The sequence below is a fragment of the Frankia sp. ACN1ag genome (assembly GCF_001414035.1).
In the GTDB taxonomy this organism is placed as follows: Bacteria; Actinomycetota; Actinomycetes; order Frankiales; family Frankiaceae; genus Frankia; species Frankia torreyi.
Genome location: NZ_LJPA01000013.1, coordinates 1 through 57,671, shown reverse-complemented (window position 1 = coordinate 57,671; position 57,671 = coordinate 1). Strand labels below are relative to the sequence as shown.

Below are 57,671 nucleotides of genomic sequence, written 5' to 3'. Positions count from 1 at the left end.
GCGCGCCCGCGGACGTGTTCGCCGCGGCGAGCCCGGCCACGATGAAGACCGTCACCGACGCCGGGGAGAACTCCTCGGCGCCGAAGGTCTTCGTCCGCAACCAGCTCGTCATCGCCGTGCCGAAGGCCAACCCGAAGGGCATCAAGGACCTGCCCGACCTGGTGAAGCCGGGCGTGAAGGTCGCGCTGTGCGCCGAGCAGGTGCCCTGCGGCGCGGCGGCGAAGAAGGCGCTGGCCGCGGCCGGGACGCAGTTGACCCCCGTCACCCTCGAGCAGGACGTCAAGTCCGCCCTGTCGAAGGTCACCCTCGGTGAGGTCGACGCGGCGCTGGTCTACCGCACGGACGCGAAGGCCGCGGGCGACAAGGTGACGGGTATCGAGTTCCCCGAGTCGGCGAAGGCCATCAACGACTACCCGATCGCCACCCTCAAGGCCGGCAAGAACGCCGCCGGCGGCAAGGCGTGGGAGGACTACGTCACCTCCGACAAGGGCGAGGCAGTCCTGATCGCGGCCGGTTTCCAGGCCCCCTGATCCGCGGCTCGGCCCACGCCGGCCGCCGGTAGCGGGCGGCATCTCGGCCATGGTTCCCCGGGAGAGTCATCCCGGGGAACCATGGCCGTCGTCTTGTCCGGGCCCTGGCCCCGGCCGGCGCGGGCCGGCGGCGGGTGACGGTCAGCGGCCGATGGCGGATGGCGGTCAGCGGCGGATGGCGACGAGGAAGCCGTCGACGAGCGGGCCGGGCGCGAGGCGGCCGGACTCGGTGGCGAGCTCGGCGCGCAGCCGGGCGCGCAGCACCTGCCAGCCGTGGCGGGGCAGCCAGGTGAGGGCGGGCTCGTCGAGGCCGCCCTTGAGCAGGGTCGCGAACTCGGCCAGCTCCGGGGTGGCGCGCAGCTCGTCGAGCAGCCGCGTGTCGGCGGACTGGTACTCGAATCCCAGCAGGCTGCCCGGGGCGGACAGCTCCCCGACGGTGGTGAGCAGACGGCCGGCCTGGTCGGCGTCGAGGTAGGGCAGCAGGCCCTCGACGAGCCAGGTGGTGCGTTCCCGCGGCCGCAGGCCCGCGCGGGTCAGCGCGGTCGCCCAGTCGCCGGCGAGGTCGGCGGGGACGGTGACCCGCTCGGCGCGCGCGGTCGCGTGCCGGGTGTCGAGGACCGCCTGCTTGAACGTCAGCATCTCCGGCAGGTCGACCTCGAACAGCCGGGTACCGGCGGGCCAGGACAGCCGGTAGGCACGGGTGTCCAGGCCCGCGGCGAGCAGGACGAGCTGGCGTTGGCCGTCGTCGGCGGCGCGGGTCAGGTAGTCGTCGAAGAAGCGGGTGCGTTGCACGCCGTGGGAGTCCACCACGTCGATGAAGCGGGCGAAGGCGCCGGCGGGGCCGGCCGCGGCGGGGCCCCCGGCCGCCTCGACGAACGCCTCCGCGTAGGGGTCGTCGAAGAGCCGGTCGCGGCGCGCGCTCTCCCGGGCGCGGACCCACGCCATGCCGACAGCGGTCAGACCCACCCCGGCGGGAACCTCGATCTGATCGGACGCAGCCCTGAAGGTCATAACCGACCGTAACCCTGCCGCCGCAACCCGGCCGCACCTATGGTTACCGAGCGTCACCAGATTGACGGCGGACGTGGAGGCCGGTGGTCAGAACGACACGTCGCCCGTCTGGGACTTGCCGATCGTGTGGCAGGTGGAGCTGTCGCGCAGGTAGCCGAAGGCGAACGCCTGGGCGCGCTGGCGGGGGGAGCCGTGGGCGTCGGGGGCGCTGGCGGGCTCCTGGGCGAACCAGCCGCCGCGGGTGTCGCCGAGGCTGTAGAACAGCAGGGCGCCCTGCAGGGCGTCGCTGACGGCGATGCGCCCGGCGTCGTGCGCGGCGGAGGCCTGCCGCCCGGCGAAGCAGTCGGCCTGGTTCTCCTCGGCGCGGGTGACGACCCCCAGGTTCCCGCCGATGCGGTCGCCGCGGTGGGACAGCTCGTGCATGAGGACGAACAGCGGGTAGGTGGGGCCGCCGACCTGCGCCAGCTCGTCGAGAAAGTCGACGCTGTAGGCGACCGTGTCGTCGAGCGTGCAGTACAGCGCGTTGTCGGCGAACTGGCGGGGGTCGTTGACCTCGCGGCCGCAGGCGTCGTCGGGCACCTCGCCGTCGCGGTAGGCGACGAAGCGCGGCGCCGTCCAGGCGTCGCCGAGCTCGCCGTGCCAGAACGTGTTCAGCGCGCCGGGGCAGCCGACCGGCTCGTTGATGAGCCGTTGGACATCCTGCACATTGGTGACCTTGCCGCCGCAGGATGCGGGCGACGCCGTCGCGGCGACGGGCAGCGCCCCGCCGGTGACGGCCGACGAGTCGCCGGCGGCGCCCACGGACGAACCGCCGAGGGCGGCGCTCGTATCGATGCCACTGGCAGCGTTGAGGGGTACACCGGTCGCGGAGGCGTTGCAGCCGGCCAGGAGGCCGACAGACATGACGATCGCGGCCAAGGCCGCCCAGATGACCCGCACGACGCTCAACCGTAGAGGCGATCTTCCCTGCCGGTGATCCGCCGTCGTCACCGCGATGGCAATCGAGGGAGCGGCGTCATTGCCCCCGCGGCGCGCGGCGGGTCTGGGACTCTCGGGCCGCCCGCCGCCCGTACCCGCGCCGGCGTGGTGGCCGCTCTGCCTGGGCGACTCGGATAACCGCAGGTAGAGCAACTGCGAACGGGCTCATGACCGCCGGTGGGAGCCCGGCGACGACGGCGGCGGCGACGGGTTCGCCGGAGCCCAGGGTGATGACGGTGACCGCAGCAAGTGTCGCCAGGCCGAGCAGAGTGGTCGCCGCGGTGACCACTATCACCAGGCGATGGGCCGGTAAGGGGGGTGGTGACACCGGCCCGATCGGGGGACGTTCGGCCATGGTCGACCTCCATCGAATGCACGAGCATCATCAAACGCATATGCACGTGCATTATGCCGCGTCGGAGGCACGCACATCCGGCAGACGCGCCAGCCGCGGGGTGGTGTCACCCGCGGGCGGGGTCCTGTTCACCGCTACGGGGCGCGTCAGCGGCCTGGACCGGCAGCCGTCCGGGTCAGCGGCCGCGGAGAAGACCCCGAGGGCCGTGCACCGCCACGGACCGTCCTCCTCGGTCGGGTGCACCCTGCGCACTCCTCCTGCTCGCGCAGATTGCGTAAGAACTTAGAGTCCTCCCCTCCGATCCGCCTCCGGCGCCTTTATCAGCCGACTCCGGACAGGACCTCGTGTCCGCCGACGGCGGGTTCTGCGGCCTCGATATGACACCCGGTGTGCCGCAGCCGCCAGGGGACCACGGCCGCGTATCGTCACGCCCGGAATCCTCGGTTGTGCAGGACCGCCACGTTGCCCGATCCCGGGAGAAGAGAATGAACCCGACAACGTCCCCGACCTGCGCCGACCCGATAGCCGATCTCAAGGCGATGTTCGTGGACACCGTGNTGCGGCAGCGCATCGATTCGGGCCAGGATCCGGTGCGCCGTCCGGTCTTCAGTAAGGCCCACGGAGTGGCCCAGGGCCTCCTCTCGGTACGCCCGGATCTGCCGGAGGAGTTGCGGATCGGCCTGCTCCGGCAGGATGCGTTGCCGGCCTGGGTCCGTTTCTCCAGCGACACGCTGCCGTCCCGGACCGACCTGAAAAGCACCCTGGGAATCGGGATCAAGCTGTTTGGGGTACCCGGAAGAAAACTACTGGCGACCGAGGTGGACGCAACCACCCACGATCTCGTTCTCCAGAATCACGACGTGTTCTTTGTCGACACCGCCACGGACATGTGCGAGTTCACCAGGGCTGGGGTGGTAGACCATGACTATGCCGGGTACCTGGCGGAACATCCCACGACACGGCAGATCCTCGCCGATATGGCGAAATCGGAGGCCAGTGTACTGACCGCCACGTACTGGAGCGGTCTGCCGTACGCCTTCGGCCCCGACCGGCAGGTCAAGTACAAGCTGCTGCCCGTGTCGGCCGCCCCGGCCGACGACCGTGCCGGCCCGCCGGGCCAGGATCCCAGCTATCTGCGTTCCGACCTGCGGTTTCGGCTGCTGGCGGGGCAGGCCGTGTTTCACCTGATGGTCCAGTTCCGTACCGAGCCGGACGCCATGCCGCTCGATCGGGCCACGGTGCGCTGGGAGGAGGGCCAGAGTGCGCCGGTGCACGTGGCCACCCTCACCCTGCACGGCCAGGACGTTGCCGCGCGGGGGCAGGATGCCTACGGCGAGAGCCTGGCCTTCCAGCCGTGGCACGCGTTGCCCGACCATGCCCCGCTCGGCTCCATATCCGACGCCCGCCGGGTCGTTTACCAGGCTTCCGCCGAACTGCGCNGAAACGTCAACGGTGTCCCCGTCGGTGAGCCCGACGCGCCCCGTCCCACGATGACCGTCCATCCGGCGAGAGACACCCGGATCGTGCGAGCCGCGATTCATCCGGCGATCGGGGTAGCCAGAGTCGGAAACAGCGAAGAATATCACCTGGCGCCGGAGGTCGATGATCCGGTGCCGCTGCCATTCGACTCCTACAAGGATGCCACCGGTGCGCTACGGCGCCAGGCGGTACGGTTCCGGGTGTACGGGTACAACGCGGCCGGTGAGGCGGTGGCCGAACTGACGGCGGACAACGCGGATCTATGCTGGACCGTGCACGTGGCGAACAAGAAGGCCGCCTGGTACGAGTTCCAGATCGCGCTGGACATTCCCGAGGCCACCAGTGCGCCGGATTCCCGGCGCCGAAACGCCCAGGTGCCGGTTGAGGACCGGGGCGACCTGACCATCGACCCCGGGAAACGGACAATCCGGGGCCGTAACCAGTCCGGTCTGGACCACCGGTTCGACACCGGGCAGTTCTGCGGCAAGAAGGTCTACCTGGGCGAGCTCGCCACCGACGAGGACGGCCGTCTGATCTTCCTCGGTGGCCGTGGCGTGTCCGCCTCCCGCGACGGTTCTCCCGCGACCACCTTCGCCAACAACGACGGCTGGCACGACGACACCAGCGACGGACCGGTCACCGCCGAGGTGCGCATCGATGGCGAACTGGTGCCGACGGATCCCGCGTGGGTCGTGACCGCGCCGCCGAACTACGCCCCCCAGCTCAGGTCGGTTCGCACACTGCACGATCTGCTGTATGACGCCTACGTCTCCGCCGGGATCCTGCCGCGCCCCCGGAGCGTGTCCTTCCGACGCGACATCCTGCCGGTTCTCCACCGCATGTGCGCGTTGCAGTGGGTCAACCAGGGCTTCGCCGCTCGGTTCGGCTGGGGCGGCCGTGACTTCTTCCTTGCTCCGGGATACCTCGCGCGCCTGGCGAGCCCGGCGGCCGTCGACGACGACGTGCGGCGGACGGTGTTCGCCACCTTCCGGAACCTGGACCGTGACGGTGTCTCCCCGGTTCCCTGGCCTCCGGTGTACGGAGACGCGATGTCGTTGCCCCCGGTCTCCGCACACCAGCACATGACCGTCACGCCGACCCAGTACTGGCAACTGGAGCAGTGGGCCAAGGGGAACTTCGACGCCGACTACGGAACCGACGACGACCCCGGCAACGCGCCGGCACGGAACCTCGGCGATGTGGACATCGCCGAGCAGCCGTCGACACTGGACCGGGCTGCGCTGTCGTTCTGCCTGGCGGATGCGTTCCATCCGGGATGCGAGGTCACCTGGCCGGTCCGGCACACCACCATGTACAGCGCACCATTCCGGATACGCCACCGCGATCCGGACCAGCCGGAGACGGACTACGGCAACGTCCTCACACCGCTGGCCGCGCTGAGCCGGACCGGTCCGCTGTACGGGCAGGGCGCGGGCGATCTGACCCGCTGGATGGCCGTGCCGTGGCAGACCGACACCGCGAGCTGCCGGTCCGGGTACGATCTCGGTTTCGGGCGGCGTTACGACCCGTATCTACCGACCTTCTGGCCGGCCCGGGTACCCAACCAGGTACTCAGCGAAGAGGACTACCAGACGGTCGTGGACCCGTCCCAGGACATCTCCACCCGCCTGGCGGCGTTCGCGCGGCGCCGGGTGTGGGACCGCTTCTTTCCCGCCGATTACCTGCGGCGCATCAACTGTATGGTCGCCGAGTTCGGCAAGCTCGGCGTCATCGAGGTCCGCCCCGGTCCAACCGACACGGCGGAGTTTCCGCCGGTGATGATGGTCGAGTCCGAGACCGGCTTCGGACCGGACACCGGACCGGCGCTCCGCGGCCTGATCACGATCCATGTGCCCGAGTCCGCTGATCACGCGGTCGCGGCCAGGGCGGCCGCGGCCGCCGTCGCGGCCGACGACCGGCCCGACGACGAGGTCGCCGCCGGCTACATCGACAAGGTCGCCCGCTTCCCCCACGGCCTGCGTTGAGTCCAGTGCCTGAGGTCGGAAGGTACGACGTCGCGGTGGTCGGTGGCGGTCCCGCGGGGGCGGCGACCGCGCTCACCCTCGCCCGTGCCGGCCGACGGGTGCTCCTGCTCGCGGCTCCCGCCGGGCGGCACGGACCGCAGCCCGCCGGACGGCACGGGTCCGGGGAGACCCTGCCGCCCGTCGGTCGGACAATCCTGCGCGACCTCGGCCTGTGGACCACGTTCCAGGCCGAGGGCCACCTGCCCTGCCCTGGCACCAACGCCGCGTGGGGGTCAGCCGGTCTCCAGGGCGTGGACCACGTCTTCGATCCACACGGCCACGGCTGGCACCTTGACCGGGCCAGCTTTGACAGCATGATGCGCGATCACGCCGCGCGGGCGGGCGCCGACGTGCGCACCGCGGTCGTACGCCACCTCGCCCGTACCGCGGGAGGCTGGCGGATACGGCCAGATCGTCCGGCCGCCGACGACGACGGCGTCACCCAAGGCGCTGCCGCCCCAGAGCCTTCCGCCGAGGTCACGGCCAGCTGGCTGGTCGACGCCACCGGGCGCCGCGCGCTGCTCGCCCGCAGCCGCGCCGTTCGCCACCGGTACGACCGGCTGATCGCGACATCCATCCTCCTCGAGCCCGTTCCCGGTGACACCGACGCCAGAACCCTGGTGGAAGCCAGGCCCGGCGGCTGGTGGTACACCTCGTTGGTAACGACCGGCCAGCGGGCAGTCGCCTTCTTCACCGACGTGGACCTCGTCCCGCCCNCGCTACAGACCGCAGGCGGATTCCTGGCGGCGGCCCAGCACACCCACCACCTGCGGCACCGGGCGGACCCGGACCGGGCAGCCACGTCCCCACGCCTGTCACCCGCGGCCGGCCGGTACCTTGACCCACCGATCGGAGCCGCCTGGCTCGCGGTGGGCGACGCTGCGCTCGCCGTCGATCCGTTGTCCTCGCAGGGCATCCTCAACGCCCTGCACTCCGGGTTCCGCGCGGGCCTCACCATCGCCGAGGACCTGGCCGGAAACTCTCGCGCACTGCAGGCCTACCGGAGTTTCATCGATCGAGTGACTGCCACCTACCTGCGCAACTCGACCGAGGTCTACCGCCAGGAACGCCGGTGGACCGAAAGCACCTTCTGGCGGCGCCGCCACGACGTGGCCTGATTTCCGCTGTAGTCACCCTCCCGGTATCGCGTCAGGAGGGTTTCGTTACCCGCCCTGGGCCACGGATCGCTGACCGAGGAACCCGGCTCCGCGCCAGCATCGCGCCGGGCAGTGGAGTCGACTGTGGTGTCGGCCGCGGGCGGCGGGCGGCGGGCCGGATCAGTCGAGGCCGACGGCGACGGCCAGCGTGGGGCGGACCGGGGCGGGCAGCCATCCCGCCGCGGCGCGGCCGGGTACCTGGCGCCAGCCCAGTCCGGGGGTGAGCAGGGTCAGCGCACCCGTGGTAGGCCGGCGCGCCAGCGGGATGCGTTCCTCCCAGCGGGCGGGGCCCGCGGCGGTCGGCTGGACGAGTCCGACGACGAGTTCCTCCGGCAGCGTCGCCGCGCCGACGCCGATCTCCCCCGCGCCCGCCGGCTCCCCCGACGTGACCACCACCGTCGCGTCGATCACCGACGCGGCGGCCGGTGTCGCCGGGAAGATCCGGGTCTGGGCGCCCAGGCGCACGTAGGCGGCCGCGCCGGCGGCGGCCGCGCCGGCCGCGGCCGCGGGGCCGGCGGGCAGGCGAGCGACCAGGTGAACCCGGATCCGCTCGCCGCCGACCTGACGCAGCGCGGTGAACGAGCCGTAGAAGCTGGCGGGCGCCGCCGGGTCGGCGATCTCATCCGGGCGCAGCCGGTACAGCGCCCGACCCGGCACGCGGTCGGGCAGGGTCGCCGTCGCGGGGCCGAGGTCGGCCGCGTACAGCACGCGACCGTGCAGGTCCGGCCGGTTGCGCAGCGTCTGGTACGGCACCTGGGTGTACCGGCTGGGCACCTGCGGCGTCACGACGACCACCGCCGGGGCGGGGTAGCGGTCCGGGAGCAGGGCGGCGAGGAAGGCGTTGTGGTCGTTGACCCAGCGCTGCCCGTCGACCTTGCCGGGCACCGCCGACGCGGTGAGCAGGACCATCGTCACCACGACCACGCCGGCCGCGGTGGGCCGCAGCACGGCGGCCCGCGGGAGGGCGGCGGCGGCCGACCACAGGCGGCGGGCGCCGTCCGCGGCGAGGATCAGGATCGGTGTCAGCGCGGCGAGGTGGTAGTGCGGGCCGAGCCCGTCGCGCAGCCCCGGCATCGCGAACGCCGAGCCCCACCAGAACAGATATCCGCCGACGACCGCGGCCACCGTCGCCACGAGCAGCAGCCGCTGCGCCCGCCGCCGCGCGGCCACCGCGCCGACGGCGGCGAGCGCGACCACCACCACGCCGCCGAACAGCCAGCCCGGCGCGGCGGTGCAGGTCTGCTGCAGGGCCCGCAGCGCGAGGTGGCGGGTGAAGGCGAACGTCGGCTCGGACGGCAGGATCCGCCGGGGACCGAAGCCGAAGCGGTCCAGCGGATCGGAGGCGGACAGCGGCATCCGCAGGGCGGAGCCCGTGACCAGCCGGCAGAACACCAGCAGCACGGCGACGAACGGCGCCGCGCCGAGGACCGCCCAGCCGACCCGCGCAGGGATCGCCCGCGGCTGGCGGCGTAACCGCGCGAGCGCGAACACGACCACCCCGGTCAGCACCAGCACCGCGTCGAAGGGGCGCAGCAGCAGCGCGAAGCCCGCGCCGGCCCCGCCGCCGAGCAGCGAGCGCCGGGCGCCCGTGCGGGCCCCCCGTAGCAGCGCCGCGCTGGCCAGGGTGAGCGTGGCCGCGCCGCAGGCGTAGGCCAGCGGCAGCGCCGTGTGCACGACGACGAGCGGCGACCCGGCCAGCAGGGCCGCGGCCAGCACGGCACTCGCCGCGTCGTCGAGCAGCTCGCGGGCCAGCCGGTAGGTCCCGGCGACCCAGCCGGCGGCGACGAGGGCCGGGGCGACCGCCATGGTGCCGAACACCGCCTGCGAGGCGGCGAGCAGCGCCGGCCAGCCGGGCAGGTACTTGGTGAACAGCCGGCCGTCGTGCTCGCCCGTCAGCCAGGGCCGGAAGAACGGCTCCATCGTCGCGGCGTCCAGGGTGAGGTGCCCGTCGAGCAGCATCCGGGCCTGCAGGACGTAGGCGGCCTCGTCGGCGTCGCCGGAGCCGTCCCGGTACAGCGTCGCCTGCAGGACGAGACTCACCGTGAACGAACAGGCGCAGATCACGGCGACGGTGACCGCCGGGCGCGACCAGGCCGCCCGGCCCGGCCCGCGGCCCCACCCGCCGACCCGCCCGCCCGGGCCCGACCGCCGCCGCAGCCGCACCCGCCGGTCCGCCGCGGGCCGCGCCGCCGGGCTGGTGGGCTGTCTCGGCACGGGGAGCGTCGCCGGACCGGGATTCGGCGTCGGCGTCGGCGTCGGCGTTGACGGGGACGGGGCATCCGCCGACGACCCGACCGCCGCCCTGCGCGCCCGCGCCCACGGTGGTGAGCCCGCGCCCATCTCCCCCGCCCATCCCGTTCCGGATCACATCGCTGCGGCCGCCGCGTGCCGCCGAGTTCGGCGGATCCTTCCCGCCGCGGTCGCCTTCCGTGGTGTGGACCGTCCCGTGCCGCCCGCGCGGAATCGCGCCATCAGAGTAGAGCGCACCTTTTCTGGGTCTTCGCGTGGGGTGTCCACGGCACCACGCCATGTTTGTCGGCGGCGTCCCGACCTGCGGCGACGGGTCCGCGGGGTAGCACAGACGGCTCACCCACCGGACGAGACGAAGGCGGCCGTGACTGTGGGTGATCGAGATCTGCCGCCGGCCGGGGTGAGGTCGACGACGATCAGGCAGCCGCTGGGTGACCCGGCCGGGGTGCCACGCGGACCGCGCAGGTCCGGCTCCTGTCGGTCCTGCGGTGCCGAGGGTGCGACGGCGGCGGTGGGCGCCGAGGCCAGGGCGCAGGCCGCCACCACGGGTGGCGCAGTCGACGGCTTATTGCTGTGTCCGTCATGTGGCGGATCAGCAGACCGGATGTTCCTGTTCCCCACGGATACGGCCNATACAGCAGCAAGGTCGACGCGACCTTTGTCGCCCGCCCCGGCTGAATGGAGGTTCCTGCGCCGTCCTGATCGGCCCGAGGCACTATGACCTGTGCGGCTGGGGGAACGGATGTCCACCGGGCTTTCCTGGCCAAGCCTCTGCTCGCCCCGGACATCACGCACTTGACATCAACACGGTGATAAGGTCCGCACTCGATGCAGGAGGTGGTCCCCATCAGCGCGACGCGCAGGACCGCACCGGACAGCCGCCTACTCGACGCGTTGAGCGCCGCAGACTCGTCGACGCGGCTCCAGGCGACCCTGGCGGTTGACACGAACCCCGACCCCGATCTCCTCGAGGCGCTCATGGAACGGTGCGCGGTGGAGCCGGACTTCTTCGTGCGCGACATGCTCACCTGGGCGTTGACCCGTCTCCCAACGGAGATCACGGTGCCCAGACTCCGCACGGAGCTGCATTCCAAGCGCGCTGCGGCCCGAAGCCAGGCGTTGCACACGCTGTCCAAAATCGGGGACGGGAGTGCGTGGCCCTCCATCACGCGATCGTTGCTGCACGACGCCAACGACGAGGTCGCGCGAAGCGCATGGCGTGCCGCCGTCATCCTCGTGCCCGCCGGGGAAAAGAAAGGGCTGGCCGCGGACCTGGCCGCGCAACTCGGTCGCGGCGACCGGAATATGCACCTGAGTCTCAGCCGGGCCCTCGTCGCACTCGGAGACGTGATCGAGCCGGCCCTGCAGACGGCAAGGGCAAGTGCCGACCCGACGGTCTGTGCGCATGCTCGCGCCACGGAGCTGCTCCGCCACGACCCGGGGGCCGATTTCGACTCCGCCCTCGACGAGGCGAACCGGATCATCGCGCTCGGCTCGATGGGCTGCTGACGACACCGATAGATGGAATGCGTACGTGGTCACCTTCCTGCGGTCCCGCGACGGGCGGCGGGCAGGAGCGGGGCGGCGTCGCCCCAGCGGGCCCGGCGGGCCCACCGGTAGTCCGCGCCGGCGCTGCGGGCGACCACGACGTCCCGCCGGCCGTCCGGGGCGCAGACCAGGAGCCGGACGTGGCCGGAGCGGGCCGCCGGGGCACGCAGCACCCGCCCGCCGGCGTGCGCGGGGTCCTGCCGGGAGGCCACCAGGTAGGTGTACTTCTCGTCCTCGTGGCCGAGGGCGGCGTCCTTCGTCGTCCGGTGCAGCGCGCTGCGCTCGACGCGGCGGGCGAAGTGGCACCAGTCGCCGCGCGGCAGCGGGCAGGCGCCGTCGGCGGGGCACGGGGCGGTGATCGTCGCGCCGGCGGCGAGCAGCGCCGTTCGGGCGGCGAGGATCCGGGCGAAGCCGGCCGGGGTGCCGGTGTCGATGAGGACGAGCTCCCCCGCGGTGGCCCGCCACCACGCCGCCACCGCCGCGGAGCGCCTCGCGGCGGGCAGCTCGCCAAGCAGGTAGGCGGCGACGGTCAGGTCCGCGGTCACCGGCGGCGGGATCTGCACGTCGCCGCGGTGCCAGCGGGCCGCGCGCAGCGCCGGCGGGCCGTCGGCGCGGGCCAGTCGGCGCCCGGCGTCGATCATCAGCGCGGACCGTTCGACCAGGTCGACGCGGGCCAGCCCGGGGTACCGCTCCGCCGCGGCGTGGGCCGCCGTGCCGGGCCCGGCGCCCAGGTCGAGCAGGCTGGCCGGCTGCCAGTCCGGCCGGCGGGCCGCGACCTCGGCCAGCACCGCGCGGCTGACCGCGAGGGTGGCCGGCAACCGGGCGGCAACGTAGGCCCGCACGTGGTCGGCGGTCAGCGTCCCGTCGGGCGGGGTGTCCGCGCCGGACCGGTAACGGGCGGACAGTTCGCGATAGGCGTGCGACAGGTGCCGCACGGAGGAACGGCCCTCGCCCATCTGTCCGGTCCCGGTGCCGCCGCCCTTTGCGGGGTCGGCGTCGTACCCGCGGCTCATATCCCGATCGGCCACGCCCGCAGCGTAGCCACCGCCCCGGCAGCGCTGTTCACCATCCCGCCGCACCGCTACCGCGACGGTGGCCGCCGCGGCGCTATTCGGGCGGGCCGGCCGGTTCGATCGGCTCGACGGTGGCCGAGCGGCGGTGGTCGAACACCAGGCTTGTTTGCACGTCGAAGACCTCGGGCCGGGCGGTGAGCCGGTCGATGACGAGGCGGTAGAGCCCGTCGACGTCCGGCACCGCGACGTGCAGGAGGAAATCGAAGGTTCCGGTCGTGGAGAACAGGCTCACCGTTTCGGTGAGGTCGGCCGCCCAGGCACGGAAAGCCTCGATCACCGGCCGGGAGGGCGGCCTGACCCGCACGGATATCAGGGCCTGCACCGGCCGGCCGATCGCGGCGAGATCGACCTCGGCGCGAAACCCGCTGATGATGCCCCGTTCCACCAGCGCGCGCACCCGCTGCAGGGAGGTCGAGGGCACCACATGGGTGGCCAGGGCGAGATCCCGGTTGGTCCGCCGGCCATTCTGCTGCAACAGGCGCAACAAGGCCCGGTCGAGCTCGTCCAAGCCGATTCCCCTCGCCGTCAGGGCATTGATGACCCGCCCTCGGAGTATTTATTGCGGTCGCGACATAGTAGCAACATGTCCCGGTATCGGGCGGGTTGTGCCGAGTGGGTCTCGTCCAGGGAACCCCCGACCAGGGAAAACGCAGACGGAGGGATTGCGTGATGTGCGCGTCCGGCACTTTCGGGCCGGACACGGTGCCGCCGCACGGCGCTGCGAACGGCTGAGCCGGGCCCGGGCGAGCGGTGGAGCACCGTCAGACGGCCGGGTCTGGTGCGCGAGCGCGCCGCGGAGCGGTCGCGCCCCCAGGGCCGCCGACCGGTTGCCGCTGCCTGGACCGGGTGGTAAGCCCACAAGGGGTGGAGGGTGATCGGTGGGCCGCGCCCCCGGGGCCGCGGCCGGGGTGGGATCCGCCACCGCCACCACCACGGCCCGTCCCGCGGCGGACCACCCACGCGTCCGCCGGTCGGCCGGCCGGGGACGGAATCCGACCCGTGAGGAGCACCCCCCGTGCCGCAGACCGTCCCGTTCGTCGACTATCTGGTCCTGGGTGAACGACCGCACCTGGTCGCCCGCGAATGCACCGCGTGCGGCGCGCGTTTCTTCGACCGGCGCAACGCGTGCGCGAGCTGTTTCGGTACCTCCTTCACGCAGGTGGACGTCTCCACCGAGGGCGAGGTGCGCGCGTTCACGATCGTCGCCCACGCCGCCCCCGGGGTACCCGTGCCGTTCGTGTCGGCGACGGTGGACTGCGCCGGCACGAGCGTGCGCGCCAACCTCATCAACGTCGCGCCCACGCCCGAGGCGGTGCGCCTGGGGATGAAGGTGCGCCTCGCGCTCACCCCGGTCGGCGTCGACCAGGCCGGCACCGAGGCGATCAGCTTCGGGTTCGAGCCCCGTCCCTGAGGCCCTCGGCGTCCCGGAACCCGCCCCACACCTTCGGCAGGAGAGACGACATGGCAAGCGACGACGTGTGGATCCTCGGCATCAGCATGACGCGGTTCGGCAAGCACCCCGACGCAGACCTGATCGACCTGGCCGCCGAGGCGACCATGAACGCGATCGCGGACGCCGGGATCACCATGCGGGAGATCGGCGTCCTCGCCGCCGGCAACCTGCGCGGCGGCGGCGGGATCGGCCAGGCGTTACAGAAGCAGGTGGGCCAGACCGGCATCCCCGTCTACAACGTGGCCAACGCCTGTGCGACGGGGGCGACCGCGATCCGCGTCGTCCACATGGCGCTGCGCGCCGGGGAGGCGGACTTCGGGCTCGCCGTCGGCGTGGAGAAGCTCGCCGGCGCCGGGCTGCTCGCCGGCGGCGAGCGGGCGGGCGACTCCGCCGCCTGGGCGCCGCAGGGCCGCTTCGGCGCGGTCGGCCCGCTCGACGGGCGCATCGGCACCGAGACGATGCCCGGGGTCTTCGCCCAGATCGGCATGGAGTACGGCCACCGCTACGGCGGCACGAGCTTCGAGCTGTTCGCCCGGATCTCCGAGAAGAACCACGCCCACTCGACGCTGAATCCGCTGGCCTCCTACCAACGCCGGTTCACCCTGGATGAGATCATGAACGACGTCATGATCTCCTACCCGAACACCCGGCCGATGTGCTCGGCGAACTGCGACGGGGCGGCCGCGGCGGTGCTCGTCACCGGCGCCGCGCTGAAGACCCTGGCGCCCGAGCAGCGCCGTCGGGCGGTGAAGATCTCCGCCTCGGTGCTGACCACCGACCCGTGGGAGGAGGCCTGCCAGGTGCTGCCGAACGTCAACACGCTGACCCGCAACGCCGCGCGACGCGCCTACGACACCGCCGGCGTCGACCCGGAGGACCTCGACCTCGTCGAGCTGCACGACTGCTTCGCCACCGCCGAGCTGGTCCACTACGACAACCTGATGCTGTGCCCGGAGGGCGGCGCGGTGGACTTCTTCAACTCGGGTGCGACCTGGCGGGACGGGTCGACGCCGGTGAACGTCTCCGGCGGGCTGGAGTCCAAGGGGCATCCGATCTCGGCGACCGGCATCGCGAACATCTGGGAGGTGGCGACCCACCTGCGCGGCGAGGCCGGCGACCGGCAGATCCCCGGGGCCCGCGTCGGCCTGGCCCACGTGATCGGGCTGGGTTCGGCCTGCGGGGTGCACATCCTCGAACGCGCCGCCTGAGCCGCCGCGTCCGGGCCGCCCCGCCTACCGCGCCGCGGCGGGCGGCGGGGCGGTCCGGGGGCGCAGGCCGTCCATGAACAGGTCGAGCAGGCGCCCCGCCTGCGCGCGCTGGGCGGGTTCGCCGGCGGCGAGGGTGACGCCGGCGAGCCCGGTGAGCACGTCGACCGGGTCGACGTCGGCGCGGACGGTCCCGGCGGCGGCCCCGGCGGCGAGCAGGGAGGTGACGGCGGCGACCATCCGCTCGCGGGTGTGGGCGAACGGATCGCTGCCGGAGGCGATGACGGCCCGCAGCGCGTCGGCCATCCCCCGCTTGGCGGTGGTGTAGTCGAGGAAGGCGTCCATCCAGGCGCGGACGGCCGCGGCCGGCGGCAGGCGGCCCAGCAGCGCCGGCGCCGCGTCGCACAGCCGGCCGAGCTCGGCGCGGTAGACCGCCTCGACGAGCGCCTCGCGGGTCGGGAAGTGCCGGTAGAGGGTGGCGATGCCGACCCCGGCGTCCCGCGCGACGGCCTCCAGCGGCACGCCCGGACCGCCCGCGGAGAAGGCCCGCAGGGCCGCGTCGAGGACCTGGTCGCGGTTGCGGCGGGCGTCGGCCCGCAACGGCCTGGTCCTGCCGTGCGCCGGCATCGCTCTCCTCCCCGCGGCCAGGTGGGGCGGACCGTTGCGCGGCCAGCGAACGCTCGGTGACCACGTTGCTAAGTGGAGGCGGCTCCACTTAGGCTGGGCTTCGCGGCCGGGAGCTTCGCCCCCACCGGAACCGACCGAGTGTTCCGCAGGCCCGCGCGCCCCGGCCCGGACGGGCCGCCGCCGCGGCCGTCCCGCCGCCGCCATCATATCGGCCGGGCTTCCGCCCGGATCCGCCGAGCACACAGGAAGATCATTACTGTGAGCACTCTAATCACCACACCGTTCTCCGCGACCTCGACCGCGGCCGAGGTGCTGGCGGAGGTCGACCTGTCCGGCCGGCACGCCGTCGTGACCGGCGCGTCCTCGGGCATCGGCGTCGAGACGGCACGGGCACTCGCCGACGCGGGCGCCCAGGTGACGATCACGGTCCGTGACCTTGACGCCGGTGCCCGCGTGGCCGCCGACATCACCGCGTCGACCGGGAACGACCACGTCACCGTCGCCCCGCTGGACCTCGCGCAGCCCGCCTCCGTCGCCGCGTTCGTCAACGGCTGGCAGGGCCCGCTGCACATCCTGGTCAACAACGCCGGGGTGATGGCCGCGCCGGAGACCCGCACGTCGCAGGGCTGGGAGCTGCAGTTCGCCACCAACCACCTCGGGCACTTCGCGCTGACGACGGGCCTGCGCCCGGCGCTGGCCGCAGCCGGCGGCGCCCGGGTGGTGTCGGTGAGCTCGAGTGCGCACCTGCGCTCCGACGTCGTCTTCGACGACATCCACTTCCTCGCGCGGCCGTACGAGCCGTGGTCGGCCTACGGGCAGTCGAAGACGGCCAACGTGCTGTTCGCCGTCGAGGCGACCCGGCGGTGGGCGGACGACGGCATCGCCGTCAACGCGCTCATGCCCGGCGGCATCCGCACGAAGCTGCAGCGCCACGTCACCGACGCCGAGCTCGACCGGCTGCGGGCCCAGAGCGCCGCCGGCGCCGGTGGCGGGGGCATCTCCTGGAAGACGCCCGAGCAGGGGGCGTCGACCTCGGTGCTGCTCGCCGCGTCGCCGCTGGTCGACGGGGTCAGCGGCCGGTACTTCGAGGACTGCAACGAGGCCGGCCCGAACCAGCCGGGCACCCGCACCGGGGTGGCGGACTACGCCCTCGACCCGCGTTCGGCCGCGCGGCTGTGGGACGTCAGCCTCGCCACCCTGGCCGGCTGACCGCGCCGCCGCGCCGCCGCGCCACCGGCCGACCGCCAGGGGTCAGCCTGGCCGGCGGCCGACCGCCAGCGGTCAGCGGCCGGCGGCCGGCGGTCAGGGCGCGAGCGGCGGGGCCGGCCGGGACGGCGGCGGGGAGGTGGTCGACGGGCCCGGTCCCCCGGTCGCGGCGGGGGGGCTCGGCGAGCCGGTCGCGGTGGGGCGGGCGACGTCGAGGGTGACGGTCGACCCCCGCGGCACGCCACCCGACGCCGGGGTCTGCCCGATGACCGTGCCGGGCGGATCGTCCTCGGGCCGGGGGTGCTGGACGACGGTGAGACCGAGGTCGGTCAGGGTGCGCTGCGCCTCTCCCGCCGGACGGCCGTGCAGATCGGGCACCGTCACCGTGTCGCTGGCCACGGTGATGGTGACGGTGCTGCGGGCCGCCACCCGGGTGCCCGCGCTCGGCGTGACGGCGTCCACCTGCCCGGCGTCGGCGGTGGACGGGCCGGAGTTGAGCCGCTGCACGACGGTGAGGCCGGCGGCGCGCAACGCTGCGCGGGCGTCCGCGGCGTCCTGCCCGACGACCTCGGGCACCGTGACGGTGCTTGGCCCCGTCGACACGGTCAGGGTGACGGTGGCGTCGCGGGTGGGCGTCGTCCCGGCCGACGGGTCGGTCGCGACGACGGTGCCGCGGGCGCCGCTGCCGGCCCGGTAGGCGCGCTCGACCGTGTCGAAGCCGGCCGCACGCAGGGCGGTCTCGGCCGCGGCGGCGTCCTGGCCGACCACGTCCGGGATGGTGACCCCGTCCGTGCCCGGCGAGGCGTCGGCGGGATCGGTGTGGGCGGCGGGATCGGCCGCGCTCGTCGGCGCGCCGGTGCCGGCGTCGCCGTGGCCGCCGGCCGGTCGGGTGGCCGGTCGGGTGGCGGGGGCGGTGTTGCCGCCCGCGGCCGATGCGACGGTCACGCCGCCATGCCCGCCGGGCACGGCGACCTGCCCGGCCGCCGTCGCGGTGGCACGGGCGGATCCGCCGTGGGCGTGCACGAGCAGTCCGATGACCATCAGCGCGGCCGCGATCACGGCACCGGCCGCGGCGGTCATCAGCCGCACCCGCCGCCGGCCGGCCGACCCCGGATCGCCGGCGGGACCGGCCGCGCCCACCAGCACCAGGTCCAGCGGACCGGTCGCCGGGCCGGGCACGGCGACCGGCGTCAGATCCGGCGCCGTCGCACCGATTCCGGACCTGGGTCCGCCCGCGAGCATCGGTCTGCCCGAGGGCACAGATCCATCCGAGGACACGGCTCCGCCCGGAGGCACGGATCCGCCCGGGGTGGCCGGTGCTCGATCGGACGCGACACGGACTCCCCCGTCGGGCCCTGGCTCGGACCGTGCCAACGCCAGTCCCGTCGCAAAGCCCGGCCTTCTTCCCGCCCCCACCCCCGCCACCGCGGAGCCGGGACCCGACCTCACCGCCGACTCGGACTTCGAACCCGCCGGCACCGACCCGGACCCCACCCCCGCCGGCGCGGACCCGGACCCCACCCCCGCCGGCGCGGAGCCAGGCCCCGCCACCGCCGGGGCAAGGCCGGGCCCCGCCACCGCGGGTCCGCGGGCCGATCCCGTCCCCGCCGGGCCGGAGCCGGATCCCGACTCCGGCCTGGGCGACGTTCGCGAGGCGGCGGGCGAGGTGGGCGGTGCGGTGCTCGGGCCCAGCCGGGGCGGCAGGATGTCCAGCGGGCTGGTGACGATGGTCTCCGCGGCGTCGCCGGGGCGCACGAGGCGGCGCAGCAGCTCCTCGGCGGTGGGCCGGCGGCCCGGCTCCCGGCGCATCGCCGCGCGCACCACGGCGGCCAGCGCCGGATCGAGGTCGCCGAGCGTGGGATCGGCGTGCTGGACCCGGCGTAGCTGGGCCGACGTCGGGCCGTCACCGAACGGCTTGCGCCCGCTGCCCGCGAAGATCACCAGGCCGCCCCACGAGAAGATGTCGGCGGCGCTCGTCACGGTCTCGCCGCGGGCCTGCTCGGGCGACATGAACGCCGGCGTTCCCGCGACCCGGCCCGACGGCCCGCTGGGCGCCTCGTCGGTGACCCGGGCCAGCCCGAAGTCGATCACCCGCGCGCCCAGCGGGGACAGCAGCACGTTCGTCGGGGTGAGGTCGCGGTGCACCAGGNCCGCGCCGTGGATGGCGGTCAGCGCCGCGGCGACGCTGACCGCGACACGTTCCAGGTCGGCCGAGCCCAGCGGGCCGTGGGTGGCGATGGCGCGGGCCAGGGTCGGGCCGTCGACGAACTCCGTGACGAGGTAGGGCTGCCCGTCCGGAGGGTCGACGACGTCGAGGACCTCCGCGGTGCAGAAGCGGGCGACGCGGCGGGCCACCGCGGCCTCCCGCCGGAACCGGTCACGGTAGCGGGGGATGCGGGCGACGTCCGCGCGGATGACCTTCACCGCGACCAGGCCGGTGTCGCGGCCCCGGCCGAGAAAGACGGTGCCCATGCCACCCTCGCCGAGCCGGCCGAGAATCCGGTAATCGCCGAGTTCGCGCGGATCGCCGGGGCGCAGCGGGTCCGGGCGGGTGGAGAGCCCGTTCGTCTTTTCCCGCGGCTCGGTCACCTCGTCGACGTTCTCGCGCGTATCCACCATTTCTCCCTACGGCCGAGCGAAAATCGGGCACAGGGCGCCTGCTGAATTGTCGGTGACCGCGCGTCCTCCCGGCCGTACCTATCGCCTACTCGACACCGCCGGCGGCGCGGTCCCCCCGCTTCGGCAGGCCGCCGAGGCGGGGCCGATGTCACCGACGCAACTCCCCCGCAGGGGCCCCGGCCTGGCCCGAAACGGCCAGCCGAGCTGTCGGTGCGGCGCGCCCACGGAGGCTGGCGCGGCGGTCATGGTGACGCCTGCGGCACCGGGGGTGGCGCAACGGGCCACCGGCCGCGGCGCCGGGCGCTCTCCTCCCGCCGATGGCACACCGGTTGTCATTGCCCGAGCCCATACCGACGCCGACACGGCGCATTACCGGCCTGATACCTCAGGACTCGGTCAATCGGCGGACATTTTGATGGGAATCACGGGGAGACCGTCCGCCGTCACCGAACCGGCGAGCCCGGACCGGCAATGGCCCGCACGTCCCCCGAAGGGGTGGCCGGGCAACCCGCCCTCGGGTACCCCCGCCGCCCGGTCAGCCGCGTTCAGCGGCGTTCAGCGGCGCTCGGCGGCGTGGCCGGCGACCAGCATCCGGGTCGTGGCGACGGACGCGGCGGCGGCCTGGTCGACGCTGCGGCGGTGCTGGGCGAAGACTCCGTCGAGGTGGAACACGGCGTGCCCGTGGGCCTGGGCGAGGTGCTGCTCGACGAGGATGAGCGCGTCGCGGTAGCTCGGCACCCCGGGCAGGGCCAGCACCAGCGGGAGCAGCGTGTCGAGCAGGGCACGGGTCTGCGCGCCGAGCTGCGGGTGGCGGCTGCCCGCCAGCCCCGGGGCGAACAGGACGTCCATCCCGGCGCGGCGCTCGACGACGAACCTGGTGTAAGCGCCGGCGGTGGCGGCCAGGCGTTCCACCGGATCGGCGCCGGCGGAGTCCGCGGCCGCGCGCACCTGGCCGGTGAGCTGGCGTGCCGCCGCCGCGGCGGCGGCCGCGAGCAGGCTGTCGCGGTCGGGGAAGTGCCGGTACGGCGCCGCCGAGCTCACCCCGACGCGGCGGGCGACCGCGGCGACCGAGAACGCCACCAGGCCGCCTTCGGCGATCAGGTCGAGGGCGGCGTCCACCAGCGCGGCCGCCAGATCACCGTGGTGGTACGAGGTCCGGCCCGGCTCCATCATTGCCGCCTCCGGTCCCGACGCCTGGACGTCTGTGCACCATACAATCGAAGTGAGTGCGCTCTTACATTGTGGGACCGGGGTGCCGGTCCCGGGGGCGTTCGCACGCTTTCGTCCGCGTCACACCATGATCACTACGGCCCTCGCCGCGTTCCCGCGGCGCACCCGCCCGGGGGCGGCGAGGGCGCGAGGGAGTTCCATGGCCACCACCGCAGCGCTGGTCGTCCCCGCCGCGGGCGCCAAGTTCGAGCGCTCGACGGTCGAGCGCCGCGAGCTGCGCGAGCGTGATGTCCTCATCGACATCAAGTACGCCGGCATCTGTCACAGCGACATCCACCAGGCCAAGGAGGAGTGGGGCCGGGGCACCTACCCGCTCGTCCCCGGCCACGAGATCGCCGGTGTGGTCGCCGCGGTCGGCCCGGCGGTGACGAAGTACGCCGTCGGCGACCGGGTCGGCGTGGGCTGCTTCGTCGACTCGTGCGGTGAGTGCGAGGCCTGCGAGGCCGACGAGGAGCAGTACTGCCTCAAGGGCGCGGTGCCGACGTACAACGGCAAGGGCTACGACGGCGAGACCACCTACGGCGGCTACAGCCAGAGCGTCGTCGTCACCGAGCACTTCGTCGTGCGCATCCCCGAGTCGCTGCCCTTCGACGCGGCGGCCCCGCTGCTGTGCGCCGGGATCACCGTCTACTCGCCGCTGCGGCACTGGAACGCCGGTCCTGGCACGAAGGTCGCCGTCGTCGGCCTGGGCGGGCTCGGCCACATGGCCGTCAAGATCGCCCATGCGCTCGGCGCCGAGGTGACCGTGCTCAGCCAGACGCTGAGCAAGGAGTCCGACGGCCTGCGCCTCGGCGCCGACCACTACTACGCCACCGGCGACAAGGCGACGTTCAAGACGCTGCGCCGCTCGTTCGACCTGATCATCAACACCGTGTCGGCGAACCTGCCGCTGGACGCCTACCTCGGCCTGCTGCGCCTCAACGGCACGATGGTCAACCTGGGGGCGCCGCCCCAGGCGAGCTCCTTCAGCGTGTTCTCGCTGCTGGGCGGGCGGCGCAGTCTCGCCGGTTCCAGCGTCGGAGGCATCCGCGAGACCCAGGAGATGCTCGACTTCTGCGCCGAGCACGGGATCGCCTCGGAGATCGAGCTCATCGGCGCCGACGAGGTCGACGAGGCCTACGAGCGGGTGCTGCGCAGCGACGTGCGCTACCGGTTCGTCATCGACATCGCCACCCTGGCCCAGGAGTAGCACCGACCCTAGGAGTAGCACCGACCCTAGGAGTAGCACCGACCCTAGGAACAGTTCCGGGGCGCTCGGGCCCGGGCCGAGGCTCATCGGAGACGGCCGCCCGGGCCCAGGCCCGCAACGTAGCCGCACGAGCCGCATCCTCACCGGCCGGCCGCGCCGGCGCCGGACACCGTTCCGGACCGGCCCGGCCGGCCGCGCCCCACTGCGCTCACCTGCGCTCATCCGTGCCCACCTGCGCCCCGGCTGGCCGGCGCCGGGAAAAGAGCCAGGATAAATCCAACGAAAACATTATCCTTGGCGTCATTGTTTTTCTGGCCCCGAGGAATATCGACGTCATCTTTCCCGCGCGCTATTTGTTTACATGAGATTCACAGCGCGCGCAGTTTCGACCTCGCCCTGGCCGCTACGATTCCTTTCGGGTTCGCCGCACGGCACCCGCCCCGGCTTACCAGTCGGAACGAAAGTCGTAGGCCAGCCACGCGATTGCCGACCGCCCAGCAGNGGCCCGCAACGTCGATCCGGAAATGAGGGCTCCCATGCCATACGTCATCACCGCGGCGTGCATTGATGTCAAGGACGGCTCCTGCCTGGAGGGCTGCCCGGCCGACTGCATCTACGAGGGCGACCGCAAGATGTACATCAACCCCGACGAGTGCACCGAGTGCGGCGCCTGCGCGGTCTCGTGCCCCGTCGGCGCGGCCCTCAGCGACGACCGGGTGAAGGCGAAGGACAAGGAGTTCATCGACAGCGAGGCGGCGTTCTTCACCGACATCCTCCCGGGCCGCGACGAGCCGCTCGGCGAGCCCGGCGGCGCCACCCGCCTCGGCAAGATCAAGGCCGACACCCCCTTCATCGCCGCGTACGTCAAGTAGCGCCGTGCGGGCGGCCCGGTCCTCCCCCCGGCCGGGCCGCCCGACTCACCGGCCTCACCGCCCGTCGCCACGGCCATCTGATCCGCTCGCTCGTCGTCAGCGCGCCCCCTGCTGGTCGCGCCGGCCGGCGGTGGCGATCCACTGGTAGCCGTCGCGCACGCCTCAGGTCGCGGCACACCTGTACGCCCCTACGCCTCTACGCCACCTCGGGTGAGTGCCGTTTGGATTGCTCAGCCTGCCACCGCGGCGGCGATCCACGGGGATGCCGAGATGCTGGAAGCCGAGGGCCAACACCCGATCACCGACCTTGACATCCCGAATCGGCTTGCGGGTGCCGTCGGCCATCAGAACCGACTGAACTGCCGACTGAAGAGTCGGGCACGCTACTGAAGAGCTCGGTGTCGTTTCAGAGTACTGGGTGGCCTGGGTGACGACCTGGGCGATGTAGGCGTCGGAATGGTTGTAGTGCCATAGGGCGCCGGTCAGGTCGGTGGCGACGTGGTTGTCGCATAGGTAGGCCGCGGCTGCGTAGACGGCGTCGGACGGGTTGTAAAGCGATGGCGGGTTGGCGCCGCCTGCTGGTAGCTGGTGGTGGGCGACGACGTCGGCGAACGTCGGGGCGAGGAACTGCATGGGGGCGCCTGCTATCTCTAGCTCGAACGCGCAAGGTGCTGGCAGCGCGCTCTTCGCGAAGCGAGGGACGTTGGGCACGTGCCGATCGCCGCGGCGGCTGGAACATTCACGGATGGCGCCGCGGATCTCGATCCTGGGCTTCGCCCGGCGTTGCTCGCGCTGGTCGAGCCCGACGAACGGGGCGACCCGATGTCACCGCTGCGATGAGAACGCGGTGGGCAGCGAGAGCACGGTCAGGCCGAGCTCGGCGACGCAGGCCAGCAACCGGGCCGGGGAAGAGATCATGTCGTCGTCCCGGACTACGACCGTCGCCCCCGCCGCCAGCGTCGTGAAGATCTCTTCGAGGCTGACATCGGCGGTGGCCGGGGCGAACTGCAGCACCCGGTCGTCCGGGCGCAGCTCGTACACGTCGACGAGAGCCGTGATCACGTGGCAGAGCGCCGCGCTTGGGATCGCCACCGGCTTCGGTCGCCCTGTACTGCCCGACGTCATCAGGACGCAGGCGATGTCACGGAGCGCTTCGGGGCCCCCGGCCGGCGGGGGAAAGCTCCGGCCGGCCCACTCACGGTCCAGGTCAACCTCACGGTCCAGGTCGACGCAGCGCCAGGCGGTTTCGGTGAACCTGGGATGCCAGCGGCGGGGCGCCATGACGACCCCAACGCCAAGCTCGGCGGCCCGGGCCAGCGCCTGCGACGGCGGGGCCGGCACCTGGTGTGGGTCGGGCACCTCGTGTGGGTCGGGCACCTCGTGTGGGTCGGGCACCTCGTGTGGGTCGAGGGGAAGGAAGGCCGCTCCCACAACGAGCGCCGCGAGCATACCGACCACCGTCTCCCGGCCCCGCGGGGCGCACAGGCCGACGGCGTCGCCACGGCACACACCTGTGTCCAGTAACTGACCGGCCACGGTGTCGACCCGCTCCCGCAGTTGCCGGTAGTTCCACTCCCTGCCGCCGTCCACGACGGCAGGGGCGAGCGGGCGAGCGGCGACCTGCGCCCAGATCGCGTCTACAAGGGTGCCGTCGCCGGCCACCGCCGGCAGCTCGTGCGGGTAGGGCAGAGCGGACATTGCGGAACATCCCTTGGTCTCGGGCCACGGAGCGGCGCAGCGAGTGGGGAAGGGCTCAGCGCAGGTTCGGAGGGACCAGGAACCCAAGCGTCAGAGCGGTGGAGTCGCCGGTGGGATCGGGATCCTCGCGGGCGACGACCTCCGGCCCAACCCGGTCGAACCATTCCTCCGCGGCGACCCCGGTAACAGCCTCGGTCAGCCCGCTCGAATAGTGATGCAGTTCGCCGGCAGGTGCCCTGATTCGATTCACCGTGCCGGGAGCCGGCCCGATAGGGTTCTCGTTACGGCCGAGCCACAGCTCGGCCCTACGGTCGGTCCGGTCACCCATTCGGGTCAACCATTCCAGCAGCTCCGTCTCTCCCCGGCCATAGACGCTACCCAGGGCAGAATGACGGGAAGTAGCCTGAACATGAACGACGCACTACAACCACGCCGGCCGACCAATTCTGCGGCCACACGGACCGGCCAGACCGTTCGACCGACACAACCCCGATCCCGGCCGGCAGCCCCGGCAACCCGTCCAGCACTTGACCTCTGCCCCAAAACACACGCGCCCGCCCACTTTATGATCTCTCCAATGGCAAGAGAGATCATTTCAGCGGGCGGGTGTCTCTTTCTCCCCAGCCGGAAGCCCGATTTCACCCGTCACAGCCAGACGTCGGGATCGAAGACGCCAAACAACTCCTCGGCGCCAGCCAGGCCCGCAGCCGGCACAAACGTGCCGTCCCGTTCGCTCTGACCTGCCAGACCCTCACCGTCGCCGGGAACGCCACCGCCGGCTACCACCCCGCCGCCGCCGACCACCGCCAGCACGCACCCGGGTACACCACCAAGACCCATTCCCCCACCGCCGACATGTTCCACAAGATCCGCCGCGTCCTGATCACCGTCAAATATCAGGCCGTTCACCCCGGGCAGACGACGCCCGCAGAACTCCACACCCTCCGGCCGACTTGGGAGATCGCCGCCACCTAACCGCGAAGGTCGAGCTCGGTGTAGAGTTCAGTAATTCGGCGAAAGTCGAATATTCTTTCTATAAGTTTCGCCAGGATTCTATCCTCCGAGCGGAAGCCCCCGCTTTTACTGAAGCCGACTGCGGGTTCAGCCAAGCCCGTCACGCGGGCCGCAGCGACAGTCCTGTCGGGGGACAGACCCAGCTCTCCCGGTCAGGGGATGACGCGGCGGCGGCGGAGATCGTCGAAAAGGGCGTAGAACATCGTCTCGGTCTCGACGTACTCGTGGAAGCCGAAGCGGCGGGCCTTCGAGCCATCGGCGATCATGTCGTAGTCCCAGGAGAACACCGCGTCGCCGAACCGCCAGGACGAGACCTCCCGGTAGGAGTGACCGGCGAGGCCGTGGCGGGCGGTCATCGTCTTCCACAGCTCCTCCTTGTCCGCCATCACGGACTCGAGGCTCATCGGCAGCGTCGCGGCGACCTCCAGGCCGAAATAGCGGCCGACGGCCGGCCACATCTCGCTCCACCGGAACAGGTCACCGTTGTTGATGTTGAAGGCCTGATCGGCGCACGCGGCGGTGGTCGCCGCCCACACGGTCGCCTTCGCGAGCAGGCCGGCGTCGGTGACCTCCAGCAGCGCGTCATAGGCCCCCGGCGCGCCCGGGAAGCGCAGTGGCAGGCCGAGTTCCTTCGACATCGAGGCGTACACCGCGAGGACCATCGTGAGGTTCATCGGATTGCCCGTGGCGAACCCGCACACGACCGACGGGCGGATCGCCGACCAGCTCCAGCCCGCATTCCGACCGCGGGCGGTCAGATAGTCCTGCTGGTCGACGTTGAACTCCGGCGGCATGTGCCCGGCGTCGGACTCCCGCGCCGGGGTCTTGAACGGGCCGAGGTGCGCGCCGTACACCTTGTAACCCTGCATCAGGCTGACGTGGCGCAGCGCCGGGCTCGCCGCGTCGACGGTCTCGACGACGTTCGTCAGCATCGCCAGGTTCGGCGCGACGAGCTCGGCCCAGGTCGGTCGCTCCTGGTAGGCGGCGTAGAACACGTGGGTCACCGCGCGCAGGTTGCCGAGCGCGGCCCGGGTGGCGTCGAGGTCGAGCAGGTCGACGGCGACGTGGCGCACGCGCGGCGCCGGGCGGCCGCCGCGACGCGACACCCCGATGACCTCCCAGTCGCCGAGGCCGGCGAGATGCTCGACGAGGGTGCGGCCGATCACCCCCTGAGCGCCGACCACCAGCGCGACGTTGCCCGCGGTCTGGGCGCCCGCAGTCTGGGCGCCCTCCGGATCGGTGCCCGCGGCAGAGGTGCGCTCGAAATGGGTGCGTGCGGGGCGGTTGCCCTCAGGGCGGGGGGCCTCGGGGCGGGGGGCCTCGGGGCGGGGGGCGTGGTTGGGGGTCATCCGGTGCTCCTGACGTCGGCGGTGGCGGCTCCGGACCGGGCCGGGGAACGGCGATCTCTCCAGCCTGCGCACCGCGCGGCCATAAGTCGAAGACATAGTTCTTGTCGGACTCATAAAATCGGTCTATGGCAACGCTGCGTCAGCTTGAATACCTGGTGCGGGTCGTCGACGAGGGGTCGTTCACCCGGGCGGCCGAGCTGCTGCACGTCAGCCAGCCGGCGCTGTCGCACCAGGTACGGGCGCTGGAGCGGGCGGTCGGCGGCGCGCTGCTCGAACGGCTCCCGCGCGCGGTCCGGCCGACGCCGATGGGCCGGGCGCTGCTCCCCCACGCCCGCGCCGCGCTCGCCGAGGCCGAGCGCGCCCGGTGCGCCGCGCGTCGTGCCGCCGGCCTCGAACGCGGCGAGGTGCAGGTCGCCACCGTGTACTCGGTGACCCTGGGGATACTGCCGCCGGTGCTGCGTGCCTGGCACCGGGCGTACGAGGGGGTGCGGGTGCGCCTGTTCGAGCACCGGCACGCCGACGAGCTCGAACAGGCGATGCTCGCCGGGCAGGCCGACCTCGCGATCGGACCGCCGCCGCCGAGCTGGGACGGCCCGGTCCGGCCGCTCGGCGAGGAGGAGTTCGTCGTCGTGCTGCCGCCGGGCGACCCGGCCGTACCCGCCGCGACGACCCAGGTCGGGCTCGGCCGCCTCGCCACCCGGGACTGGGTGCACTACGCCCCCGGTCACGGCCTCGCCGAGGTGTTGGATCGAGCCGCCGCGGACGCCGGGTTCCGGCCCCGCGCCGCGGTCCGCACCGAGCAGACCGCGGCCGCCCCGGTCCTCGCCGCCGCCGGGCTCGGCCCGGCCCTCGTCCCGGCGAGCATCGTGCCCGATCCGTTCGCCGGGCGGGTCCTGCGGGTCGATCCACCGCTGCGCCGCCCGCTGGCCGCCTATGCGCGCGACGAACCCGACGTGCTCAGCGCGGCCTTCCTCGACCTGCTCACCCGGCACACCCGGCTGCTGCCCACCCACGTGCGCGCGCTGCTGCCCTGACGGCCGTACCGCCCGCCGCCCAGGTCAGCAGCCTGAGCGGGGTGACGGCCATCGCCGCCGTCAGTCCGGGCCCGGGTTGGCCGGACGGTGCGGCTCGAACCAGCTCCACGGTGCGGTAGCGGTGGGTCCGGTCGCCGGCCCCGCAACGCCCCGGCCGCCGGGCAGGCGCGCCGCCGCGTCGACCTCGCGACCGGCCACCGCGCCGACGGCGGCACGCGGCGCCCGCCCCCGGGTGCGTAGCCGGGTCGGCACCGTGTCCTCGGCGCGTGCGGACTCGGCCGGCGAGCCGGAGCCGCCGCCGGCGGCCACCCCCACCGGCACGCCCGGGCCAGGCGGCGCGTCGGTGCCGGTGCTGTCGGCAGAGGCGGTCCCGGGCCGGGCGGTCCGCGGCGCGGGCATCCCGTGTGTCCCGCTCGGCGCGGCCGCCCGGTCCGCCGGCTGCGGCGCTCCCTCACTGCCGGGCGCCGTCGACCGCCCCGCGGCGGGCCCGGCCACCGGCCGCCTGCCGGTGGTGTCCCGGGTGAGGTGCACCAGCGCCGGCAGCAGCAGGACACGTAGCACCAGCGCGTCGAGCGCGACGCCGACGGCCAGCCCGAGGCCGAGCAGCTTCATCGTGCGCACCTGCTGGCAGGCCAGCCCGGCGAAGACGGCGATCAGGATCAGGCTGGTCGCGACGACCACGTGGCCGACGTCCGCGTGGCCCGACCGGATCGCCGTCGCCGGGTCCCCGCCGTCCGGCGGCTGCTCCTGCGGGTCCCGCAGCCGGCGCAGCAGGGTCAGGTGCATGCCGATGGCCAGGCCGAAGGAGAGGATCAGGATGAGACCGAGGACGAACGGTTCGATCGGCCCACCGCGCACCCCGAGCAGTCCGGCGAGGCGGCCGTCGCAGAAGACGAAGGTGATGGCGCCGAGCGACGCCGCCGTGGTCAGCGCGCTGGCCCCGACGATCGCCGCGGTGGGGCCGACGCGGCGCACGCTCGCGAGCACGGTCACCCCGAGGACGACGAGTTCGAGGGCCGCGAAGGCCGGCAGCACCCGGGTGAAGCGGGTCGCCATGTCGTCGAACAGCGCGGTCTGGCCGCCGATGTGCACCCGCACGGTCGTGCCGGCGACGGCGGCGGGCACCGCCCGGGTGCGCAGCCGCCGCACGAGGTCGCTGGCCTGCGCCGAGCGGGGCTCCGCCTGGGGCAGGACCTCGATCAGCGCCGAGCGGGTGGCGGGATTCTGCAACACCTGGAAGGCCCTGACCACCCCCGGAGTGGTGCCGAGGCGGTCGAGCAGGGTCGCCAGGACGGCCGGGTCCGCGGCCGGCGGGTTCGCCGCGGGCGGGTTCGCCGCCGGCAGGCCCGACGCGGGCAGGTTCGACACAGGCAGGTTCGACACGGCAACGAGGACGGGACCGTTCAGGCCCGCGATGTAGTCGTCGCTGATGATGTCGTAGGCCCGCCGGGTGGTCACCGACGTCGGGTCGACGCCCCCGTCGCCGCCACCGAGACGCAGTCCGATGATCGGCAACGCCAGCGCGGCCAGCAGGAGGACCGCCGCGGCGGCGAGCATCCCCGGGAAGCGCCCGACGAGGCCCGCCCACGCCGAGCGCAGACCCGGCCGGACCGGCAGGCCGCGGCCGGTGGCGCGCAGCTGGGTGCGCTCGGTCCAGACCAGCAGGCCCCGGCCGGCGACGGCGAGCGTCGCGGGCAGCAGGGTGGCGATGGCGAGGCTGGCGACCGCGGCCGCGACGAACGCGGCGGGGGCGAGGCCGGCGAGGACACTCGCGTGCAGCGCGCTGGTGCCGAGCATGACGACGGCGAGGCCGAGGCCACCCCAGACGAGCGCGCGCCCGGGCTGGGCCATGCTTGCGGCGACCGCGTCGAGTGGCCGCCGTCCGGCGCGCATCCCGGCCTGGCAGCGGTGGACGACCACGACCGCCGCGCCGAGGCTCGTCCCCACGGCGATCATCACGGCGAGCAGCGGCGCCAGCGGGCTGACCTCGACCCGGTGGGAGAGCAGGGTCACGCCGGCCTGCACCCCCGCGGCGGTCGCGCCGGCGACCAGCGCGCAGACGGCGACCCCGCCCGGCGCGCGTACCACCAGGCACAGGATGATCGTGGCGGCCACGACGGCCAGGGCGATGGGGGTCGTGGAGATGTTCCCCTGGACGATGATCGTCGTGCCGGGGCCCGACATCTCCACCTGGAGGTCCGGCCCGTCGTAGGCGCGGGCGGTCGCGATCAGGCGTCGCACCGCGGCGAGGTCCGGGGTCGTCGCGGCGCCCTTCATCACGACACCCACGATCGCCGCGCGCCCGTCGCGCGCCACCGGCTCGACGCCGAGCAGCAGGCCGCCGGCCGGCCCGTACGGATCGATCGCGGTGGCCACCCCGGGCAGCCGGGCGACCCGCGCGGTCATCGCCGCGATCCGCTGGCGGACGGCCGGGGCGTTGATGTCGCCTTCGCGGGCCCGCACGACGATCATCTCGGCGTCGGGCAGGCCGCCGGGCACGACGTTCGCCAGGGCGTCGGTCGCGAGCTGGGAGTCGGTGCCGGCGACACCGAACGTCTGGTGGTAACGGGCGCCCTCGTGGCCCGCCAGCACGCCGCCGGCAACCAGAACGATCAGCCATGCGCCCACCACGATCCACCGGTACCGCAGGCACCACCCGGCGATCAGCCCCACAGCTCACTCCTCGACGCCCGGGCCGCCACCTCCGGCGCCTCGCCCTGTTTGTCCGTATTCCCGCTACCGCGGGGACAATCTGAGCGCACCAAGACGATCAGCGTCAATGCGTGTCCGGCGCTGTGCGGTCGAGATGGCACGGGGGTGCCGGCCGGTCGCCGTGACTTCGAGGGTCGGCGTTCCGCGTCCGCGAAACCGCGCCGGGACCGGCGGCACCACCATCCCGACCGCGGCGACGGCGGCCTTGCGGGCAATGGCCGGCACGGTCCGCGGCGACGGAAAAGGCCGGCGAGGAAATGCGGCGGACTTTTCCGGTCCCCGCGAGGGAGCGCGCCCTATCGATTCTTTAGGGGAATGCAAGACCGCTGGTCGACACTGACAGGAACACCGGGGGGCGGCCCGCCCGCCGGTGACCGACCGACCCGTGGCGCGGCGCGGGTGGCGCCCGAGGATCGCAGCTGCGACACCGGGGCGTCGCCACCGGCGTCGTGCGGGAGAGGAAGCCATGACCCAGCCGACCAGGATCGGCCAGACCGCGGTCGTCATCCCCGGCCAGGATGTGCGCGACCCCGGTCGCCGGCTGTCCCAGCTGTTCGACGCGGGCTCGTTCGTCGCCGACGCCGCGCCCGCCGGCGGCCGGGTGCTGGCCGGGCGGGGCCGCATCGACGGCGTGGCCGCGGTCGCCTTCTGCACCGACGGGACCCGGATGGGCGGAGCGCTCGGCGCCGTCGGCGCCCGGCAGATCGTGGCCGCCATCGAGGAGGCCGTCCGCGACGGCGTGCCGGTCGTCGGACTGTGGCACTCCGGCGGGGCGAGCCTGGCCGAGGGCGTCGAGGCGCTCGACGGCATCGGCCAGATCTTCGCCGCCATGATCCACGCCTCCGGGCGGGTGCCGCAGATCTCCGTGGTGCTGGGGCCCGCGGCCGGCGGCGCCGCGTACGGGCCGGCGCTGACCGACGTCGTCATCATGGCGCCCGACGGGCGGGTCTTCGTCACCGGCCCGGACGTCGTGCGCAGCGTCACCGGGGAGCAGATCGACATGGCGGGTCTGGGGGGTGCCGACGCGCACGGCCGGCGCTCCGGCGTCGTCCACGTCGTCGCCCGCTCCGAGAGCGACGCCTACGAGCGGGCCCGGCGGATCACCACGCTGCTCGCCGCGCCGGGGCACGTCGACCTCGACGCCATCACCGCCGAGGAGGCGGCCGCCGACGCCATCACCGCCGAGAAGACAGCCGCAGACGCCATCACCGCCGAGAAGACAGCCGCCGACGCCGGACAGGAGCGGGTCGCGCCCGACCCGCGCGACCCGCGGTCCCTGCTGCCGGCGCGGCCGCGGCGGGCCTACGACGTGCACCCGCTGGTGTACCGGCTGCTCGACGGCGACGACGGCCCGGGGGGCTTCGAGGAGCTCCAGCCGCGCTGGGCGCCCAACGTCGTCGTCGGCCTCGGCCGGCTCTACGGCCACAGCGTCGGCGTGATCGCGAACAACCCGCTGCGCAAGGGCGGCTGCCTGGACTCCCTGAGCGCCGAGAAGGCCGCCCGATTCGTCCGGATGTGCAACTCCTTCGGCGTCCCGCTCGTCGTCCTCGTCGACGTCCCCGGCTACCTGCCCGGCGTCGGCCAGGAATGGGACGGGGTGGTCCGCCGCGGCGCGAAGCTGCTCTACGCCTTCGCCGAGGCGACCGTCCCCCGGGTCACGCTCATCACCCGCAAGTCGTTCGGCGGCGCCTACATCGCGATGAACTCCCGCTCGCTCGGGGCCACAGCCGTGCTCGCCTGGCCCGAGGCCGAGGTCGCCGTGATGGGCGCCGAGGCCGCCGTCGGCATCCTGCACCGGCGCGCGCTGGCCGCCGCCTCCGACGACGCCCGGCCCGGCGTGCTCGCCCGCCTCGTCGAGGAGCACACCCGCACCGCCGGCGGCGTCGAGCGCGGAGTGGCGCTGGGCGTCATCGACGACGTCATCGACCCGGTCGACACCCGCCCCCGCATCGCCCGCGCGCTTGCCGCCGCGCCGGCGCGGCGCGGCCAGCACGGCAACATCCCGCTGTGAGGGTGGCGGCGCGGCAAAACGTTCCCCGTCGCCAGTCGTCCTGCGCGATGATCGGCCATGACGAGTCGCGAGCACGGTCTGGTCAGGCGTCCGGCACAGGGTGACCGGGCGCTGATCGCCGCCTACGCCGATCCCGCCGACGGAACGTTCACCCCGCTGGAACGGACCGTGATCACGGTGGCGCTGGACGCGCGGCGGCTCGGCCACGCCGGCCCGATCCCCGCCGGCCTGCTCGCCGACGCCACCGCCGGGATGCTGCCCGACCTGGCGCTCACGGAAGACCCACGGTGGATCGACGCCGTGCTGCACGCGTTGTGCCACAAGCCGCGCGCACAGGTCCCGGACGCGACGAGTGCGCTGGTGGCGCGACGTCGCCTGGGCGCGAGAACGGGCCGGCGACTCGGACGGTGCGGCGTGGGCCTACCGGCAGCTCGCGTCCACCGGCGACACCGAGCTGCTGCGCCGGCTCGGCCGTACGCGGGAGCAGGCCCGCGACCACGACCGGGCCGCGTGGGCCTACGAGCAGATCGCCGACGCGGGCGACCCCACCGCGCTGCATGGCCTGGCCCGCGTGCGCCGAGCGGCCGGCGACCGCCCCGGGATGCGGCGGGCCTACCTGCGGGCCGTCGACGCCGGGGACACCGACGCCCTGCGCCCCCTCACCGACGCGATGGGCGCCGACGCAGGCCCGCTGCTGCGCTACGGACTGGAGCCCGACGGCCGGGTGTCGCCTCCCTGGTGGTGAGGCCCGGGGCGGGCGGCTGCCCGGACTCCCTGAGCGCCGAGAAGGCCGCCCGATTCGTCCGGATGTGCAACTCCTTCGGCGTCCCGCTCGTCGTCCTCGTCGACGTCCCCGGCTACCTGCCCGGCGTCGGCCAGGAAGGGGACGGGGCGGTCCGCCGCGGCGCGCACGGCAACATCCCGCGGTGAGGGTGGCGGCAGGGCTAGGTAGCGACCTTCTCGCGGACCTCGCGACGGGCAAGCTCCTCGCGCACGAGTGGGATGATGTAGCGGCCCGTGTCGATGGCGTCGCCGATGTTGCCGAGGGTCGGCAGCGAGATCACCTCCGCACCGAGCTCGGCGTACCTGACGAGCGCCTCCGCGATGGTCTCGGGCGAGCCGACCAGGAACGACGAGGCACCGCCGGCCCCGGCGATCGATCGTGGCGTCCAGAGCACACCACCGTCATGTGTCTCGCCCTCCTGCGCGATGTCGCGCAGACGCTGCGAGCCCACGTTCGGCAGGTTGACCTTCAGCACCTCGCCGTAGTGCGCCTTGGACTGCTCGACGAGCCTGCGAGCCTTGCGCTGCGCCAGTTCGTCGGTCTCGGCGACTATCGGCCGGAAGGTGACCCAGAAGCGGATCTTGCCGGTCCGGCCGACCTTCCGCGCCTCCTCGTAGACCCGGTCGATCTGCTGCTTGGTCTGCTCCAGCGGCTCTCCCCACAGCGCGAAGATGTCCGCCTGAGCGCCACCCGCCGCATAGGCGTAATCCGACGATCCGCCGAGGGAGACCGGTATCGGCTCACCGGAATAGGTCTGGTAACCGGGCCCGAAGTCATCGAAGTCGTAGAATTCGCCGTGGTGCGAGAACGGCTCGGTCTTCGTCCACACATCCCGCAGGATCTGCACGAACTCGGCGGAGCGCCGGTAGCGAGCATCCTTCTCGAGATAGTCGCCCTGCCGCTGCTGCTCCTCGTTGCTCGAACCGGAGATGATGTGGACCGCCGTGCGCCCCTTGCCAAGCTGGTCGAGGGTGGACAGCGCCTGGGCGGCGACCGTCGGGAACGACGTGTTCGGCCGCACGGCGACCATCGGCTTCAGACGCTCGGTGTAGGTGAGGATTTCCGCCGAGCGAACGTACTGGTCAGGACCCGCCGAGTGGTAGGCCACCAACGTGTAGTCGAACCCGAAGTCCTCCAGCGTGCGTGTGTATCGACGGATGTACTCCGGGTCGAGCTTGCCACGCCAGAAGTCGGCCGCAAGGCCCGCGCCCGGCTCACGCCAGTGAGCGGCATTGACGAATTCGACCGCCATCATTGTCCTCCTGCTTCGTGGCCGGGTACGGCGGAGTCGAAGGAGCCGCGCCGCGGTGCGAACGGGGCTTGTCCTGCGGCGAGCCCGGCCGAGACCGCGGCCACCACGGCACCCTGCTGGTCGGACAGGTAGAAGTGGCCGCCGGGGAACACCTTCACCTCGAACGATCCGGTGGTGTGCCGGCGCCAGAGCTCGGCCTCGGCGAGCGTCACCCTGGGATCGGAATCTCCCACCATCGCGACGACCGCAGTACTGATCGTCGCGTCACTCGGCGCGGAATACGTTTCGATCGCCTGATAGTCGGCCCGGGTCGGCGGCAGCACCATCTCGACGAGTTCGGGGTCGGCGAGAACCCGCGGATCGGTCCCGCCGAGCTCGCGCATCTCCCGGAGAAAGCCCGCGTCGTCGCGGCGGTGGACGGTCTCGAACCGTTCGGCCGACGGCGCCCGCCGCCCCGACGCGAACAGCACGAACGGCGCCGGCGCCCCGGCCGCCGCGAGCCGGCGGATGACCTCGAAGCCGACGATCGCCCCCATGCTGTGCCCGAAGAAGGCCAGGGGCCGGTCGGTGAGCGGGGCGAGGACCTCGGCGATCCGGTCGGCGAGCGGCGCGATGGCCGTGTGCGCCGGCTCCGCCCGCCGGTCCTGCCGTCCCGGATACTGCACCGCCTGTACCTCGGCGACCGAGGACAACGCCTTCGAGATCAGCAGATAGGTGCTCGCGGCCCCGCCGGCGTGCGGAAAACAAACCAGCCGGGGGGCGTCGGGCGGGCCCGGATGAAACCGCCGCAGCCACCGGTCGACCTCAGCGGACACGGACATCTCCAAACCACCTTTTCCGGCCCGGGCCGGCACCCGGCCGTGGCGTCGGATTCGCCTTTTCCGGAGGAATTCCCATGCCTACACAATAGGCGGTGCGCCGACCATCGGCTCGCCTGGTGAAGGAGCGTCGGCCACATCACGGCCGATGTGTTTCCGCTCGGCGCCCGGGCCCGCGGCGAAAGGCGACAGGACCGAAGGCTGCAGAACGGCAGGCGACGCGGTAGGAGGCGACCCGGCGGCAGGCGACGCGGTGGGAGGCGACATGGCGGCAGGCGACGCGGTGGGAGGCGACATGGCGGCAGGCGACGCGGTGGGAGGCGACATGGCGGCAGGCGACGCGGTGGGCGCGGGGGCCCACCTGCGGTTCGCCGCCCAGGCGGCGACCGCGGCGGCGGCGGAGGCGAGGCCGCCGACGTAGAAGCCGGCGCGGGCGCTGTGGTGCTCGGCGAGCCAGCCGACTCCCAGGCTGCCCAGCGGCGTCGTCCCCTGCAGGATGAGGCTGTACAGAGCCATCACCCGGCCCCGGTAGCTCGGGTCGCTGCCGAGCTGGATGCGGTGGTTGGCCGCCTGGGCGAAGTAGAGGGTCGCGAAGCCGGTCAGCGCCAGCAGGCCGATCGCCGCCGGGAAGGTCGGCGCGACGCCCACCGCCGCCTCCAGCACGCCGAACGCGAACGCCGAGACGATCACCAGCCTGGCCGGCGGGCGGTTGCGGCGGCCGGTCGTGAGCAGCGCGGCGACCAGCGAACCGGCGGCGAGCCCGGTGGTGAGCAGCCCGAAGGAGGTCGCGTCGGCGTGGAAGACGGTGCGCGCCAGCAGCGGCACGGTGAGCTGGAAGTTCATCCCGAACAGGCCGACGGCGGCCACCAGGCCCAGCACGACGACCAGGTCGGCGCGGCCGAGCACGTAGCGCAGCCCGTCGACGATGCGGGGGGCGACCGCGGGGCGGGCGTGGCGGTGGATCTCCGCCGGGCGCATCAGGCGCAGGCCGGCGACGGTCGCCAGGTAGCTTCCGGCGTTGATCGCCATCGCCGGGCCGGTGCCGAAGGCGGCGATGAGCGGGCCGGCGGCGGCCGGGCCGACGACCCGGGCGATGTTGAAGTAGGCGGCGCTGAGCGCGGAGGCGTTGGGCAGCAGCGCGGGGCCGACCAGCTCGCTGACGAACGCCATCCGGGTCGGCGTCTCGATGGCGTTGACCAGGCCGATCGCCAGCGCGAACGCGCAGACCTGCCACAGCCGCACCCAGCCGGCGAACACGAGCAGCGCCAGCGTCAGGGCGAGCAGGCCGGCGACCAGGTTGGCGCCGGTGAGCAGCAGGCGCTTGTCGTGCCGGTCGGCGAGCCGGCCGCCGTAGAGGGTGAGCAGCAGCATCGGGGTGAACTGCAGCGCGGTGACGAGCCCGAGGGCCGTCCCGGAGTCGCCGCTGAGCGACAGGACGAGCCAGTCCTGGGCGGTGAACATCATCCACGTGCCCGTGACGGACAGCACCTGCCCGGCGGCGAAGAGCCGAAAGTTGTACACCCGCAGCGACCGCAAGACACCCTCGATGATCCGCTCCTCGCCCGTCGTGGTCATCGTCACCGGCGTCGATCGTCACCCGCGTCGATCGATACCGGCGTCGATCGATACCGGCGTCCATGGTCGCGGATGGCGGCGCGCGGCGGGCCCCCTGTCCGGTTCCGCCGCGCGGGGGGCGTTGCCAAGGGGCGTCAGAGGGCGCGGCCGGGATTGAGGATGCCGGTCGGGTCGAAGACCCGGCGCACCTGGCGTTGCAGGTCGTGGCTGCGGCTGCCGAGCTCGGTGGCCAGCCAGCGCCGTTTGAGCACCCCGACGCCGTGTTCGCCGGTGACCGTGCCGCCGAGCTCCAGCGCGAGCGCGAAGATCTGCTCGGCGGCCGCCCACGCCCGGCGCGGGATCTCCGGCTCGGCCGGGTCGACGACGATGATCGGGTGCAGGTTACCGTCGGCGGCGTGTGCCAGGGTGAAGATCTCCACCCCGGTGGCGGCGCCGATCTCGGCGACGCGGGCGGCGGCCTGCGCCAACCGCCCCCGCGGCACGGCGATGTCCTCGATGAGCACCCGCCCGAGGCGTTCCAGGGCGGGCAGCGCGGCGCGGCGGGCGGCGAGCAGCGTCTCGGCGGTCGCCGCGTCGGCGGAGCGCCGCACCAGCCGGGCCCGGGTGGCGAGGACCGCCTCGGCGGCGTCGGCCTCCTCGGCGGCGCCCGACCCGTCGGTCTGGACGAGCAGGAACACCTCCCCGTGGTCGGCCAGGTCGCTGCCGGTGGCGGCGTCGACGGCCCGCACGGTGCGGGCGTCGAGCAGTTCGGCGACGGCGGGGACGATCCCGGCGGCGCCCAGCGCGGTGACCGCGTCGACCGCGGCGGCGACGGTGTCGAAGAAGGCGGCGAGGGTGACGGTGGCCCGCGGCACCGGCCGCAGCCGCACGGTCGCGCCGACGACGACGCCGAGGGTGCCCTCGGAGCCGACGAACAGGCCGGTCAGGTCGTAGCCGGCGACGCCCTTGACGGTGCGCCGCCCGGTGCTGATCAGCTCGCCGTCGGCGAGGACGACGTCGAGGCCCAGCACCGACTCGCGGGTCACGCCGTACTTGGCGCAGCGCAGCCCGCCGGCGTTGGTGGCGATGTTCCCGCCGATCGTGGAGATCGCCGCGCTCGCCGGGTCCGGCGCGTAGCACAGGCCGGCCTCGCGGGCGGCGGCGTCGAGATCGGCGGTGATCACGCCCGGTTCGACGACGGCGACGGCGTCGTCGACGGACAGCTCGCGGATGCGGTTCATCCCCGCCAGGTCCAGCACGACACCGCCCGGCGCGGCCGCGGCACCGCCGGCGAGGCCCGTGCCGGCGCCGCGCACCGTCACCGGCACCCCGCGGGCGACGGCGACCCGCAGCACCGCCTGCACGTCGGCGACCTCGCGGGCGAACGCCACCCCGAGCGGGCGGCCGTCGGGGATCCAGCCCGAGCGGTCGAGGCGGTGCGCGTCGACGACCGCCGGGTCCGTACTCCACCGGCCGACGGGCAGCGCGACGGCGAAGGCGTCCGCGCGGATCACGTCCGCGTCCACCGGGCCGGCGGCGCGGGCCCGCGGCGCGATGCCGGCCGCCGACGGCCGGGGCGCCGACGGCCGGGGCGCCGACGGCCGGGGCGGGGTGGCGGTCACCGCGGGCCGGTGGCGACCGGCCGGGCGGGGTCGGACGACCACGCCGACCAGGAACCCGGGAACAGCGCCGCGTCGAACCCGGCGACGGCGAGGGCGGCGATCTCGTGTGAGGCCGTCACCCCCGACCCGCAGTACACCCCGATCGGGGCCTGCGTGGCGCCGCCGCCGGCCGAGGCGCCGAGGGCGAGGAAGCGGGCGCGCAGCTCCGCGGCGGGCAGGAACCGGCCGGCGNCGTCGAGGTTGTCCCCCGTCGACGCGCTGACCGCCCCCGGGATGTGGCCGGCGCGCGGGTCGACCGGCTCCACCTCGCCGCGGTACCGCTCGGGCGCGCGGGCGTCGAGCAGGATCCCCTCGCGGGCCACCGCGGCGGCGGTGTCGGCGTCGAGGACGGGCAGGTGCCCCGCCTCGAGCACGATGTCGCCGGGCAGTGGGATGATCTCTCCGGTCTCGATCGGCAGGCCGGCGTCACGCCAGGCGCCGAGCGCCCCGTCGAGGATGCGGACGTCGGCGATGCCGGCCCAGCGCAGCAGCCACCATGCCCGGGCGGCGGACAGCCCGCCGTTGTCGTCGTAGACGACGACCGGGCGCCCGGCGGTCAGCCCCCAGGAGCGGGCGGCCTGCTGAAGGTCGGCGAGCTCGGGCAGCGGGTGGCGCCCGGCGGTGCCGCCGGGGGCGGCGGCGAGCTCGGTGTCGAGGTCGACGTAGACGGCGCCCGGCAGGTGACCCTCGCGGTAGTGGTCGTGACCGTGCGGGTCGCCGAGCGCCCAGCGGACGTCGAGCAGCAGCGGCGCCTGCGCCGAGCCCAGCTCGTCGTGCAGCGCCTTGGCGTCGACGAGTACCTCGCCGCTGGGCTGGCGGCCCGCCCCGGACCCGCGCGCCACCCGGCCCGCGGCCAGCAGCTCGGCGAGGTCGGCGTCGCCGAGGCCGCCCGGCGGGGTGCCGAGGCGGGCGGCGACGGCGATGCGCCGCTGCACGCCCGCGTTCACCGGGGCGGTCAGGCCGTGCAGCCGGGCCAGCAGGACGATCTCCCCGTTGAGGAAGTCCGATTCGACCGAGCCGCCGCGGGCCAGGCTCTGCCAGGTGGAGCTGCCCTGGCGCGGGAAGCCGGGGATGTCGTGGATGACGAGCTGGGTGTGGTCGAACCCGCCGTCCTGGCGCAGGTCGGCGATGTCGATGCCGGCGGCGTCGAATGCCCGGCGCGCCTCGGCGACGAGTTCGGCGGAGGCGGCGTCGCGCCGGGGGCTCGGCGGGTAGAGGGCGTCGAGGTTGTAGGCGAGGTTGCCGAGCAGCTTGCCGGCCTTCCAGCGGCCGATGTCGTCGACGATCCGCACGGCGCTCGCCCCGCGGCGCAGGTCGGCGGCGATCTGTTCGACGGCCGGGTCGCCGACGCCGCCGCCGGGCGCGCGGCCCAGCAGGAAGCCGGCGACGAGCGGCGCCGCCGGGGAGATCACCTCGCCCGGCCGCAGGTGCGACGACGGGCTGAGCACCATCGCGTCGACGACGACGGCGAAGCGGCGCAGCGCGGTGCGGGCGTTCTCGATGCCGTTCTGCAGCAGCACGACGGGCAGCGCCTCGGCGGCCGTGGTGCGCCCGCCGTCGACCGGCTGCCAGGCCCAGGCGGCGAGCAGGGCCTCGGAGTCCTGGGACTTGGTGGCGAGCACGAGGACGTCGCCGGAGCGCAGCTCCACCTCGTCCGGCCCGCCGGCCACCGCCAGGTCCACGCGCCGTTCCTCGGCCGGGCCACCCTCGGTGGCCGGCGGGCGGAGGTAGCGCAGCCCGTGGGCGCGCAGCGCCTCCAGGTTGGCACCCCGGGCGACGACGACGACGTCGATGCCGGCGAGGTGCAGCTCCGCGGCGATGGTCGCGCCGACCGCGCCGGCTCCGATGACTATGTACCGGCGGCTCATCGCCCCGATCCCTTCTGTCGTGTCTGGTGGGACGCCGCGGCCGGGGCGGCGGCGAGCTCGGCGGCGAAACGCTGGCCGGGGACCGCGCCGAGCAGCTCGCGGGTGTGCTCCTCGGCCGGTGCGGTGAGGATGGTCTCGGCGGGTCCGCTCTCGACGATCCGCCCGCCCCGCAGCACCGCGACGTGGTGGGCGAGCTGGGCGACGACCGCGAGGTCGTGGGAGATGAACAGGTAGCCGACGCCGAGGTCGGCCTGCAGGCGCAGCAGCAGGGTGAGGATCTGCTCCTGCACGGACACGTCGAGCGCCGACACCGGCTCGTCGAGGAACACCAGTTCGGGTTCGAGGGCGAGCGCCCGGGCGATCGCGACCCGCTGGCGCTGGCCGCCGGAGAGCTCCGCCGGCTTGCGGTCGGCGAACGCGGCCGGCAGGGCCACCTGGTCGAGCAGTTCGCGGACCCGGGCGGCGCGGCTGGCCCGGTCGCCGACCCGGAACGACACCAGCGGCTCGGCGATGGTCTGCGCGACGGTGAACCGCGGGTCCAGCGAGGAGTAGGGGTTCTGGTGGACGAGCTGGAAGCGCCGCCGCAGCGGGCGCAGCTGCGACCAGCCGGCGTCGGTGATGTCGACGCCGTCGAGGTGGACGCGGCCCTGGGTCGGCTTCTCCAGGCCCATCGCGATGCGCAGCGCGGTCGTCTTGCCGGAGCCGGACTCGCCGACGAGGCCGAGGGTCTGCCCGGCGCGCACCGACAGGGTGACATCGTCGAGGGCGCGGAACGTCCGCTCGCCGCCGGCGGTGCGCGGCAGCCGGAAGTCCTTGCCGATCCCGTCCAGGCGCAGTACCTCGGGCGCCGGGGTGACGTCGGTGAAGTGGGGCACGACGCCGCCGGCGTGCGACAGCGCCGGGGCGGCGGCGATGAGGTGGCGGGTGTAGGGCTCGCGGGGCCGCAGCAGGATCGCCGCGGGCTCGCCCTGCTCGACGATCCGCCCGCGCTGCATGACCACGACCCGGTCGGCCCGGTCGGCGGCGACACCGAGATCATGCGTGATGATCAGCAGCGACGCGCCGGTCTCGGCGACGAGGCCGCCGAGGTGGTCGAGGATGCGCCGCTGCACGGTGACGTCGAGCGCGCTGGTCGGCTCGTCGGCGACGATGAGCCGGGGATGCCCGGCGATCGCGATGGCGATGAGCACCCGCTGGCGCAGTCCGCCGGACAGCGCATTGGGGTACTGCCGGGCGCGCACCGCCGGCTGGTCCACCCCGGCGCGCTCCAGCGCCTCGATCACCTCCGCGCCGACGAGGCGCTTGTCGACGCCGCGGCGGCGCACCACCTCGGCGATCTGCCCGCCGATGCGCATCGTCGGGTTGAGTCCGACCATCGGGTCCTGCGGGACGAGCCCGATGACGTTGCCCCGGAAGGTGCGCAGCACCCGGTCGGGCGCACCGGTGACGTCGGTGCCGGCGATCCGGATGCGCCCGGCGGTGATCACCCCGCTCGACGGCAGCAGCCCGAGGATCGCGTTCGCCGTCGTCGTCTTGCCGGAGCCGGACTCGCCGACGACGGCCACCGTCTCCCCGGGGGCGATCGCGAGGTCGACCTCCTCGACCGCCAGGGTGGTGCGGCCGCGCTGGTGGTAGCCGACGGACAGCCCGGCCAGCTCCACGATGGGGCTCGTGTCGGCGGGCGTGACGGGGCCGTCGAGCGGCGCTGCCTCGGTGCTCAACGCTGCATCTCCTCGAGGGTGCGGGCGATGTGGTTGAGGCTGAACACGACCAGGCCGACGAACAGGCCGGGCAGCAGCGACAGCCAGGGGCTGGTGATGAGGAAGTTGCGGCCGTTGGAGATCAGCGTGCCCCACTCGGCGGCGGGCGGCGGCGTGCCGAACCCGAGGAAGCTCAGGGAGGAGATGGTGAGCACGGCGGTGCCGAAGTCGAGCACGGCGAGCACGGACACCGGTCCCCACGAGTTCGGCAGGATGTGGCGCGCCAGCACCCGCCCCCAGGAGGCGCCGCCGGTGCGCGCCGCCTCCACGTAGGGCTGTTCCTTCACCCGTAGCACCTCGGCCCGGGTGGTGCGGGCGAAGGTGGGGGTGATGGTGACCCCCACGGCGATCGCGATCGGCAGCAGGCCGAACCCGAGCGCGGTGACGATCACCAGGGCCATCAGCAGCATCGGGATCGCCAGCAGGATATCGATGATCCGCATGAGCACGCTGTCGACCCAGCCGCCGAAGAAGCCGGCGACGACACCGATGGCCAGGCCCGCGACGATGGCGATGAGCACCGCACCGCCGGTCGCCTTGATGGTCAGGGTGGAGCCGTGCAGGACCCGGCTGAACAGGTCCCGGCCGAGTTCGTCGGTGCCGAACAGATGGTCCAGGCTCGGCCCCTTCAACTTGTCGGTCGGGGACGTCGCGGACGGCTTGTACGAGGTGAACAGGGAGGGCAGGAGGCCCGACACGATCACGAAGGCGACGAACAGCGCGGCGAGGACGAACCCCGGGCGGCGCAGCAGCGGTCCGGCCGCCGCGAACAGGTCGTCCCGGCGTCGCCGATTCTCCCCGTCCACACCGGCGTCGCCCACTGCCGGCGCAGGTGCCGGTTCCGGTGCTGGTGCCGCGGTGACGGTTGACGCCGCGGCACCGCCCGCCGCCGCGAGATCGGTCGCGACGGCAACCGGCGTTATCGGTGGGGCGCCTGCGGCCGGGGCGGCGGCGCGGGCTTCGGCCGCGCGCTGCTCCGGCGCCGCGACGAGGTCGGGCCCGCGGTCGGACTTCGGGGAGAGGATCTTGTCGGGCATCGGTGCGGTCCCCCTCAGGCTGCTCGACCCGCGCGTGCCACGCGCGGGTCGAGCAGCGAGTAGAGCAGGTCGACGAGCAGGTTGACCACGACGAACAGGGCCGCCGCGATCAGGACGATGGCCTGGACGACCGGCACGTCCTGGCCGAGCACCGCCTGCTGCGCGAGCTGGCCGATGCCGTTGCGGGAGAACACCGTCTCGACGACGACCGCGTTGACGACGGTGTACCCGACGAGCACGCCGAGCAGGGTCAGCGCCGGCAACGAGGCGTTGCGCAGCGCGTGCCGGACCTGGATCGTCCAGCGGGACAGGCCCTTGGCCCGGGCGGTGGTGATGTAAGGCTCACGCCAGGTGTCGTTGAGGCTGCGGGTGAGCAGTTGGGCGAGCATCGCGGAGGGCGGCAGGCCCAACGTGATCGCCGGCAGCACCAGACTGCGCCAGCCGTGGGTGCCGGTCGCGGGCAGCCAGGTCAGCGAGAACGAGAAGACCTGGATGAGCAGCAGCCCGACGAAGAACTGCGGCAGTGAGACGCCGACCGCGGGCAGCCGGGCGAGCAGCACCCGAGCCGGGCGCCACTGGACGTAGGTGGCGAGGAAGGCGATGCCGAGGCCGAGCACCAGCACGACCCCGATCGCGACGGCCGTGAGCGCGATCGTCGAGGGCAGCTTGTCAGTGATGAGCGAGCCCACCGAGACGTTCTGCGTCAGCGACATCCCGAAGTCGAAGTGCAGCGCCCTCCACAGGTGATGGAAGTACTGCACGACGATCGGGTCGTCCAGGCCGTAGTGCGCCTTCAGGTCGTGCAGCTGCGCCGGGGTGAGCTGGCTGACGTCGGCGCCGCCCGCGCTGAGCTGCAGGGTGATCGGGTCGCTGGGCAGGACGTTCAGGATGATGAAGGTGACGGTGTAGGCCGCCCAGAGCACGAGGAGTGCCTGGGCGACCCTACCGGCGAGATAACGGGGCATGTGGGTACCGGTCCTACGGTGGCGGGTTCCGGTCCCACGGTGGTGGTTCCGGTTCTAGGTGCGGGGTCCTACTTGGACAGCCAGATGTCGTTGGCGCGCAGGAAGCTCTCCGAGGTCCACGCGAAGCCGTGCACCTTGCCCGAGACGCCGGCGGTCTGCAGCCGGTCGTAGAGCGGGAAGGCCACCCCGTTGTCGATCAGGGCGTCCTGCAGGTCCTTGTAGGCGGCGGCGCGCTGGGTGGGGTCGGCCGTGGACAGCCCCTTGGCGAACAGTGCGCTGATCTTCGCCGCGGTCGCCGGGTCCTGGGAGTACTTCGCCGTGTACTGCTTGGAGACGGCCTGGTCGAGCGACGAGCCGAGCACGCTCGGGTCCGCCCGGGTCAGGTAGCCGCCGGAGAGGTCCCAGTCGCCGGCGTTGCCGGTCGGGGTGAGCTGCGCGGCCGTGACGACCTTGATCTGGTAGTCGATGCCGACCTTCTTGAGCTGGTCCTGGACGAGCTGGTCACCGGGGCCGGCCGCGTTGGTCAGGTAGGACAGCGTCAGCTTCTTGCCGTCCTTGTGGCGGTAGCCGTCGGAGCCCAGCGCCCAGCCGGCGGCGTCGAGCAGCTTGCCCGCCCCGGCGGGGTCGTAGACGAGCTTGGCGGACTGGTCCACCGCGTACGGGGTGGTCGAGGTCACCGAGCTCTTGGCCACCGGGTAGCCGTCCCAGTACACGGTCTTGGCGTAGCTGGTCAGGTCCAGTGCCTTGTACAGCGCCTTGCGCACCTGCAGGTCGGCCAGCGGGCGGCCGGCGGTGACGTTCGGGATCAGCAGCCCGATGATGCCGGGCAGGGCGCGGGTCTGGATGGTGGCGCCGGAGGCCTTGATGACCTGCTGGTCGGCGGAGGTGATCGGCTGGCGCGGCCAGGCGATGTCGATCGTGCCGTTGGTCAGGCTGCCGACCCGGACGTTGTCCTCGGCGATGTAGCTGACGTCGATGCCGTCGAGGTACGCCGCGCCCTTGTTCGCGATCAGCGAGCTGGGCCAGGCGTAGCCGGCGCGCTTGGTGAGCTTGACCGACTTGCCGGCCGAGTAGCTGTCGAGGGTGAACTCGCCCGAGCCGATGATCTTGCCGGCGCAGCGTGCCTCGGGCGTCTCCTTGTACGTCGCCGGCGACAGGATGGCCGTCGTCGTCGTCGAGGAGGCCTGCAGGAACGCGGCGTTGGGAGTGGCGAAGTCGACCTTGACGGTGTACGGGTCGACGACGGTGGTCGACTTGTAGCCGGCCAGGTAGGTGAGGCCGAGCGTCGACTTGGCGCCGAGGTCGTGCAGCCCGTCGTAGGCCGTCTTCACCGCGGTCGCATCGAACTTGGTGCCGTCGCTGAACGTCACGTCCTTGCGCAGGTTGAACGTGTACGAGGTGGCGTCGGGGCTCACCGTCCAGCTCGTCGCGAGCCAGGGGACGATCTTGCCGGTCTTCGGGTCCTGGTCGGTCAGCGAGTCGGCCACGTTGCGGTCGATGCTGCGGGACTCGATCCAGTACACCTGGTTCGGGTCGATGCAGGACTGGAAGTCCGACCAGAAGGCGATCTTCAGGCGCCCGCCGGGGACCGGCTTGCCGTCCTGCGTGCCGCCGGCCGCGGAGGTGCCGGAGGAGCCGGAGGAGCCGCCGCTCCCGCAGGCCGCGAGGGAGACGGCCGCGAGGACGGAGACGGCTGTAGCGGCCAGCCGTCGCCTCGTTCGGTGACGGTGCGACGTGGACATGGTGATGGTGCTCCCCCTTGTGACGTTCCGCGACGAGCGGACGGGATGAATGGGACGGACGGGATAGACGGGACGGACGGGATTCCAGGCCCGACGGCCGGGACGGTGGGGACGCGGCGGCTAGCCGGCGGCAGGCGCTGCAGCGGCAGGCGCTGCGGCGGCGAGGACGCGGCGGCCCGCGATGAGCAGCGCGGTGTCCTCCTGCGGCGGGTGGACCCGGACGCAGTGGACGTCGCGCAGGTGGCGTTCGAGCGGGTTGCGCCGGGTCAGGCCGGGGTTGCCGATCGCGGCGACCGCGGTCTGCACCGCGGTGATCGCGGCCCGGGCGATCAGCGGCTTGGCGAGGATGGAGCGCTCCGCCGCCTGCGGGGCGTCCTCCTCGAAGNGGCGGGCCACCCCGAAGGCGATCTCCTCGGCGGCGACGAGCTGCGCCTCGATCTCCCCGGCGACCGTCTGGATCCGTTCGGTCGTGGCGATCGGCCGGCCCAGCGCGGTGGGGACCCGCTCGTTGGCGAACCGCAGGAAGAACTCCTGCGCGGCCCGGGCCACCCCGATGTAGAGGGCGGTCGCCCCGATCCCGACGGCGGCGAACCCGGCGTCCGGGGTCTGGGCGGAGGCGGGCAGCCCGTGGAAGTTGGCGGCGGGCACCTCGACGTCGCGGTAGATCACGTCGTGGGTGCTGCTCGCCCGCAGCCCGAAGTGATCCCAGGTGCGGACGATCTCGATGCCGGGCGTGTCGGCGGGGATGATCACATGCCCGAGCAGCGGGTCGTCCTCCTCGGTGGCGACCCAGACCAGGTGGTAGCTCAGCCCCTCGGAGCTGGTCGCGAAGCCCTTGCGCCCGTTGACCACCCAGCCGTCGGCGGTGCGGCGGATCTTCGTCGCCGGCAGGCCGCCGCGGGCCGGCGCGCCGAGCTCCGGCTCGGCCCGGATCGCGTTGAGCAGCACCGGCCGCTCCAGCGAGTCGGCGACGACCTTCCGGTAGAGCTCGTCGGGCCAGAACGGGTCACGGGCCTGCAGCACGTGCTGGAAGACGGTCATCGCGGAGACCAGCGCCACCGACGGGTCGCCCTTGCCGAGCGCGAGGAACACCCGGATGCTGTCGGTCGGGCTCAGCGCCTGCCCGCCGTAGCGCGGGTCGATGCCCAGGCGCAGCAGGCCCGCGTCGTGCACGGCCTGCACGCCCTTCCAGGGGAACTCCCCCGACCGGTCGTACTCCTCGGCGGTGGCGGCGATCTGGGCGCCGACCCGGGCCAGCGCCTCGTCGGAGATGTCGACCGCGGGCAGCGGCGCCGCGGACACGGCCTCGCCCGCCGGCACGGCCGTTCCCGCCGGCACGGAGCCGGCCTCGACGGTCGACGACACGATCACGTCGGACGGGGCGGTCATGACGCCACCTGCGCCCCGGCCGCGCCGACGAGTTCTGGCTGGGGCAGTCCCGCGTCGAGTGGCACGACCTCGCCGCGCCGGCCCGTCGCCTCCCGGTGGGCCAGCTCCTGGCGCACCAGCGGCAGGACGTAGCGGCCGTAGTCGACGACGTCGTTGAAGTTGTCGTAGCCGCGGATCGAGATCAGCTCGGCGCCGAGGTCGACGTAGTCGAGGATCGCCGCGGCGACCGTCTCCGGCGTTCCGACCAGCGCCGTCGACGCCCCGGCGGCGTTGGTCGCCTTGGCGGTGGCGGTCCACAGCGCGCGGTCGTGCACCTCACCGCGGGCGGCGGCGGCCAGCAGCCGCTGGGAACCGACGTTGGCCGGGGTGGCGTTGCCGCCCACCCGGAAGCCCTTGTGGACGATCCCGCCGTTGCCCTGCAGGACGCCCAGAATGNGGTGCGCCTTCTCCCAGGCGAGCTGTTCGGTCGGGGCGATGATCGGCCGGAAGGTGACCCAGATCCGCGGGGTGTCGCTGCGCCCGGCGAGGCGGGCCTGCTCGTACACCGCGTCGATCTGCTGCTTCGTCTCGGCCAGCGGCTCGCCCCAGAGCCCGAAGATGTCGCCCTTGGCGCCGCCGACCTGGTAGGCCTCGGCCGAGGAGCCGCCGACCGACACCGGGATGGTGCCGTTGACCGGCCGGACCAGCGAGACGAAGTCCTCGAACGAGTAGTAGGTCCCGGCGTGGTCGAACGGGGCCGTCGAGGTCCACACCTTGCGCAGGATGTCGATGTACTCCGACTGCCGGGCGTAACGCTCGGTCTTGCTCAGTCGGTCGCCCTCGCGAGCCTGCTCGCGGTCGTCACCACCGGCGATGAAGTGCACGACGGCCCGGCCACCGCTGAGCTGATCGAGCGTGGCGAGCTGCTTGGCGGCGACCGTCGGGTACATCGTGTTCGGCCGCAGCGCCACGATGGGCCTGACCCGCTCGGTGTGCTGGGTGATCGCGGAGGCCAGGGTGAACGGGTCGTGGAACGACGAGCTGTAGGCCACGAGCGTGTAGTCGAAGCCGCCCTCATCCAGCGCCCGCGCGTACCGCTTGAAGAACGGCAGGTCGATGTCGGTCTGCCCGAGCCGGTTGAGCTCGTTGGATTGGTTGATGTTGATCGCGCTGATGAACTCGACGGGCATCGGGGTCCTCCGGGAAGGCGGTCAGGCGCGGGGGTGGTGGGGGCAGGTCACGACCAGCGCGCGATGGCAGGCAGCTCGCTGCCGAGCCGCAGGCGTTCGAGGAACAGCACGACGGCGGCAGCGGCGGTGCGGTGGGTGGCGTCGTTGAGGGCGTCGTGCTTGCCCCCGTCGATGGTGACCAGCTCGGCCCGGGGCGCCGCCGCGTAACGGGCGCGCACCTGGCCGAGCGGGCTGACGAGGTCCGCCGTGCCGTGCAGGCCCAGCACCGGCAGGTCCACCCGGCCCAGGTCGCCGTCGGCCAGCCAGGCCGGCGGCACGGGCGTGTCCAGGCCCCCGCGACGCAGGTGCGGGTCGGCGCTGAGCCGGGCCTGGTGGGTCGGGCAGGCCGTACGGGCCGCGAGCTCTGCCGCCCAGCGACCCTCGCCGTCGGCGTCCTCGCCCCCCGCCGCAGCTCCTTCCGCTCCGATTGCCCCCGCTTCGGTTGCCCCCGCTTCGGTTGCCCCCACCGCGACCGAGGTGGCGGCCGCCGCGGAGGCCGGGCCCGCCGGAGCCGGGGCGCCGGCGGTGGCCGGCGGCAGGCCGACGAGCAGCAGCGCGTCGGCCTGCACGGTCCCCGTCGCGGCGAGGGCGGCGACGAACGCGGCACCGGCGTCGGAGCCCGCCAGGACGCGGGGCGCGGGCAGGTCGGGGTCGCTCAGCAGGGTGCGGATGTCCGCCGTCACCGCGTCCGCGTCTGCGGTCGGGTCGCCGACGACGCGCACGCGGTACCCGTCGAACGCGATCCGGGTGCCGAACCGCTCGTAGACGCCGGGGTGCTCGCCGCGTCCGACGACCAGGATGATCGTTCCACGTGGGGCGACGGCGGGCGGGTTGTCCCACGCGGCAATGGTCGAGGCCGGCGCGGGGGAGAGCTGGGCGGAGGTCATCGAGGCGTCCTTCGTCCGGGAGAGGGGACTCGGTCGGGTCAGGGGCCCGGGCCGGGGGTACGTGCGGTCGGATACAGGCGGTCGGGGCGGGTGGTGATGGTGGATGCGCTGGGCGCGGTGGCCGGTGGCGCCGGGCCTGGCCGGCGCGAGCACACCGGGGCCGGCGGGCCGTCGACGCACGGGGCAGGCGCGCACGGCCGGCCGTCCGAGCACGAGGGCACGGCGGCGGCGGAGACGTAGCGAGAAGGACGGCTGGGCGGAGGCGGCCGGGCGGGAGGCGCCCGGCCTGGAGCGGCACGGAAGCGCGGGCGGACGGGCACCGCGTGCACCGGGAGGGCCGACAAGCTCAGGCGCCCGCCGACTCTGTCGCGCCGCGCGGGGACTCGGGGCTTGACCTGCGCCCGGGGCGGCGCCACCCGTCGCGGCGGGCCGGCAGGCGGCAGGGCCTACCCGGCCGGCCGGGGCGTCACCGCGCCGAGGCCGTCAGGCGGGGCCGGGGCGGCGTCCGAAGCCGGCTGGCGGTGCGGTTCGCGTCAGCGGCAGCGACAACAGGACGAGGCGAGGATGCCGAAGTCGACGACCCGCCGACGAGTCAACACCCGCCTGGGTAGCGGGACGGCAAGGGCACAGCCGGCACGAGGGGCGTTGACCTGCCCGAACCGGGATGCGCGTGACGTGCCGACCATGTCCATGAGGATGGTGGGTTTTCCTCCGGTTGTCCAACGCCGATCCGCGATCGCACCGATCAGGATTCGCGATCGTTCGTGTTATGGTGCGCCTTGTGTCCTCCGTGCTCGACATAAACGCTTTGCGCAGCCTCATCTCGATCGCTGACAGCGGCGGCTTCCGGCGGGCCGCGGAGACCCTGTGCGTCTCGCAGTCCGCCGTGAGCCAGCACGTCCGGCGGTTGGAGAAGACGGTCGGGCGCCCGCTGGTCGAGCCGGACGGTCGGGCCACCCGCTTCACCCCCGACGGCGAGCTCCTGCTCGCCGCGGCACGACGGCTCCTCGCCCTGCACGACGGCACCCTCGAACAGCTCGGTGTCGGCGCCCCGGCCCGGCCCTCCACGATCACCGTCGGCGCCACCGAGCACGCCGCGGATCACCTGCTGCCGCTGTGGATGGAGGCGCTCACCGCCGGGTTCCCCGAGGCGCGCGTGCAGTTTCGCCTCGACCGGGGGGCCCGCCTCACCGAGGCGCTCGACCAGGGCGCGGTCGACGTCGCCGTGCTCATCGGCTCGGCCCGCGCCGCCGTGTCCCGGCCGGCCGGCACCCTGCCGCTGGCCTGGTACGCGGCCGCCGGCTGGACGCCGCCGCCACCGGACCGTCCGCTGCCCCTGGTGGCCATCAACGATCCGTGCACGATCCGCAGCCAGGCGTTGAACACCCTGGCGCGGGTCGGCCGCACCGCCTGGGTGGTCGGCGAGGCCGGTCACCTCGCCGGGGTGCTGCAGGCCGCCCGGGCCGGCGTCGGGGTGGCGCTGCTCGCGGATGTCGGCCCGGTCCCCCCCGGCCTGGTCCGGCGCGACGACCTGCCCCCGGTCGCCCCCGAGCCGCTGCACATCCGCACTCGGCGGGGTGCACCGCCCCGGCTCGCCGAGCTCATCCGCGACACCGTCATCGCCGCGCTGGCCTGAGGCCAGCCCCCGGGTCCCGCCCCGGTCGCCGGCCCACCCGGCGGGGCCGTCTGTCGGGTTCGCCTGTCGGGGCCGTCCGGCATGACCGCAGGTCACGGCGGGCATGCTCCCCTCGGAGGTGGTCCGGATGGTGCCCGCGTTGGCCGCCGCTGAGTCGGAACTGTCCCAACCGGACACGGTGGTAGCGGATCTACTCGAGATTCTGCGCCGCCAGCTGCGCATGGACCTCGCCGCGCTGGCCAGGGTCGAGGACGGGCACCTTGTCCTGCAGGTGCTGTGCGGGGACATCGCCGGGTTCGGGCTGCACGCGGGCGCGACGGTCAGCCACCCGGACTCCCTGCTCGGGCAGGTGCTGACCGGCGAGCTGCCCGCGATCGTCGCGGACACTCTGGCCGATCCGAGCCTCGCCGGCAACCGCGACGTCCGGGACTGGGGCATCGGCTCCTACGCCTCGGCGCCGATCGTCGACGCCGAGGGCAGGGTGTATGGCGTCCTGTGCTGTGCCGGGCACCGGTCCCGGCCGGCGAGCCCCGAGCGCGAGGGGCGCTTCCTGCGCCTGCTGGCGGCGTTCCTCAGCGACACCGTCCTCGACCTGCACGAGATGTGGGCGCGGCGGCGCCGGGTCTGGCAGGAGGTCAGCGACCTCATCGACAGTGGCGGCCCACGGATCATCTATCAGCCGATCTTCCGGCTCGCCGACGAGCGCATCATCGGCGTGGAGGCGCTGTCCCGGTTCCCGGACGGACGCGGCGGGGCGCAACGCTGGTATGCCGACGCGACCACCGTCGGGCTGAGCACCGAGCTGGAACGACTCGCGATCGGCCGGGCGCTCGCCGTCCTGCCCGTCCTACCCGGCGATCTCACCCTGGCCGTCAACGCCTCCCCCACCACCATCTCCGCCGGCCTGCTGGATCTGCTTCCCGGTGCTGCGGCCGATCGGCTCGTCGTCGAGATCACCGAGCACGAGCACATCGGGACCGACAAGCACCTGCTGCGGGCCGTCGAGCAACTGCGCAGCCGGGGGGTGCGGATCGCCATCGACGACATCGGCACCGGCTACGCGGGCCTGGAGCAGCTCCTCCACCTACGCCCGGACATCATCAAGCTGGACGGCGTCATCACCCGGGGCATCGACACCGACGCCGCCCGCCGCGCCATCGCGACCGGCCTGGTCCAGGTCGCCGACGAGATCGGGGGCAGCATCGTCGCGGAGGGCATCGAGACCCCGGCGGAGCTGGCCACCGCGATGGCCGCGGGCATCCTCTACGGCCAGGGCTTCCTGCTGGGCCATCCCGGCCCACCCGCCGGGGCCGCCTGGCTGCGGCCCGACACGCGGCCCTCCGCTGTCCCCGGCGACCCCGGCGGCCTGCAGGCACCGGCCGGCCCGGGCGCCCACCGCGAGCCGCGACCGAACCGGCTGGACCGCCACGGCCCGCTATCGTCGGCCGATGCCCGTCGATGATCCCGACCCCCGGCGCACCCAGCGGCAGCGCCGCGCCAGCAGCCGCGAGCTCATCCTCGACGCGGCGGTCCGGGGACTGTTCGAGGACGGTTACGCCCGGACGACCACCGTGGCGATCCAGACCAGAGCCGGGGTGTCCCGCGGCCGGCTGCTGCACCACTTCCCGTCCCGGGAGGACCTGCTGGTGGCGGCGGCCCAGCATCTGGCCGGCGAGCGCATCGAGGAGATGCGGCGGTTCGTCCTGTCCGCCACCGGCGGGCCCACCGCCGACGACGGCGAGCGGATCGACCTCGCCACCGACCTGCTGTGGGAGACGTTCCGGGCGCCGTACTTCTGGGCGGCGATGGAACTGTGGACCGCGGCCCGCACCGACGCCGACCTCGCCGCCACCCTCGCGGCCGCCGAACGGCAGCTCGGCGGCGCGATCAACAGCGTCGTCGCGACGATGTACGGGCCGGTGCTCAGCGCCCACCCGGACTTCCCCGCCGCCCGGGACCTGATCTTCTCCAGTATGCGCGGGGTCGCCCTGACCTACGCCGTCACCGGGCACAACCCGCGCACCGAGCCCCATCTGGCCCTGTGGAAGCGGGTGCTGCGCGAGATGCTGACGGCCCCGGAGAGCTGACCGCGGCGACGTTTCGAGACCCCGATCGAGCCCCGTGTGGCGCCGGCGCCGCACTGGTCGACCTGTCCTCGCCCGGTGTCCGCATCGGCGCGCCCGACCTGAAGATGGGCCACCGCGGCCAGCTCACCGCCGACATCGTGTTCACCGACGTGCACGTGCCGGCGGACAACGTCCTCGGTCCGCCCGACGGCGGCCTCGGCGTGGCACTGTCCGCGCTGGTGCGCGGACGGATCGGCATCGGCGCCGCCGGCGTCGGGGTCGCCCAGGCCGCCCTCGACCTCGCCGTGCACCGGTTGCGCACCCGGCACGTGTTCGGCGCCCCGCTCGGCGCCATGCAGCACTGGCAGTTCCAGATGGCCCAGCGGGCCACCGAGATCGAGTGCGCGCGCTCGCTGTACCAGAAGGCCGCGCTCCTGCTCGACCGCGGCGATCGCAGCGCCGACCCGGAGGCCGCGATGGCCAAGGCGTACGGCACGCGCCTGGCCAACGACCTCGTCCGCGAGGCCATCCAGATCCACGGCGCGGTCGGCTTTGCCCGCCGGGTGGCCGAGAGCGGCGAATCCGTCCGCCTCGAGGAGATGTACCGCGACGCCAAGATTCTGGAAATCTTCGAGGGCGCCAACGAGCTCCAGCAGTGGATCATCGCCCGCCAGCTCATCGGCCGCGACGTCACCGGCTGATCTGCTGATCTGCTGGTCCGCGCGGTGTGGGGTGTTGACCGGCTGCGCGGCGGGCTTCGCATAATGGCTGACTGTGACGGTTGCCCGTTCTTCTGCTGAGGCCGCGCGTCAGGCGGTGGTGGAGGGGGTGTTGGAGCGGATCACCTTCGTCAGCGAGGAGACCGGCTACACCATCGCCCGGCTGGCCACCGAGCGGTCCGGTCCGGACCTGCTGACGGTGGTCGGTCCGCTGCTGGGCGCGCAGATCGGGGAGAGTCTGCGGCTGACCGGGCAGTGGGGTAGCCATCCCCGGTATGGCCGGCAGTTCCAGGTGCACTCCTACACCACGGTGCTGCCCGCGACGATCCAGGGCATCCGCCGGTACCTGGGCTCGGGTCTGATCAAGGGGATCGGGCCGGCGATGGCCGAGCGGATGGTCGCGCATTTCGACATCGACATTCTGCGGATCATCGAGGAGGAGCCGGCGCGGCTGATCGAGGTGCGCGGGCTGGGACCCAAACGCACCAAGAAGATCGCCGACGCCTGGGAGGAACAGAAGGCGATCAAGGAGGTGATGGTGTTCCTGCAGGGAGTGGGGGTGTCCACCTCCCTGGCGGTGAAGATCTACAAGAAGTACGGAGACCAGTCCATCGGCGTCGTCCGCACGCAGCCCTACCGGCTCGCCACCGACGTGTGGGGAATCGGGTTCAGGACCGCCGACACCATCGCCCAGGCCGTCGGCATCCCCCACGACAGCCCGGAACGGATCAAGGCCGGTTTGCAGTACACCCTGTCGCAGGCCGCCAACGACGGGCACTGCTTCCTGCCCGCACCGAACCTGATCACCGATGCGGCGAAGATCCTCGAGGTCGAACGGGAGCTGATCGGGCCGTGCCTGGACCAGCTCGCCGCCGACGAAGGCGTGATCCGCGAGGGGATCCCCGCCGGAGACGGCACTGTCCCGGCGGTCTATCTGGTGCCGTTCCACCGCGCGGAGACCTCCCTTGCCGGCGGGCTCCTGCAGCTGCTCACCTGCGACGAGGAGCGGTTGGCGTCGTTCGCGGAGGTGGACTGGGACAGGGCACTGAGCTGGCTGCGCGGCCGGACCGGTCAGGACCTGGCCGACGAACAGGCGGAAGCGGTCAGGCTCGCGCTCACCCGCAAGGTTGCGGTACTCACCGGCGGCCCGGGGTGCGGCAAGAGCTTCACCGTCCGTTCGGTGGTGGAGCTCGCCCGGGCCCGCAAGGCCCGGGTGGTGCTGGTCGCGCCGACCGGGCGGGCCGCCAAACGGCTGGCGGAACTCACCGGCCACGAGGCCTCCACCGTCCACCGGCTGCTGGAACTGCAACCCGGCGGTGACCCCAGATATGACCGTGACAATCCGCTGGAGGCCGATCTGGTGGTGGTGGACGAGTCCTCGATGATGGACGTCATCCTGGCCAACAAGCTGGTGAAGGCGGTTCCGCCGGGGGCACATCTGCTGCTCGTCGGTGACGTCGACCAGCTTCCCTCCGTCGGCGCCGGCGAGGTCCTGCGCGACCTGCTCGCCACCGACACCATCCCCCGGGTCCGGCTGACCAGGATCTTCCGGCAGGCCCAGCAGTCCGGCATCGTGGTCAACGCCCACCGCATCAACGCCGGAACACCACCGCGGCTGCACGGCTTCGGTGATTTCTTCTGGTTTACCTGCGAACCGTCCGAGGACTCCGGTCTGCAGCCGGCGGAGGAGACCGCCAAAATGGTGGTGGACATCGTCGCCCACCGCATCCCGAAACGCTTCGGGCTCGATCCCCGCCGCGACGTCCAGGTGCTGGCGCCGATGCACCGCGGACCGGCCGGGGCCGGTAACCTCAACAATCTGCTACAGGAGGCTCTCACCCCTGCCCGGGAAGGCGCTCCCGAACGCCGCTACGGGGGGCGGGTGTTCCGGGTGGGCGACAAGGTCACCCAGCTCCGCAACAACTACGACAAGGGCCGGGCCGGGGTGTTCAACGGCACCGTCGGCGTCGTCACCGGCATCAACACCGAAGACCAGACGTTGACCGTGCTCACCGACGAGGACGAAAGTCTCGGCTACGACTTCTCCGAACTCGACGAACTCGCCCATGCCTACGCCGTCAGCATCCACCGCTCCCAGGGCAGTGAATACCCTGCCGTCGTGCTTCCGCTCACCACCTCCTCGTGGATGATGCTCCAACGCAACCTCCTCTACACCGGGGTCACCCGCGCCAAGAGGCTTGTCGTTCTGGTCGGCTCCCGCAAGGCGCTGGCGGCCGCGGTCCGGACCCCGGGAGCCGGGCGTCGTCACACTGCCCTCACCCACCGCGTCGCCCGGCCGTGAGAGCCCCTGCTGCTACGGCTTGCGACCGACGGCCCCGTAGAAGCTGACCTGGGCGTCGGTGAGGCCGTCGGGGGTGTCGTCGTCAGGCCGCCAGCGATGCACGATCTGGAGGCCGGGATCGAGCAGGTCCAAGCCGTCGAAGAAACGGGCGACCTCGGTGCGACCGCGTTGCTGGGCGGGAATGCCGTTGGCCCGGTAGGTGGCGGCGACCCTTTCCATGCCCTCGTCGTAGTCGGCGGTGGCGTGGGTGAGGGTCAGATGGCTGCCCGATGGCAGCGCCTGCAGGAGACGGCGCAGGAGGGCGTGGGGGTCGTCGGAGTCGGGGAAGAAGTGGATCGTCGCGATCAGGGAGAGGGCCACCGGCCGGGTGAGGTCGAGGGTGGCGCGCAGCTCGGGAGCGCCGAGGATGCTCTCGGGGTCGTGCAGGTCGGCGTCGAGGTAGGCGGTACGCCCTTCGGGGGTGGTGGCGAGCAGGGCCCGGGCGTGGGTGAGCACGATCGGATCGTTGTCGGCATAGACGACCCGGGCGTCCGGCGCGATGCCCTGGGCGGCCTCGTGCAGGTTCGGGCTGGTGGGGATGCCGGTGCCGATGTCGAGGAACTGGCGGATCCCGGCCTGCGCGGCCAGATGACGGGTGGTTCGGATCATGAATGCCCGGTTCGCCTGAGCGGCGATGCGGGCGTTCGGGAACACGGCCAGGGTCCGCTCGGCGGCATCCCGATCGACCGGGAAGTGGTCCTTGCCTCCGAGGTAGTAGTCGTACATCCGGGCCGAATGCGGCTGGTCGGTCTTCAGGTCGACCGGGTTGCGCATGTCGGCCTTGGTCTTCCACCACGTCCCCGGCGTGCCGTGTGGATCCGTGCTCGTCACCCGCGAACAACTCCCTCACATATCGGAAGATCCTCGCGAATTATCCTAATGTAGTGACCCCTAGGGCTAGGGGCAGGGCTAATGTCACGGGTGGCGGCATAGCGGGCGCGGCAGCCGGGGGCGGGGCCGCGGACACGGCGGGGNGACGGGGNGCGCGATGGGCAGGGCCGGTGGGCAATACCAGGAACTTTAGGTTCGGATCAGGACTGTGACCACGGTGGGCGGCGGTCCTGCGAGGTGCTTGTCGATCGGCTTCTTGGCGGGGAACGGGGTGCGTTTGGTGCGTCGGACGACGCGGGGGTGGGAGCGGAGCCGTTTCGGTAGGACGTGTTCGGCGATCTCAGCGGTCACCGCGGCCAGGATCCGGGCCGTCCGGCGGAGGGGGGAAAAGCGCCCGGCGCACGACTTGGCGGCGGACGACTTTGACGGTGTGGGTGAAGGAGAGCCGGTCGGGGTCGATCCCTTCGACCAGCGCGGTGTCGTGGATCAGTTTCCGTAACGCCCGGTGCAGCAGCAGGACGCCCCAGAC

44 protein-coding genes and 8 pseudogenes (1 of these 52 running past the window's edge) are annotated in these 57,671 nt (G+C 73.3%); 21 read left to right on the top strand and 31 right to left on the bottom strand.

Translation table 11 applies throughout. The annotated features are described in order from the left end of the window. Nucleotides 1–530 carry the 3' portion of a molybdate ABC transporter substrate-binding protein gene (modA, locus tag UK82_RS13655; RefSeq protein WP_055407535.1) on the top strand. It extends 286 nt beyond the left edge of the window, so 530 of the gene's 816 nt are visible here — the last part of the coding sequence; its start codon lies beyond the left edge, outside the window; its stop codon occupies nucleotides 528–530. A gap of 165 nt (nucleotides 531–695) precedes the next feature. On the opposite strand, the gene UK82_RS13650 is transcribed toward modA, so the two are convergent. Together UK82_RS13650 and UK82_RS13645 are read right to left on the bottom strand one after the other, a co-directional pair. Continuing rightward, nucleotides 696–1,541: an SAM-dependent methyltransferase gene (locus tag UK82_RS13650; RefSeq protein ID WP_044883092.1), complete on the bottom strand. Its 846-nt coding sequence runs from the start codon at nucleotides 1,539–1,541 to the stop codon at nucleotides 696–698. Nucleotides 1,542–1,628: 87 nt separating this feature from the next. Beyond that, nucleotides 1,629–2,444, bottom strand: coding sequence for a metalloprotease (locus UK82_RS13645; protein ID WP_236705900.1), 816 nt, complete (start codon nucleotides 2,442–2,444; stop codon nucleotides 1,629–1,631). A gap of 1,920 nt (nucleotides 2,445–4,364) precedes the next feature. Between UK82_RS13645 and UK82_RS42715 the strand changes: the two genes are divergently transcribed. The 3 genes and pseudogenes from UK82_RS42715 to UK82_RS42705 all read left to right on the top strand — a co-directional run. Further along, nucleotides 4,365–6,338 (top strand): LodA/GoxA family CTQ-dependent oxidase, encoded by a 1,974-nt coding sequence (locus tag UK82_RS42715; RefSeq protein WP_082121611.1) that lies wholly within the window; start codon nucleotides 4,365–4,367, stop codon nucleotides 6,336–6,338. A gap of 5 nt (nucleotides 6,339–6,343) precedes the next feature. Next, nucleotides 6,344–7,093: pseudogene (locus tag UK82_RS42710) on the top strand (NAD(P)/FAD-dependent oxidoreductase); the annotation flags it as partial. Nucleotide 7,094: 1 nt separating this feature from the next. Continuing rightward, nucleotides 7,095–7,495: NAD(P)/FAD-dependent oxidoreductase (locus tag UK82_RS42705; protein WP_396230553.1), on the top strand; the 401-nt coding region annotated here is incomplete at its 5' end. 159 nt (nucleotides 7,496–7,654) lie between these two features. On the opposite strand, the gene UK82_RS13630 is transcribed toward UK82_RS42705, so the two are convergent. Next, on the bottom strand, nucleotides 7,655–9,748 hold the full coding sequence (locus UK82_RS13630) for a glycosyltransferase family 39 protein (protein WP_313949810.1): 2,094 nt from the start codon (nucleotides 9,746–9,748) through the stop codon (nucleotides 7,655–7,657). A gap of 864 nt (nucleotides 9,749–10,612) precedes the next feature. On the opposite strand from UK82_RS13630, the gene UK82_RS13620 reads away from it, so the two are divergent. Then, nucleotides 10,613–11,293, top strand: a complete 681-nt coding sequence (locus UK82_RS13620; RefSeq protein WP_055407528.1) for a HEAT repeat domain-containing protein — start codon at nucleotides 10,613–10,615, stop codon at nucleotides 11,291–11,293. A gap of 29 nt (nucleotides 11,294–11,322) precedes the next feature. On the opposite strand, the gene UK82_RS13615 is transcribed toward UK82_RS13620, so the two are convergent. Both UK82_RS13615 and UK82_RS13610 read right to left on the bottom strand, forming a co-directional pair. Beyond that, a complete protein-coding gene (locus tag UK82_RS13615) occupies nucleotides 11,323–12,360 on the bottom strand; it encodes a small ribosomal subunit Rsm22 family protein (RefSeq protein WP_128423237.1) in 1,038 nt (345 codons plus the stop codon). 79 nt (nucleotides 12,361–12,439) lie between these two features. Continuing rightward, the gene (locus UK82_RS13610; RefSeq protein WP_044883086.1) at nucleotides 12,440–12,913 is read right to left on the bottom strand and encodes an Lrp/AsnC family transcriptional regulator; all 474 of its coding nucleotides are present in this window, start codon (nucleotides 12,911–12,913) and stop codon (nucleotides 12,440–12,442) included. A 507-nt stretch (nucleotides 12,914–13,420) separates the two neighbouring features. Here UK82_RS13610 and UK82_RS13605 point away from each other — a divergent pair. Both UK82_RS13605 and UK82_RS13600 read left to right on the top strand, forming a co-directional pair. Beyond that, nucleotides 13,421–13,816 carry a Zn-ribbon domain-containing OB-fold protein gene (locus UK82_RS13605; protein WP_044883085.1) on the top strand — a complete coding sequence of 132 codons (396 nt, stop codon included), beginning with the start codon at nucleotides 13,421–13,423 and terminating at the stop codon, nucleotides 13,814–13,816. Between the two features lie 50 nt (nucleotides 13,817–13,866). Continuing rightward, nucleotides 13,867–15,066 carry a thiolase family protein gene (locus UK82_RS13600; protein ID WP_044883084.1) on the top strand — a complete coding sequence of 400 codons (1,200 nt, stop codon included), beginning with the start codon at nucleotides 13,867–13,869 and terminating at the stop codon, nucleotides 15,064–15,066. A gap of 24 nt (nucleotides 15,067–15,090) precedes the next feature. Here the strand turns inward: UK82_RS13600 and UK82_RS13595 are convergent, their stop codons facing one another. Continuing rightward, on the bottom strand, nucleotides 15,091–15,690 hold the full coding sequence (locus UK82_RS13595) for a TetR/AcrR family transcriptional regulator (RefSeq protein WP_044883083.1): 600 nt from the start codon (nucleotides 15,688–15,690) through the stop codon (nucleotides 15,091–15,093). Between the two features lie 258 nt (nucleotides 15,691–15,948). On the opposite strand from UK82_RS13595, the gene UK82_RS13590 reads away from it, so the two are divergent. Further along, the gene (locus UK82_RS13590; protein ID WP_173667281.1) at nucleotides 15,949–16,899 is read left to right on the top strand and encodes an SDR family NAD(P)-dependent oxidoreductase; all 951 of its coding nucleotides are present in this window, start codon (nucleotides 15,949–15,951) and stop codon (nucleotides 16,897–16,899) included. Nucleotides 16,900–16,992: 93 nt separating this feature from the next. Here UK82_RS13590 and UK82_RS13585 read toward each other — a convergent pair. The 3 genes and pseudogenes from UK82_RS13585 to UK82_RS13580 form a co-directional block, all read right to left on the bottom strand. Beyond that, a pseudogene (locus UK82_RS13585) lies at nucleotides 16,993–19,045 on the bottom strand (PASTA domain-containing protein); the annotation flags it as partial. A 1-nt stretch (nucleotide 19,046) separates the two neighbouring features. Then, nucleotides 19,047–19,515 (bottom strand): protein kinase domain-containing protein (locus UK82_RS37655; protein ID WP_396230551.1); only part of this gene is annotated, 469 nt, incomplete at its 3' end. Nucleotides 19,516–20,070: 555 nt separating this feature from the next. After that, nucleotides 20,071–20,688, bottom strand: a complete 618-nt coding sequence (locus UK82_RS13580) for a TetR/AcrR family transcriptional regulator (RefSeq protein ID WP_044883082.1) — start codon at nucleotides 20,686–20,688, stop codon at nucleotides 20,071–20,073. Nucleotides 20,689–20,884: 196 nt separating this feature from the next. Here UK82_RS13580 and UK82_RS13575 point away from each other — a divergent pair, with 196 nt between their 5' ends. Both UK82_RS13575 and UK82_RS13570 read left to right on the top strand, forming a co-directional pair. Then, nucleotides 20,885–21,934, top strand: a complete 1,050-nt coding sequence (locus UK82_RS13575; RefSeq protein ID WP_044883081.1) for an NAD(P)-dependent alcohol dehydrogenase — start codon at nucleotides 20,885–20,887, stop codon at nucleotides 21,932–21,934. A 536-nt stretch (nucleotides 21,935–22,470) separates the two neighbouring features. Next, nucleotides 22,471–22,806 (top strand): DUF362 domain-containing protein, encoded by a 336-nt coding sequence (locus UK82_RS13570; RefSeq protein ID WP_044888781.1) that lies wholly within the window; start codon nucleotides 22,471–22,473, stop codon nucleotides 22,804–22,806. A gap of 162 nt (nucleotides 22,807–22,968) precedes the next feature. Here the strand turns inward: UK82_RS13570 and UK82_RS37650 are convergent, their stop codons facing one another. The 3 genes from UK82_RS37650 to UK82_RS13555 form a co-directional block, all read right to left on the bottom strand. Continuing rightward, complete coding sequence (locus UK82_RS37650) at nucleotides 22,969–23,439, bottom strand: hypothetical protein (protein WP_055407526.1); 471 nt, start codon at nucleotides 23,437–23,439, stop codon at nucleotides 22,969–22,971. A gap of 192 nt (nucleotides 23,440–23,631) precedes the next feature. After that, the gene (locus tag UK82_RS13560) at nucleotides 23,632–24,504 is read right to left on the bottom strand and encodes an AMP-binding protein (protein WP_055407523.1); all 873 of its coding nucleotides are present in this window, start codon (nucleotides 24,502–24,504) and stop codon (nucleotides 23,632–23,634) included. A gap of 55 nt (nucleotides 24,505–24,559) precedes the next feature. Beyond that, nucleotides 24,560–24,832, bottom strand: coding sequence for a hypothetical protein (locus UK82_RS13555; RefSeq protein ID WP_044888783.1), 273 nt, complete (start codon nucleotides 24,830–24,832; stop codon nucleotides 24,560–24,562). Nucleotides 24,833–25,110: 278 nt separating this feature from the next. Between UK82_RS13555 and UK82_RS13550 the strand changes: the two genes are divergently transcribed. Beyond that, nucleotides 25,111–25,479 (top strand): hypothetical protein, encoded by a 369-nt coding sequence (locus tag UK82_RS13550; RefSeq protein WP_055407521.1) that lies wholly within the window; start codon nucleotides 25,111–25,113, stop codon nucleotides 25,477–25,479. A gap of 191 nt (nucleotides 25,480–25,670) precedes the next feature. Here UK82_RS13550 and UK82_RS13545 read toward each other — a convergent pair whose 3' ends face one another. After that, on the bottom strand, nucleotides 25,671–26,867 hold the full coding sequence (locus tag UK82_RS13545; RefSeq protein ID WP_236705899.1) for an SDR family oxidoreductase: 1,197 nt from the start codon (nucleotides 26,865–26,867) through the stop codon (nucleotides 25,671–25,673). Between the two features lie 125 nt (nucleotides 26,868–26,992). Here UK82_RS13545 and UK82_RS13540 point away from each other — a divergent pair, with 125 nt between their 5' ends. Further along, complete coding sequence (locus UK82_RS13540; RefSeq protein WP_044888166.1) at nucleotides 26,993–27,901, top strand: LysR family transcriptional regulator; 909 nt, start codon at nucleotides 26,993–26,995, stop codon at nucleotides 27,899–27,901. 60 nt (nucleotides 27,902–27,961) lie between these two features. Here the strand turns inward: UK82_RS13540 and UK82_RS13535 are convergent, their stop codons facing one another. After that, complete coding sequence (locus UK82_RS13535; protein WP_055407518.1) at nucleotides 27,962–30,574, bottom strand: MMPL family transporter; 2,613 nt, start codon at nucleotides 30,572–30,574, stop codon at nucleotides 27,962–27,964. Nucleotides 30,575–31,079: 505 nt separating this feature from the next. Here UK82_RS13535 and UK82_RS13530 point away from each other — a divergent pair. The 3 genes and pseudogenes from UK82_RS13530 to UK82_RS13520 all read left to right on the top strand — a co-directional run. After that, complete coding sequence (locus tag UK82_RS13530; RefSeq protein WP_055407516.1) at nucleotides 31,080–32,624, top strand: acyl-CoA carboxylase subunit beta; 1,545 nt, start codon at nucleotides 31,080–31,082, stop codon at nucleotides 32,622–32,624. Between the two features lie 352 nt (nucleotides 32,625–32,976). After that, nucleotides 32,977–33,369 (top strand): hypothetical protein, encoded by a 393-nt coding sequence (locus UK82_RS34040; protein ID WP_055407514.1) that lies wholly within the window; start codon nucleotides 32,977–32,979, stop codon nucleotides 33,367–33,369. Continuing rightward, nucleotides 33,327–33,533, top strand: a pseudogene (locus UK82_RS13520) (carboxyl transferase domain-containing protein); the annotation flags it as partial. The gene UK82_RS34040 and the pseudogene UK82_RS13520, both read left to right, overlap by 43 nt. A 35-nt stretch (nucleotides 33,534–33,568) precedes the next feature. On the opposite strand, the gene UK82_RS13515 reads toward UK82_RS13520, so the two are convergent. From UK82_RS13515 to UK82_RS13460, 15 genes and pseudogenes are all read right to left on the bottom strand, one after another. Then, the gene (locus UK82_RS13515; protein WP_044888171.1) at nucleotides 33,569–34,660 is read right to left on the bottom strand and encodes an LLM class flavin-dependent oxidoreductase; all 1,092 of its coding nucleotides are present in this window, start codon (nucleotides 34,658–34,660) and stop codon (nucleotides 33,569–33,571) included. Next, on the bottom strand, nucleotides 34,660–35,481 hold the full coding sequence (locus UK82_RS13510) for a thioesterase II family protein (RefSeq protein WP_044888172.1): 822 nt from the start codon (nucleotides 35,479–35,481) through the stop codon (nucleotides 34,660–34,662). Before UK82_RS13510 ends, UK82_RS13515 begins: the two co-directional genes overlap by 1 nt. Nucleotides 35,482–35,559: 78 nt before the next feature. Further along, on the bottom strand, nucleotides 35,560–37,053 hold the full coding sequence (locus UK82_RS13505) for an MFS transporter (protein WP_083507192.1): 1,494 nt from the start codon (nucleotides 37,051–37,053) through the stop codon (nucleotides 35,560–35,562). Nucleotides 37,054–37,187: 134 nt separating this feature from the next. Next, nucleotides 37,188–38,558, bottom strand: a complete 1,371-nt coding sequence (locus UK82_RS13500; protein WP_236705923.1) for an FAD-binding oxidoreductase — start codon at nucleotides 38,556–38,558, stop codon at nucleotides 37,188–37,190. A gap of 92 nt (nucleotides 38,559–38,650) precedes the next feature. After that, nucleotides 38,651–38,885 (bottom strand): annotated as a pseudogene (locus UK82_RS37645) (sulfurtransferase); the annotation flags it as partial. 1 nt (nucleotide 38,886) lies between these two features. Further along, nucleotides 38,887–40,561 (bottom strand): rhodanese-like domain-containing protein (locus tag UK82_RS13495; RefSeq protein ID WP_236705898.1); only part of this gene is annotated, 1,675 nt, incomplete at its 3' end. After that, the gene (locus UK82_RS13490) at nucleotides 40,558–42,282 is read right to left on the bottom strand and encodes an ABC transporter ATP-binding protein (protein ID WP_044888174.1); all 1,725 of its coding nucleotides are present in this window, start codon (nucleotides 42,280–42,282) and stop codon (nucleotides 40,558–40,560) included. The genes UK82_RS13495 and UK82_RS13490, both read right to left, overlap by 4 nt. Then, complete coding sequence (locus UK82_RS13485) at nucleotides 42,279–43,358, bottom strand: ABC transporter permease (RefSeq protein ID WP_044888175.1); 1,080 nt, start codon at nucleotides 43,356–43,358, stop codon at nucleotides 42,279–42,281. Before UK82_RS13485 ends, UK82_RS13490 begins: the two co-directional genes overlap by 4 nt. Before the next feature lie 14 nt (nucleotides 43,359–43,372). Then, the gene (locus UK82_RS13480; RefSeq protein WP_044888176.1) at nucleotides 43,373–44,323 is read right to left on the bottom strand and encodes an ABC transporter permease; all 951 of its coding nucleotides are present in this window, start codon (nucleotides 44,321–44,323) and stop codon (nucleotides 43,373–43,375) included. Between the two features lie 68 nt (nucleotides 44,324–44,391). Next, the gene (locus UK82_RS13475; RefSeq protein WP_044888177.1) at nucleotides 44,392–46,065 is read right to left on the bottom strand and encodes an ABC transporter substrate-binding protein; all 1,674 of its coding nucleotides are present in this window, start codon (nucleotides 46,063–46,065) and stop codon (nucleotides 44,392–44,394) included. Nucleotides 46,066–46,185: 120 nt separating this feature from the next. Next, nucleotides 46,186–46,450, bottom strand: a pseudogene (locus tag UK82_RS37640) (acyl-CoA dehydrogenase family protein); the annotation flags it as partial. 1 nt (nucleotide 46,451) lies between these two features. Next, a partial coding sequence (locus UK82_RS13470) for an acyl-CoA dehydrogenase family protein (protein ID WP_236705897.1) occupies nucleotides 46,452–47,454 on the bottom strand: 1,003 nt, incomplete at its 3' end. Next, nucleotides 47,451–47,889: pseudogene (locus UK82_RS37635) on the bottom strand (LLM class flavin-dependent oxidoreductase); the annotation flags it as partial. The pseudogene UK82_RS37635 and the gene UK82_RS13470, both read right to left, overlap by 4 nt. A gap of 1 nt (nucleotide 47,890) precedes the next feature. Next, nucleotides 47,891–48,623: LLM class flavin-dependent oxidoreductase (locus tag UK82_RS37630; protein WP_236705896.1), on the bottom strand; the 733-nt coding region annotated here is incomplete at its 3' end. Nucleotides 48,624–48,670: 47 nt separating this feature from the next. Then, nucleotides 48,671–49,549 carry a serine aminopeptidase domain-containing protein gene (locus UK82_RS13460; RefSeq protein WP_055407505.1) on the bottom strand — a complete coding sequence of 293 codons (879 nt, stop codon included), beginning with the start codon at nucleotides 49,547–49,549 and terminating at the stop codon, nucleotides 48,671–48,673. Between the two features lie 96 nt (nucleotides 49,550–49,645). On the opposite strand from UK82_RS13460, the gene UK82_RS33640 reads away from it, so the two are divergent. From UK82_RS33640 to UK82_RS13435, 6 genes and pseudogenes are all read left to right on the top strand, one after another. Then, a complete protein-coding gene (locus tag UK82_RS33640) occupies nucleotides 49,646–49,789 on the top strand; it encodes a hypothetical protein (RefSeq protein ID WP_157866998.1) in 144 nt (47 codons plus the stop codon). Between the two features lie 529 nt (nucleotides 49,790–50,318). Continuing rightward, a complete protein-coding gene (locus tag UK82_RS13455; RefSeq protein ID WP_044888181.1) occupies nucleotides 50,319–51,185 on the top strand; it encodes a LysR family transcriptional regulator in 867 nt (288 codons plus the stop codon). Between the two features lie 127 nt (nucleotides 51,186–51,312). Then, the gene (locus UK82_RS13450; RefSeq protein WP_236705895.1) at nucleotides 51,313–52,647 is read left to right on the top strand and encodes an EAL domain-containing protein; all 1,335 of its coding nucleotides are present in this window, start codon (nucleotides 51,313–51,315) and stop codon (nucleotides 52,645–52,647) included. After that, nucleotides 52,634–53,272 (top strand): TetR/AcrR family transcriptional regulator, encoded by a 639-nt coding sequence (locus UK82_RS13445; RefSeq protein ID WP_055407502.1) that lies wholly within the window; start codon nucleotides 52,634–52,636, stop codon nucleotides 53,270–53,272. Before UK82_RS13450 ends, UK82_RS13445 begins: the two co-directional genes overlap by 14 nt. 53 nt (nucleotides 53,273–53,325) lie before the next feature. Next, nucleotides 53,326–53,952: pseudogene (locus tag UK82_RS13440) on the top strand (acyl-CoA dehydrogenase family protein); the annotation flags it as partial. Nucleotides 53,953–54,025: 73 nt separating this feature from the next. Then, on the top strand, nucleotides 54,026–56,272 hold the full coding sequence (locus tag UK82_RS13435) for an ATP-dependent RecD-like DNA helicase (RefSeq protein WP_055407500.1): 2,247 nt from the start codon (nucleotides 54,026–54,028) through the stop codon (nucleotides 56,270–56,272). Nucleotides 56,273–56,284: 12 nt separating this feature from the next. Here UK82_RS13435 and UK82_RS13430 read toward each other — a convergent pair whose 3' ends face one another. Next, nucleotides 56,285–57,142 carry an SAM-dependent methyltransferase gene (locus UK82_RS13430; RefSeq protein ID WP_055407497.1) on the bottom strand — a complete coding sequence of 286 codons (858 nt, stop codon included), beginning with the start codon at nucleotides 57,140–57,142 and terminating at the stop codon, nucleotides 56,285–56,287. A 340-nt stretch (nucleotides 57,143–57,482) separates the two neighbouring features. Continuing rightward, nucleotides 57,483–57,671, bottom strand: a pseudogene (locus UK82_RS13425) (IS4 family transposase); the annotation flags it as partial.

Coding starts and splice junctions, on each gene's coding strand:
- UK82_RS42715 (WP_082121611.1), top strand. CDS start 4,365: ATGACCGTCCATCCGGCGAGAGACACCCGGATCGTGCGAGCCGCGATT.
- UK82_RS13540 (WP_044888166.1), top strand. CDS start 26,993: ATGGCAACGCTGCGTCAGCTTGAATACCTGGTGCGGGTCGTCGACGAG.
- UK82_RS13480 (WP_044888176.1), bottom strand. CDS start 44,323: ATGCCCCGTTATCTCGCCGGTAGGGTCGCCCAGGCACTCCTCGTGCTC.
- UK82_RS13575 (WP_044883081.1), top strand. CDS start 20,885: ATGGCCACCACCGCAGCGCTGGTCGTCCCCGCCGCGGGCGCCAAGTTC.
- UK82_RS13570 (WP_044888781.1), top strand. CDS start 22,471: ATGCCATACGTCATCACCGCGGCGTGCATTGATGTCAAGGACGGCTCC.
- UK82_RS13505 (WP_083507192.1), bottom strand. CDS start 37,053: ATGACCACGACGGGCGAGGAGCGGATCATCGAGGGTGTCTTGCGGTCG.
- UK82_RS13460 (WP_055407505.1), bottom strand. CDS start 49,549: ATGACCTCCGCCCAGCTCTCCCCCGCGCCGGCCTCGACCATTGCCGCG.
- UK82_RS13515 (WP_044888171.1), bottom strand. CDS start 34,660: ATGGCGGTCGAATTCGTCAATGCCGCTCACTGGCGTGAGCCGGGCGCG.
- UK82_RS13645 (WP_236705900.1), bottom strand. CDS start 2,444: ATGTCTGTCGGCCTCCTGGCCGGCTGCAACGCCTCCGCGACCGGTGTA.
- UK82_RS13545 (WP_236705899.1), bottom strand. CDS start 26,867: ATGACCCCCAACCACGCCCCCCGCCCCGAGGCCCCCCGCCCCGAGGCC.
- UK82_RS13510 (WP_044888172.1), bottom strand. CDS start 35,481: ATGTCCGTGTCCGCTGAGGTCGACCGGTGGCTGCGGCGGTTTCATCCG.
- UK82_RS13595 (WP_044883083.1), bottom strand. CDS start 15,690: ATGCCGGCGCACGGCAGGACCAGGCCGTTGCGGGCCGACGCCCGCCGC.
- UK82_RS13455 (WP_044888181.1), top strand. CDS start 50,319: ATGGTGCGCCTTGTGTCCTCCGTGCTCGACATAAACGCTTTGCGCAGC.
- UK82_RS13560 (WP_055407523.1), bottom strand. CDS start 24,504: ATGTCCGCTCTGCCCTACCCGCACGAGCTGCCGGCGGTGGCCGGCGAC.
- UK82_RS13650 (WP_044883092.1), bottom strand. CDS start 1,541: ATGACCTTCAGGGCTGCGTCCGATCAGATCGAGGTTCCCGCCGGGGTG.
- UK82_RS13620 (WP_055407528.1), top strand. CDS start 10,613: ATGCAGGAGGTGGTCCCCATCAGCGCGACGCGCAGGACCGCACCGGAC.
- UK82_RS13530 (WP_055407516.1), top strand. CDS start 31,080: ATGACCCAGCCGACCAGGATCGGCCAGACCGCGGTCGTCATCCCCGGC.
- UK82_RS13475 (WP_044888177.1), bottom strand. CDS start 46,065: ATGTCCACGTCGCACCGTCACCGAACGAGGCGACGGCTGGCCGCTACA.
- UK82_RS13445 (WP_055407502.1), top strand. CDS start 52,634: ATGCCCGTCGATGATCCCGACCCCCGGCGCACCCAGCGGCAGCGCCGC.
- UK82_RS13555 (WP_044888783.1), bottom strand. CDS start 24,832: ATGGGTGACCGGACCGACCGTAGGGCCGAGCTGTGGCTCGGCCGTAAC.
- UK82_RS13450 (WP_236705895.1), top strand. CDS start 51,313: ATGGTGCCCGCGTTGGCCGCCGCTGAGTCGGAACTGTCCCAACCGGAC.
- UK82_RS13580 (WP_044883082.1), bottom strand. CDS start 20,688: ATGATGGAGCCGGGCCGGACCTCGTACCACCACGGTGATCTGGCGGCC.
- UK82_RS33640 (WP_157866998.1), top strand. CDS start 49,646: ATGGTGGATGCGCTGGGCGCGGTGGCCGGTGGCGCCGGGCCTGGCCGG.
- UK82_RS13600 (WP_044883084.1), top strand. CDS start 13,867: ATGGCAAGCGACGACGTGTGGATCCTCGGCATCAGCATGACGCGGTTC.
- UK82_RS37650 (WP_055407526.1), bottom strand. CDS start 23,439: ATGCAGTTCCTCGCCCCGACGTTCGCCGACGTCGTCGCCCACCACCAG.
- UK82_RS13485 (WP_044888175.1), bottom strand. CDS start 43,358: ATGCCCGACAAGATCCTCTCCCCGAAGTCCGACCGCGGGCCCGACCTC.